55 protein-coding genes and 5 tRNA genes (2 of these 60 only partly in view) are annotated in these 56,847 nt (G+C 57.8%); 27 read left to right on the top strand and 33 right to left on the bottom strand.

Translation table 11 applies throughout. The features are described from left to right. From emrA to leuA, 3 genes are all read left to right on the top strand, one after another. A protein-coding gene (gene emrA, locus NQ842_RS06330) for a multidrug efflux MFS transporter periplasmic adaptor subunit EmrA (RefSeq protein ID WP_014833015.1) crosses the window boundary here: on the top strand, positions 1 to 150 show its final stretch. The gene continues 1,023 nt to the left of window position 1, outside the view; the window shows 150 of its 1,173 coding nt (coding positions 1,024-1,173); its start codon lies beyond the left edge, outside the window; its stop codon occupies positions 148 to 150. A 16-nt stretch (positions 151 to 166) separates the two neighbouring features. Next, positions 167 to 1,714 carry a multidrug efflux MFS transporter permease subunit EmrB gene (emrB, locus tag NQ842_RS06325; RefSeq protein ID WP_014833016.1) on the top strand — a complete coding sequence of 516 codons (1,548 nt, stop codon included), beginning with the start codon at positions 167 to 169 and terminating at the stop codon, positions 1,712 to 1,714. A gap of 166 nt (positions 1,715 to 1,880) precedes the next feature. Beyond that, a complete protein-coding gene (gene leuA, locus NQ842_RS06320) occupies positions 1,881 to 3,536 on the top strand; it encodes a 2-isopropylmalate synthase (protein ID WP_046889276.1) in 1,656 nt (551 codons plus the stop codon). Here the strand turns inward: leuA and NQ842_RS06315 are convergent. From NQ842_RS06315 to mltB, 19 genes are all read right to left on the bottom strand, one after another. Continuing rightward, positions 3,523 to 4,287 (bottom strand): helix-turn-helix domain-containing protein, encoded by a 765-nt coding sequence (locus NQ842_RS06315; RefSeq protein WP_196372728.1) that lies wholly within the window; start codon positions 4,285 to 4,287, stop codon positions 3,523 to 3,525. The genes leuA and NQ842_RS06315 overlap by 14 nt on opposite strands. A gap of 54 nt (positions 4,288 to 4,341) precedes the next feature. Next, complete coding sequence (gene luxS, locus NQ842_RS06310) at positions 4,342 to 4,857, bottom strand: S-ribosylhomocysteine lyase (protein WP_014833019.1); 516 nt, start codon at positions 4,855 to 4,857, stop codon at positions 4,342 to 4,344. Positions 4,858 to 5,010: 153 nt separating this feature from the next. Further along, the gene (gene gshA, locus NQ842_RS06305; protein WP_046889278.1) at positions 5,011 to 6,555 is read right to left on the bottom strand and encodes a glutamate--cysteine ligase; all 1,545 of its coding nucleotides are present in this window, start codon (positions 6,553 to 6,555) and stop codon (positions 5,011 to 5,013) included. An 83-nt stretch (positions 6,556 to 6,638) separates the two neighbouring features. Then, positions 6,639 to 7,067: a YqaA family protein gene (locus NQ842_RS06300; protein ID WP_257256632.1), complete on the bottom strand. Its 429-nt coding sequence runs from the start codon at positions 7,065 to 7,067 to the stop codon at positions 6,639 to 6,641. After that, complete coding sequence (gene yqaB, locus NQ842_RS06295) at positions 7,064 to 7,630, bottom strand: fructose-1-phosphate/6-phosphogluconate phosphatase (RefSeq protein WP_047361467.1); 567 nt, start codon at positions 7,628 to 7,630, stop codon at positions 7,064 to 7,066. The genes NQ842_RS06300 and yqaB overlap by 4 nt, the downstream gene beginning before the upstream one ends. Positions 7,631 to 7,755: 125 nt before the next feature. Beyond that, positions 7,756 to 7,832, bottom strand: a tRNA-Arg gene (locus NQ842_RS06290). A 29-nt stretch (positions 7,833 to 7,861) separates the two neighbouring features. Continuing rightward, positions 7,862 to 7,938, bottom strand: a tRNA-Arg gene (locus NQ842_RS06285). A 29-nt stretch (positions 7,939 to 7,967) separates the two neighbouring features. Continuing rightward, positions 7,968 to 8,044, bottom strand: a tRNA-Arg gene (locus NQ842_RS06280). Between the two features lie 64 nt (positions 8,045 to 8,108). Then, positions 8,109 to 8,185 (bottom strand) — tRNA-Arg (locus NQ842_RS06275). 4 nt (positions 8,186 to 8,189) lie between these two features. Next, a tRNA-Ser gene (locus NQ842_RS06270) sits at positions 8,190 to 8,282 on the bottom strand. A gap of 343 nt (positions 8,283 to 8,625) precedes the next feature. Then, positions 8,626 to 8,811: a carbon storage regulator CsrA gene (csrA, locus tag NQ842_RS06265; protein ID WP_000906486.1), complete on the bottom strand. Its 186-nt coding sequence runs from the start codon at positions 8,809 to 8,811 to the stop codon at positions 8,626 to 8,628. Positions 8,812 to 9,052: 241 nt separating this feature from the next. Then, positions 9,053 to 11,680, bottom strand: a complete 2,628-nt coding sequence (gene alaS / locus NQ842_RS06260) for an alanine--tRNA ligase (protein ID WP_047361465.1) — start codon at positions 11,678 to 11,680, stop codon at positions 9,053 to 9,055. A gap of 131 nt (positions 11,681 to 11,811) precedes the next feature. Further along, positions 11,812 to 12,312: a recombination regulator RecX gene (recX, locus tag NQ842_RS06255; protein ID WP_046889280.1), complete on the bottom strand. Its 501-nt coding sequence runs from the start codon at positions 12,310 to 12,312 to the stop codon at positions 11,812 to 11,814. A 68-nt stretch (positions 12,313 to 12,380) separates the two neighbouring features. Next, positions 12,381 to 13,439 carry a recombinase RecA gene (recA, locus tag NQ842_RS06250; RefSeq protein WP_013098438.1) on the bottom strand — a complete coding sequence of 353 codons (1,059 nt, stop codon included), beginning with the start codon at positions 13,437 to 13,439 and terminating at the stop codon, positions 12,381 to 12,383. Positions 13,440 to 13,528: 89 nt separating this feature from the next. After that, positions 13,529 to 14,026 (bottom strand): nicotinamide-nucleotide amidase, encoded by a 498-nt coding sequence (pncC, locus tag NQ842_RS06245; RefSeq protein WP_013098439.1) that lies wholly within the window; start codon positions 14,024 to 14,026, stop codon positions 13,529 to 13,531. Between the two features lie 130 nt (positions 14,027 to 14,156). After that, a complete protein-coding gene (locus NQ842_RS06240; protein WP_219280192.1) occupies positions 14,157 to 15,035 on the bottom strand; it encodes a metal ABC transporter substrate-binding protein in 879 nt (292 codons plus the stop codon). A gap of 14 nt (positions 15,036 to 15,049) precedes the next feature. Beyond that, entirely contained in the window at positions 15,050 to 15,910 is an 861-nt protein-coding gene (locus tag NQ842_RS06235; RefSeq protein ID WP_046889282.1) for a metal ABC transporter permease, read from the bottom strand. Further along, positions 15,907 to 16,560, bottom strand: coding sequence for a metal ABC transporter ATP-binding protein (locus NQ842_RS06230; protein ID WP_219280128.1), 654 nt, complete (start codon positions 16,558 to 16,560; stop codon positions 15,907 to 15,909). Before NQ842_RS06230 ends, NQ842_RS06235 begins: the two co-directional genes overlap by 4 nt. Before the next feature lie 688 nt (positions 16,561 to 17,248). Then, the gene (gene mltB / locus NQ842_RS06225) at positions 17,249 to 18,349 is read right to left on the bottom strand and encodes a lytic murein transglycosylase B (protein WP_014833028.1); all 1,101 of its coding nucleotides are present in this window, start codon (positions 18,347 to 18,349) and stop codon (positions 17,249 to 17,251) included. Positions 18,350 to 18,622: 273 nt separating this feature from the next. Here mltB and srlA point away from each other — a divergent pair, with 273 nt between their 5' ends. From srlA to gutQ, 7 genes are all read left to right on the top strand, one after another. After that, complete coding sequence (gene srlA, locus NQ842_RS06220) at positions 18,623 to 19,186, top strand: PTS glucitol/sorbitol transporter subunit IIC (protein ID WP_014833029.1); 564 nt, start codon at positions 18,623 to 18,625, stop codon at positions 19,184 to 19,186. Continuing rightward, on the top strand, positions 19,183 to 20,142 hold the full coding sequence (locus tag NQ842_RS06215; protein WP_014833030.1) for a PTS glucitol/sorbitol transporter subunit IIB: 960 nt from the start codon (positions 19,183 to 19,185) through the stop codon (positions 20,140 to 20,142). Before srlA ends, NQ842_RS06215 begins: the two co-directional genes overlap by 4 nt. A gap of 12 nt (positions 20,143 to 20,154) precedes the next feature. After that, the gene (srlB, locus tag NQ842_RS06210) at positions 20,155 to 20,517 is read left to right on the top strand and encodes a PTS glucitol/sorbitol transporter subunit IIA (protein WP_014833031.1); all 363 of its coding nucleotides are present in this window, start codon (positions 20,155 to 20,157) and stop codon (positions 20,515 to 20,517) included. Positions 20,518 to 20,532: 15 nt separating this feature from the next. Next, positions 20,533 to 21,312, top strand: coding sequence for a sorbitol-6-phosphate dehydrogenase (srlD, locus tag NQ842_RS06205; protein WP_014833032.1), 780 nt, complete (start codon positions 20,533 to 20,535; stop codon positions 21,310 to 21,312). A gap of 67 nt (positions 21,313 to 21,379) precedes the next feature. Further along, the gene (gene gutM / locus NQ842_RS06200; RefSeq protein ID WP_014833033.1) at positions 21,380 to 21,739 is read left to right on the top strand and encodes a transcriptional regulator GutM; all 360 of its coding nucleotides are present in this window, start codon (positions 21,380 to 21,382) and stop codon (positions 21,737 to 21,739) included. Between the two features lie 63 nt (positions 21,740 to 21,802). Beyond that, positions 21,803 to 22,576 (top strand): DNA-binding transcriptional repressor, encoded by a 774-nt coding sequence (locus NQ842_RS06195; protein ID WP_257256631.1) that lies wholly within the window; start codon positions 21,803 to 21,805, stop codon positions 22,574 to 22,576. Continuing rightward, positions 22,569 to 23,534 carry an arabinose-5-phosphate isomerase GutQ gene (gene gutQ, locus NQ842_RS06190; RefSeq protein ID WP_083020744.1) on the top strand — a complete coding sequence of 322 codons (966 nt, stop codon included), beginning with the start codon at positions 22,569 to 22,571 and terminating at the stop codon, positions 23,532 to 23,534. The genes NQ842_RS06195 and gutQ overlap by 8 nt, the downstream gene beginning before the upstream one ends. On the opposite strand, the gene norR is transcribed toward gutQ, so the two are convergent. After that, entirely contained in the window at positions 23,531 to 25,045 is a 1,515-nt protein-coding gene (norR, locus tag NQ842_RS06185; protein ID WP_257256630.1) for a nitric oxide reductase transcriptional regulator NorR, read from the bottom strand. The genes gutQ and norR overlap by 4 nt on opposite strands. A gap of 184 nt (positions 25,046 to 25,229) precedes the next feature. Between norR and norV the strand changes: the two genes are divergently transcribed. The 5 genes from norV to NQ842_RS06160 all read left to right on the top strand — a co-directional run bounded on the left by norV (position 25,230) and on the right by NQ842_RS06160 (position 31,701). Continuing rightward, positions 25,230 to 26,663, top strand: a complete 1,434-nt coding sequence (norV, locus tag NQ842_RS06180) for an anaerobic nitric oxide reductase flavorubredoxin (RefSeq protein WP_257256629.1) — start codon at positions 25,230 to 25,232, stop codon at positions 26,661 to 26,663. Next, positions 26,660 to 27,793 carry an NADH:flavorubredoxin reductase NorW gene (gene norW / locus NQ842_RS06175; RefSeq protein ID WP_096927742.1) on the top strand — a complete coding sequence of 378 codons (1,134 nt, stop codon included), beginning with the start codon at positions 26,660 to 26,662 and terminating at the stop codon, positions 27,791 to 27,793. Before norV ends, norW begins: the two co-directional genes overlap by 4 nt. 244 nt (positions 27,794 to 28,037) lie before the next feature. Next, entirely contained in the window at positions 28,038 to 28,196 is a 159-nt protein-coding gene (locus NQ842_RS06170; protein ID WP_172666390.1) for a hypothetical protein, read from the top strand. A gap of 218 nt (positions 28,197 to 28,414) precedes the next feature. Further along, entirely contained in the window at positions 28,415 to 29,905 is a 1,491-nt protein-coding gene (nagE, locus tag NQ842_RS06165; protein ID WP_257256628.1) for an N-acetylglucosamine-specific PTS transporter subunit IIBC, read from the top strand. Positions 29,906 to 30,036: 131 nt separating this feature from the next. Then, complete coding sequence (locus tag NQ842_RS06160; RefSeq protein WP_257256627.1) at positions 30,037 to 31,701, top strand: SgrR family transcriptional regulator; 1,665 nt, start codon at positions 30,037 to 30,039, stop codon at positions 31,699 to 31,701. Here NQ842_RS06160 and NQ842_RS06155 read toward each other — a convergent pair. The 4 genes from NQ842_RS06155 to NQ842_RS06140 form a co-directional block, all read right to left on the bottom strand. Next, the gene (locus NQ842_RS06155; protein WP_257256626.1) at positions 31,674 to 32,696 is read right to left on the bottom strand and encodes a HoxN/HupN/NixA family nickel/cobalt transporter; all 1,023 of its coding nucleotides are present in this window, start codon (positions 32,694 to 32,696) and stop codon (positions 31,674 to 31,676) included. The genes NQ842_RS06160 and NQ842_RS06155 overlap by 28 nt on opposite strands. A 1-nt stretch (position 32,697) precedes the next feature. Next, complete coding sequence (gene hypF, locus NQ842_RS06150; protein WP_257256625.1) at positions 32,698 to 34,914, bottom strand: carbamoyltransferase HypF; 2,217 nt, start codon at positions 34,912 to 34,914, stop codon at positions 32,698 to 32,700. A gap of 6 nt (positions 34,915 to 34,920) precedes the next feature. Continuing rightward, entirely contained in the window at positions 34,921 to 35,466 is a 546-nt protein-coding gene (gene hydN / locus NQ842_RS06145) for an electron transport protein HydN (protein ID WP_014833044.1), read from the bottom strand. Positions 35,467 to 35,600: 134 nt separating this feature from the next. Beyond that, positions 35,601 to 36,614, bottom strand: a complete 1,014-nt coding sequence (locus NQ842_RS06140) for a LacI family DNA-binding transcriptional regulator (RefSeq protein WP_047361449.1) — start codon at positions 36,612 to 36,614, stop codon at positions 35,601 to 35,603. Positions 36,615 to 36,829: 215 nt separating this feature from the next. Here NQ842_RS06140 and ascF point away from each other — a divergent pair, with 215 nt between their 5' ends. Further along, complete coding sequence (gene ascF, locus NQ842_RS06135) at positions 36,830 to 38,281, top strand: PTS cellobiose/arbutin/salicin transporter subunit IIBC (RefSeq protein WP_257256624.1); 1,452 nt, start codon at positions 36,830 to 36,832, stop codon at positions 38,279 to 38,281. Between the two features lie 18 nt (positions 38,282 to 38,299). Next, a complete protein-coding gene (locus NQ842_RS06130; protein ID WP_257256623.1) occupies positions 38,300 to 39,724 on the top strand; it encodes a 6-phospho-beta-glucosidase in 1,425 nt (474 codons plus the stop codon). A 54-nt stretch (positions 39,725 to 39,778) separates the two neighbouring features. On the opposite strand, the gene hycI is transcribed toward NQ842_RS06130, so the two are convergent. From hycI to hycA, 9 genes are all read right to left on the bottom strand, one after another. Further along, positions 39,779 to 40,240 (bottom strand): hydrogenase maturation peptidase HycI, encoded by a 462-nt coding sequence (gene hycI, locus NQ842_RS06125; protein ID WP_257256622.1) that lies wholly within the window; start codon positions 40,238 to 40,240, stop codon positions 39,779 to 39,781. Beyond that, positions 40,233 to 40,643: a formate hydrogenlyase maturation HycH family protein gene (locus NQ842_RS06120; protein ID WP_014833049.1), complete on the bottom strand. Its 411-nt coding sequence runs from the start codon at positions 40,641 to 40,643 to the stop codon at positions 40,233 to 40,235. Before NQ842_RS06120 ends, hycI begins: the two co-directional genes overlap by 8 nt. Continuing rightward, positions 40,640 to 41,407, bottom strand: coding sequence for an NADH-quinone oxidoreductase subunit B family protein (locus NQ842_RS06115; RefSeq protein ID WP_257256621.1), 768 nt, complete (start codon positions 41,405 to 41,407; stop codon positions 40,640 to 40,642). The genes NQ842_RS06120 and NQ842_RS06115 overlap by 4 nt, the downstream gene beginning before the upstream one ends. Then, entirely contained in the window at positions 41,407 to 41,949 is a 543-nt protein-coding gene (locus tag NQ842_RS06110) for a formate hydrogenlyase complex iron-sulfur subunit (RefSeq protein ID WP_257256620.1), read from the bottom strand. Before NQ842_RS06110 ends, NQ842_RS06115 begins: the two co-directional genes overlap by 1 nt. Positions 41,950 to 41,958: 9 nt before the next feature. Next, positions 41,959 to 43,668, bottom strand: coding sequence for an NADH-quinone oxidoreductase subunit C (locus tag NQ842_RS06105; protein WP_257256619.1), 1,710 nt, complete (start codon positions 43,666 to 43,668; stop codon positions 41,959 to 41,961). Positions 43,669 to 43,683: 15 nt separating this feature from the next. Continuing rightward, a complete protein-coding gene (locus NQ842_RS06100; RefSeq protein WP_125365679.1) occupies positions 43,684 to 44,607 on the bottom strand; it encodes a respiratory chain complex I subunit 1 family protein in 924 nt (307 codons plus the stop codon). Between the two features lies 1 nt (position 44,608). Further along, entirely contained in the window at positions 44,609 to 46,423 is a 1,815-nt protein-coding gene (gene hycC, locus NQ842_RS06095) for a formate hydrogenlyase subunit 3 (protein ID WP_257256618.1), read from the bottom strand. Further along, positions 46,420 to 47,028, bottom strand: coding sequence for a 4Fe-4S dicluster domain-containing protein (locus NQ842_RS06090; RefSeq protein ID WP_125365683.1), 609 nt, complete (start codon positions 47,026 to 47,028; stop codon positions 46,420 to 46,422). Before NQ842_RS06090 ends, hycC begins: the two co-directional genes overlap by 4 nt. A 70-nt stretch (positions 47,029 to 47,098) precedes the next feature. After that, positions 47,099 to 47,563 carry a formate hydrogenlyase regulator HycA gene (gene hycA / locus NQ842_RS06085; protein ID WP_013098469.1) on the bottom strand — a complete coding sequence of 155 codons (465 nt, stop codon included), beginning with the start codon at positions 47,561 to 47,563 and terminating at the stop codon, positions 47,099 to 47,101. 210 nt (positions 47,564 to 47,773) lie between these two features. On the opposite strand from hycA, the gene hypA reads away from it, so the two are divergent. The 10 genes from hypA to NQ842_RS06035 form a co-directional block, all read left to right on the top strand. Then, positions 47,774 to 48,124: a hydrogenase maturation nickel metallochaperone HypA gene (gene hypA, locus NQ842_RS06080; RefSeq protein WP_014833056.1), complete on the top strand. Its 351-nt coding sequence runs from the start codon at positions 47,774 to 47,776 to the stop codon at positions 48,122 to 48,124. 3 nt (positions 48,125 to 48,127) lie between these two features. After that, positions 48,128 to 48,991, top strand: a complete 864-nt coding sequence (gene hypB, locus NQ842_RS06075) for a hydrogenase nickel incorporation protein HypB (RefSeq protein WP_014833057.1) — start codon at positions 48,128 to 48,130, stop codon at positions 48,989 to 48,991. Beyond that, positions 48,982 to 49,254 (top strand): HypC/HybG/HupF family hydrogenase formation chaperone, encoded by a 273-nt coding sequence (locus NQ842_RS06070; protein WP_050861369.1) that lies wholly within the window; start codon positions 48,982 to 48,984, stop codon positions 49,252 to 49,254. Before hypB ends, NQ842_RS06070 begins: the two co-directional genes overlap by 10 nt. Before the next feature lie 2 nt (positions 49,255 to 49,256). Then, positions 49,257 to 50,378 carry a hydrogenase formation protein HypD gene (hypD, locus tag NQ842_RS06065; RefSeq protein ID WP_125365687.1) on the top strand — a complete coding sequence of 374 codons (1,122 nt, stop codon included), beginning with the start codon at positions 49,257 to 49,259 and terminating at the stop codon, positions 50,376 to 50,378. After that, the gene (hypE, locus tag NQ842_RS06060) at positions 50,375 to 51,385 is read left to right on the top strand and encodes a hydrogenase expression/formation protein HypE (protein ID WP_014833060.1); all 1,011 of its coding nucleotides are present in this window, start codon (positions 50,375 to 50,377) and stop codon (positions 51,383 to 51,385) included. The genes hypD and hypE overlap by 4 nt, the downstream gene beginning before the upstream one ends. 62 nt (positions 51,386 to 51,447) lie before the next feature. Further along, complete coding sequence (flhA, locus tag NQ842_RS06055) at positions 51,448 to 53,520, top strand: formate hydrogenlyase transcriptional activator FlhA (RefSeq protein WP_257256617.1); 2,073 nt, start codon at positions 51,448 to 51,450, stop codon at positions 53,518 to 53,520. A gap of 151 nt (positions 53,521 to 53,671) precedes the next feature. Beyond that, positions 53,672 to 54,670 carry an ABC transporter substrate-binding protein gene (locus NQ842_RS06050; RefSeq protein ID WP_047361434.1) on the top strand — a complete coding sequence of 333 codons (999 nt, stop codon included), beginning with the start codon at positions 53,672 to 53,674 and terminating at the stop codon, positions 54,668 to 54,670. Continuing rightward, entirely contained in the window at positions 54,670 to 55,707 is a 1,038-nt protein-coding gene (locus tag NQ842_RS06045; protein ID WP_014833063.1) for an iron ABC transporter permease, read from the top strand. Before NQ842_RS06050 ends, NQ842_RS06045 begins: the two co-directional genes overlap by 1 nt. Further along, complete coding sequence (locus tag NQ842_RS06040) at positions 55,707 to 56,468, top strand: ABC transporter ATP-binding protein (RefSeq protein WP_153907475.1); 762 nt, start codon at positions 55,707 to 55,709, stop codon at positions 56,466 to 56,468. The genes NQ842_RS06045 and NQ842_RS06040 overlap by 1 nt, the downstream gene beginning before the upstream one ends. A gap of 14 nt (positions 56,469 to 56,482) precedes the next feature. After that, positions 56,483 to 56,847, top strand: the start of a protein-coding gene (locus NQ842_RS06035; protein WP_046889058.1) for an MFS transporter. Its footprint extends 856 nt past the window's final position; 365 of the gene's 1,221 nt are visible here — the first part of the coding sequence; the start codon lies at positions 56,483 to 56,485; its stop codon lies off the right edge, out of view.

Raw genomic sequence — 56,847 nt, 5'->3', positions numbered from 1 at the left:
CTGGTGACGGTAGATACCGCCAACCGCGACGGTCAGATTCTGGCAAGCCAGGTTCGTAGCACCCCGGCTTATGAAAGTAACGCCCGTGAAATTAGCCTCGATCCGGTCAACAAGCTGATCGATGACATCGTGAAGGCAAACGCCGGTTAATCCGAAGGTGAGCGTTATGCAACAGCAAAAGCCGCAAAAACCGCTGGAAGGCGCGCAGCTGGTCATTATGACCATTGCGCTGTCGCTGGCGACATTCATGCAGGTGCTGGACTCCACCATCGCAAACGTGGCGATCCCGACGATCGCCGGGAACCTTGGCTCGTCGTTGAGCCAGGGGACCTGGGTCATTACCTCGTTCGGGGTAGCGAATGCCATCTCCATTCCGATTACCGGCTGGCTGGCGAAGCGCGTCGGGGAAGTGAAGTTGTTCCTGTGGTCAACGGTGGCATTTGTGCTGGCCTCCTGGGCGTGCGGCATGTCCAGCAGCCTGACAATGCTGATTTTCTTCCGCGTCATCCAGGGGATTGTCGCCGGGCCGCTGATCCCTCTCTCCCAGAGTTTGCTGCTGAGCAACTACCCGCCCGCGAAACGATCCGTCGCGCTGGCGCTCTGGTCAATGACCGTGATCGTCGCGCCTATCTGCGGACCGATTCTGGGCGGTTACATCAGCGATAACTACCACTGGGGTTGGATCTTCTTTATCAACGTCCCGATTGGCGCTGTCGTGGTGCTGATGACGCTGCAATCCCTGCGCGGTCGCGAGACCCGCACCGAACAGCGGCGAATCGACAGTATTGGGCTGGCGCTGCTGATCCTGGGTATCGGCAGTCTGCAGATCATGCTCGACCGGGGTAAAGAGCTGGACTGGTTCAACTCGCAGGAGATCATCATCCTGACCATTGTCGCGGTGGTGTCGCTAAGCTTCCTGATTGTCTGGGAGCTGACGGACGACAACCCGATAGTCGATCTCTCGCTGTTTAAGTCGCGAAACTTTACCATCGGCTGTTTGTGTATCAGCCTCGCCTATATGCTCTACTTCGGCGCGATTGTTCTGCTGCCGCAGCTGTTGCAGGAGGTGTATGGCTATACCGCGACCTGGGCGGGTCTGGCGTCTGCGCCTGTTGGGGTGATCCCGGTGCTGCTGTCGCCAATCATTGGCCGCTTTGCCCATAAGCTCGACATGCGTCGGCTGGTGACCTTCAGCTTCATTATGTATGCGGTGTGCTTCTACTGGCGTGCGTATACCTTTGAACCGGGGATGGACTTTGGCGCTTCTGCCTGGCCGCAGTTTATTCAGGGCTTCGCGGTAGCGTGCTTCTTTATGCCGCTGACCACCATCACGCTGTCTGGCTTACCGCCTGAGCGTCTGGCGGCCGCGTCGAGCCTGTCGAACTTCACCCGTACGCTGGCGGGCTCCATCGGGACATCGATTACCACCACCCTGTGGACAAACCGGGAATCGATGCACCATGCGCAGCTGACCGAAGCGGTGAACCCGTACAACCCGAATGCGCAGCAGATGTATAGCCAGCTTCAGGGGATGGGCATGACGGAGCAGCAGGCGTCCGGCTGGATTGCCCAGCAGATCACCAGCCAGGGGCTGATTATCTCGGCCAACGAGATTTTCTGGATATCGGCGGGGATCTTTATCGTCCTGCTGGGACTGGTGTGGTTTGCCAGACCGCCGTTTGGTGCCGGTGGTGGGGGTGGTGGCGCGCACTAGCCCTCTGCGGGGAAAGCCCGGTGGCGCTTCGCTTACCGGGCCTACGATTTGTGCACATCCGGCAAAACCCGCGCTGTTGTCCAAAACGCGACAGCGATTGTCACGTCCGATAAAGCAGCGCGCCTGAAATCGATTCACGATAGTGAAAAGACAACAGGAGCGCATCATGCTGAACACACCCGCCGACAAGTACCAGCCTTACCCCGTTATTTCTCTTCCTGACCGCCGCTGGCCTGAGCAACGCATCACCCACGCGCCGCGTTGGCTCTCAACCGATTTACGCGATGGTAACCAGGCCCTTGCCGAACCCATGGACAGCTCGCGCAAGCTGCAGTTCTGGGATCTGCTGCTGAGCTGTGGGTTCAAAGAGATTGAGGTCGCCTTTCCTTCCGCCTCGCAGACCGACTTCAACTTTGTTCGCCAGTTGATTGAAGAGAACCGCATCCCGGATGACGTCACGATTCAGGTATTAACCCAGGCACGGGAAGACCTGATCGTCCGCACCTTTGAATCGTTACGCGGGGCGAAACAGGCCACCGTCCATCTGTATAACGCCACCGCCCCGCTGTTCCGCCGCCTGGTGTTCGGCCTGGAGAAAGCGCAAATCGTTGAGCTGGCAACACGCTCCACGCGGCTTATCCGCAAACTCTGCGAAGAGAACCCGGAAACCCGCTGGCAGTACGAATACTCCCCGGAAACCTTCTGCTTTACCGAGCCGGAGTTTGCCCTGGAGATTTGTGAAGCGGTGGCGGAGATCTGGCAGCCGTGCGCCGAACGGCCAATGGTGATCAACTTACCGGCCACCGTGGAGGTCAGCACGCCGAACGTGTACGCCGATCAGATCGAGTATTTTTGCCGCCGCTTTAGCCGCCGCGCCGATGTTTGCATCAGCGTACACCCGCATAACGATCGCGGCACCGGCGTGGCCAGCGCAGAGCTGGCGGTACTGGCAGGCGCAGATCGCGTGGAAGGCTGCCTTTTTGGCAACGGCGAACGCACGGGCAACGTCTGTCTGGTGACGCTGGCGATGAATCTCTACAGCCAGGGGATCAGCCCGAATCTCGACTTTAGCGATATGAACCGGGTGGTAGAAGTGGTGGAAACCTGCAACCAGCTGCCGGTGCATCCGCGCCATCCGTGGGCGGGACGGCTGGCCTATACCGCCTTCTCGGGCTCTCATCAGGACGCCATCAAAAAAGGCTTTGATGCCCGCAAACCGGGCGAGCGCTGGGAGATGCCGTACCTGCCTGTCGATCCGCAGGATATCGGCTGCACGTATGAAGCGGTGATCCGGGTTAACAGTCAGTCCGGGAAAAGCGGCAGCGCCTGGCTCATCGAGCAGAATCATGGTCTGAAATTACCCCGCGCGCTGCAGCAGGATTTTAGCCAGCACGTGCAGCAGGAGACCGATCGCCACGGTAAAGAGATGACGCAACACGCCCTGTGGCAGCTGTTTCGCAGCCGCTACGGGCTGGTCGCAGACCCGCACTTTGCCCTGCAATCTTATCGCAGCGACAGTCAGCAGGATGGTCAGTTACGTTTGACGGCAAGTGTCGTGACGCAGGGCGCAACGCGCCAGCTTGAAGGCCAGGGCAACGGGCTGTTATCCGCGGCCGCCAGTGGCTTAAGCCGCTGGATCACCACCCCGTTTGTGATTAAGGACTACCACGAACACACGCTGGGGGAACGCAGCGACAGCCGTTCGGTGGCCTATATTCGCTGCCTGTTCCAGGACGGCAGCAGCCGCTGGGGTGTGGGCATTGACAGTGACGTGGCGCGCGCCTCGCTTCAGGCGCTGTTCAATGCGGTTAGCTGTCTTTGAAGTAATCGCTGGGTGAGATCCCCATCACCCGGCGAAACATCGCGGTAAAGGCGCTGTGGCTACCGTAGCCCAGATCCAGCGCCACACGTAACACAGGCTGGCCCTGTGCCAGCCGTTGCAACGCCTCCAGCAGGCGCGCCCTTCTCAACCACTCTGCGTAGCGTAAACCGGTCTGCTGCTGAAAGTGGCGGTTCATCGTGCGCTCGCTCATGCCTGCGGTGCTCGCGGCCTCAGTGCTGCTCCAGCTTTCGCCGGGTGCCTGGCGGATCCGCTGACAAAGCTGGCGTAGCGGCTCGCTTTCCGGCTCCGGCAGATGAAACGGCAATACCGGCATCGTACGGATCTCATCCAGAATCAGCTCATACACCCGCTCGTCCCGGCTTCCCGGTGAGTAAGACTCCTCAAGCTGCAGGGAGACAAGGATCAGTTCGCGTAATAGCGACGAGATCTGCACGATCTGGCAGGTCGCAGGGAGATCGGCCCGCGCCAGCGGATCGATAAACAGCGTGCGCGCCGCTACGTTGCCGGTGATGCGAAGCGAGTGTTGCGTTCCTGCTGGTAGCCAGACGCCCCGGCCCGGCGGAACCACCCAACAGCCCGATGCGGTATCTACCCGTACCACCCCGCTCAGGGTGTGCAGCAGCTGTGCGCAATCGTGCTGGTGCCACGGCTCGCTGTCACCATGAACGTAATCATGGGCAAACGGAACGAGGGGACGATGGGTAAAAGAGAAGGTAGACGTTGTGGTCATGGGGTTAAGCAACCCTCACCCTACCCTCTCCCGTCGGGAGAGGGAAAAGGTGCACTAGATGTGCAGTTCCTGCAGTTTTTCTTTTGGCAGGGCCAGCTCTTCATTGCTGTTGACGCGAACATCACGCTCGATGATGTGACGCGCGATCTCCTGGGCTTCTTCCAGAGAGTGCATCTGGTAGGTGCCGCACTGGTAGACGTTCAGCTCTGGGATCTGGTTCTGCTCTTTTACCTTCAGCACGTCCTGCATGGCCGCTTTCCACGCATCTGCGACACGCTTCTCTTCCGGCTGGCCGATCAGGCTCATGTAGAAACCGGTACGGCAGCCCATCGGAGAGATATCGATAATCTCAACGCCGTTACCGTTCAGGTGGTCACGCATAAAACCTGCAAACAGGTGTTCCAGCGTATGAATGCCTTTTTCCGGCATCACTTCTTTGTTAGGCACGCAGAAGCGCAGATCAAATACGGTGATCGTGTCGCCGTGCGGAGTGTGCATGGTCTTCGCCACACGGACTGCAGGTGCTTCCATACGGGTATGGTCGACAGTAAAGCTATCTAATAACGGCATACGTCACCTCCGATAGTGATTTTTTTTAAAATAAACTGAACTCTTCTACAGAATGCACGTCTGAGTATATGAAAGACGCGCATTTGTTATCATCATCCCTGAATTCAGAGATGTATATTTTGGCCACAGCGATGTGGCCTTTTTCTTTTCTGCTTAAGCCTGCCTTGCCAGAAACGCGTCAAACGACTCCGTATCTGCCGCTTCAACCTCTTTCTGACGTACAACAGACGCATCCCGTTCCGCGACAAAATCCGCTTCGCTCAGGATCTCTAATGGCTCATGCATCAGCATCTCACGGTACTCCGCACAGAGGGCACGCCCTGTTCCGCCGATGCCCTGATCAATCATAGAACGCAGAATACGCGCTGAGAAAGTCAGCTCCGGGTTATCGAAGCATTCCACCAGCTGGTCGCAGACCTGTTGATACGCTTCGCCACCGTAAAGGCTGTCCATTGTCTGGGCCACGCGCTTCAGGTCGCGGAACAGATCTTTACCCACTTTCGGCAGCGGGAACTGCGCCGTTTCACAGCCAATACCCAACGTCAGGCCCGGTTTGCGTCCTTCGAGAATCACGCGGTTCCAGTTAGTGCGGGTACAGAGCAGTTCGTCTGAACTCATTTCCGGCGCATCGGCCAGCACACACCAGACCATAAACAGATCCAGGAAGCGAACCTGCTGCTCATCAACACCAACCGGCGAGAACGGGTTGATATCCAGTGAGCGCACTTCAATGTATTCGATCCCGCCGCGCTGCAGCGCATCCGACGGGGTTTCCCCGCTACGCGTCACACGCTTCGGACGAATTGGTGCGTACAGTTCGTTTTCAATCTGCAGCACATTGCTGTTGATTTGCAGACGTTTGCCGTCTTTTTCGAGGCCGATTTTCTCGTACTCTTCCGACGGGGTTTTGATCGCCCGCTTCAATCCTGCCACATATTCCTGCAATTCGTTAAACGTAATACCGAGATTGCTTTGCGATTTATTGGTATAGCCAAGATCGCTGAGGCGCAGAGAGGTGGCGTACGGCAGATAGTACATCCCGCACTCGGTCTTCTCGAACGGCAGCGTCGTCGGTTTCCCCTGCAGGAACGAGGAGCATATTGCCGGCGATGCACCAAACAGATAAGGAATAACCCAGCCAAAACGGTAATAGTTGCGGATCAGGCGGAAGTAGCCCGCGGAGATCGCGTCCTTATCCGTTTCACCGCATTTCGCCTGCCAGAAAGCCATCGGCAACGAGAAATTGTAATGTACGCCTGAGATCGTCTGCATCAACGCGCCGTAGCGGTTTTTCAGACCCTCGCGATATAGCGTTTTCAGTCGACCGATATTCGAGGTGCCGTATTGCGCCAGCTCAATCTCCTGCCCTTGCTCAATATAGCAGGGCATGCTGAGCGGCCACATGCGCTCATCACCCATATTACGGGCGGTGTAGCGATGGATATCGCGCAAAATCGTCAGCATATGATCAATATCACCGTCCACCGGAGTGATAAACTCCAGCAGTGCTTCAGCGAAATCGGTAGTGATCCATTTATGTGTCAGCGCCGAGCCTAACGCCTTCGGGTGACCCGTCGTCGCTAAGCTGCCATCCGCGTTTACGCGCAGCGTTTCACGCTCAAGACCACGCTGAATACCCTTCAGTGCCTGAGGGTGTTTTTCCAGCCAGGCCAGCGCCTGTGATACGTCCGGGATCAAATTGACCTCCCGCCTGTCAAAGTAATGTTACTCAGCATAATTGTAATGGTTGACGATTGAAGGTCGCGTATTCATTCCACCAATTAGTGCCACCACGTCATACCCTGTAGTGTTGCCCACGCCACAAGAACATAGCGCAACGCCTTGCCAAGGCACAAAAAAAAGAGCACCGGCCCCCAGGAGATGCGCATCCATCCCGCCAGCAGACACAGTAAATCGCCTATTACAGGCATCCAGCTTAATAACAGCGTGGCAGCGCCATAGCGTTTTAGCCAGCCGACTGCCTTTTCCTGCCTGCGCGATTTTTCACGCAGCGGAAAGAAACGCCCAAGAATAACGTTAGTCAGCCCTCCAAGGCTATTACCCATTGTTGCTATTAACACCAGCAACCAGGGCTGACTCACGCCAGACAACAGCATCGCCACCAGCACCACTTCCGAATTTCCCGGTAAGAGCGTAGCGCTTAAAAAACTGCTGGCGAATAATGATAAAAGTGACAGCGCGTCACTCACAGTAAGCGCACATCCACAGCATCCATTCCGGCTGCACGCGCGGCCTGAATGCCAAAGTCAGCATCTTCAAACACAACGCATTTCGCTGCCGACACCCCCATTCGTTCTGCGCAAAGCAGAAAGGTGTCCGGTGCGGGTTTGTGATTTTTAACATGATCGGCGGCAACCACAGCAGAAAAATAGTGGCGCAGGCCAAGATGGTTGAGTAGCGCTTCGGCAATGGCACTTTCGCTGCCCGTGCCAACCGACATCGGGCGACGTCCGTGCCACGCTTTTACCACCTCAACAAGCGGCAGAGGCCGCACGGTGTCCAGCAGCATTGCTTTGACTGCATCGGTTTTTTCGCGCGCCAGCAGGTGCGGGTCGAGATCGGCCTGATTAAGCTCAATGACGGCCTGTGCGATACGCCAGGTAGGGGATCCGTTGAGGGCAATCATCGCCTGGAGATCGAAGCGCATACCGTAACGACCAAGGACGTCTGTCCAGGCTTTACGGTGCGTGGGTTCGGTATCCAGCAAGGTGCCATCCATATCGAAGATCAAACCGTCATACTGTGCGTACATCGTGCTCTCGCTAACCGATTAACAAAGGATTACTTTATCGTAAACGGGGGTTTTTGTCGCTGATTGCGAAGTGATAACAACGAGAGTGATTAAGAACTAAACATCGAAGGGAACAACAGAAGAGATGGTGCATCCGGGAGGATTCGAACCTCCGACCGCTCGGTTCGTAGCCGAGTACTCTATCCAGCTGAGCTACGGATGCATCGGGGAAATGCTTTTAGAAACAGTAAATGGTGCATCCGGGAGGATTCGAACCTCCGACCGCTCGGTTCGTAGCCGAGTACTCTATCCAGCTGAGCTACGGATGCATCAGGGTACTGCTTTCAGAAATAGTAAATGGTGCATCCGGGAGGATTCGAACCTCCGACCGCTCGGTTCGTAGCCGAGTACTCTATCCAGCTGAGCTACGGATGCATCGGGATTTACTACTGTACTGCTCGATATTCATATCACTTCTAAAGCAATATGAAGTAATAGATGGTGCATCCGGGAGGATTCGAACCTCCGACCGCTCGGTTCGTAGCCGAGTACTCTATCCAGCTGAGCTACGGATGCAAAATGGCGGTGAGGCGGGGATTCGAACCCCGGATGCAGCTTTTGACCGCATACTCCCTTAGCAGGGGAGCGCCTTCAGCCTCTCGGCCACCTCACCACACAACGCCTCTTTCGAGTGCTTCGAGTGACTCGTTAAGAGCTTCTCGTCGCTGCGTGGCGCATATATTACTTTCTGGGACTTATAAGTCAAACAATTTTCCAAAAGCTTTTATCGTTTGCACAAATCACAGGCAATTCGCATGTAAAAGCCGCAAAGAGGGTGTTTTATAAGCGGATTTTGCTGGCATCTTCACAGAAAACCTGTGCAGAAATGGCGGTGTTGCGACGAGTTAAGGGTAACGGAGTGGTTAAAAAGAGAGCGATTGAAATTAAACGGTAACTTTGAGCAGGAAAAATGACAAGAGGGGTTGCGTCTCGCCCGACAGCGAGACGCGATAATATCAGTAACTGGACTGCTGGGATTTTTCAGCCTGGATACGCTGGTAGATCTCTTCACGGTGGACAGATACTTCTTTAGGAGCGTTAACACCAATACGTACCTGGTTACCCTTCACCCCTAAAACTGTCACGGTGACCTCATCCCCAATCATGAGGGTCTCACCAACTCGACGAGTCAGAATCAGCATTCTTTGCTCCTTGAAAGATTAAAAGAGTCGGGTCTCTTGTATCCCGGCATTATCCATCATATAACGCCAAAAAGTAAGCGATGACAAACACGTAAAGTGTAAGCAGTCACGGCATCACATTCTGTTAAACGTAAGTTTAGCCGATATACACAAACTCAACCTGACTTTATCGTTATCGATAGTGCAGTGAACAAGACGCCATAACGTTACCGCTATGGCGTCTGTTTGTGCTTTGTAGTTATTACAGTTTCGCGCTTACCCAGCTTTCAACGCTGGCCAATGCCGCAGGAAGTGCCGCCGCATCCGTACCACCGGCTTGCGCCATGTCCGGACGACCGCCACCTTTGCCACCCACCTGCTGGGCGACCATACCAATCAATTCCCCTGCTTTAACGCGGTCGGTCACATCCTTAGAGACGCCCGCAATCAGAGAAACCTTACCTTCTGCCACCGTTGCCAGCACAATAACTGTCGAACCAAGCTGGTTCTTCAGATCGTCGACCATGGTACGCAGCATCTTAGGCTCAACACCTGCCAGATCGCTGACAAGCAGTTTAACGCCCTTAATGTCTACAGCCTTGCTGGAGAGGTTTGCACTCTCCTGCGCCGCAGCCTGCTCTTTGAGCTGCTGCAGCTCTTTTTCCAGCTGGCGGGTGCGATCCAGCGCAACACGCACTTTCTCGCCCAGGTTCTGGGTATCGCCTTTCAACAGCTGCGCAATGTCGTGCAACTGGTCGCTCTGCGCATGCAGGCTGGCAATCGCGCCTTCACCGGTCACCGCTTCAATACGACGTACCCCTGCCGCCGTCCCGGATTCGGAAACGATGCGGAACAGACCAATATCACCGGTACGTGATGCGTGAGTACCACCGCAGAGCTCGGTAGAGAAGTCGCCCATGCTCAATACGCGAACACGGTCGTCATATTTCTCACCAAACAGGGCCATCGCACCTTTTTTCTTCGCCGCGTCGAGATCCATAATGTGGGTTTCGATTGGCAGGTTACGGCGGATTTGCGCGTTCACCAGATCTTCCACCGCACGGATTTCAGACGGTTTCATCGCTTCAAAATGCGAGAAGTCGAAACGCAGCACTTTGTCGTTAACCAGAGAACCTTTCTGTGCAACATGCGTTCCCAGAACCTCACGCAGTGCAGCGTGCATCAGGTGCGTTGCCGAGTGGTTCAGACGGATGCGTGCACGACGCGCTTCGTCGACATTAGCCTGAACGCCCTCGCCCACTTTCAGGGAGCCTGAAACCAGTTTACCCAGATGACCAATCGCCTGGCCGTATTTCTGGGTGTCGCTCACGCTGAAGCTGAAACCGTTGCCTTTCAGTTCGCCTTTATCGCCAACCTGACCACCGGATTCCGCATAGAACGGGGTTTTATCCAGAATGACAACCGCATCCTGACCTGCGCTGATGCTCTCCACGGCTTTGCCGTCAACAAACAGGGCGGTCACTTTGCCGGTCAGTTCCAGTGCTTCATAGCCTTTGAATTCAGACGCGCTGTCCACGCGGATCATCGCGTTGTAGTCTGCGCCAAAACCGCTGGACTCACGCGCACGACGACGCTGCTCTTCCATCGCCGCTTCAAAGCCCGCTTCGTCCACTTTGATGTTGCGCTCTCGGCAAACGTCCGCCGTCAGGTCAACCGGGAAGCCGTAAGTGTCGTACAGGCGGAAGGCGGTTTCGCCATCCAGCGTGTCGCCCTTAAGCTTAGCGAGTTCTTCATCCAGCAGCGCCAGACCGCGCTCCAGTGTACGTGCAAACTGCTCTTCTTCAGTCTTCAGAACTTGCTCAACCTGCGCCTGCTGGCGTTTCAGCTCGTCACCTGCAGAACCCATTACGCCAATCAGTGGCCCAACGAGCTTATAGAAGAAGGTGTCCTTCGCGCCCAGCATGTTGCCGTGACGGATAGCACGACGAATGATACGACGCAGCACATAGCCACGGTTTTCATTCGACGGAATAACGCCGTCCGCAATCAGGAACGCACAGGAACGGATATGGTCTGCGATTACGCGCAGTGATTTGTTGTTCAGATCGGTCGCGCCGGTCACTTCTGCAACGGCTTTGATCAGGGTGCTGAACAGATCAATTTCGTAGTTGGAGTTAACATGCTGCAGCACAGCCGCAATACGCTCCAGGCCCATACCGGTATCCACGGACGGCTTCGGCAGCGGCTCCATGGTGCCGTCGGCCTGACGGTTGAACTGCATGAAGACGATGTTCCAGATCTCAATGTAGCGATCGCCGTCTTCTTCCGGGCTGCCTGGAGGGCCACCCCAGATGTGGTCGCCGTGATCGTAGAAGATCTCGGTGCACGGACCGCAAGGGCCGGTGTCACCCATCTGCCAGAAGTTGTCAGACGCGTAAGGTGCGCCTTTGTTATCACCGATGCGAATAATACGTTCGCGCGGGATACCGACTTCTTTTTCCCAGATTTCGTAGGCTTCGTCATCGGTTTCATAGACGGTAACCCACAGACGCTCTTTCGGCAGGTTGAACCAGTTTTCACCGGTCAGCAGTTCCCACGCGTATTGAATCGCATCGTGTTTGAAATAGTCACCGAAGCTGAAGTTACCCAGCATTTCGAAGAAGGTATGGTGGCGCGCGGTGTAACCGACGTTTTCCAGGTCGTTGTGTTTACCGCCCGCACGCACGCAACGCTGTGAGGTTGTGGCGCGGGAATAATTACGCTTGTCGAGACCAAGGAACACATCCTTGAACTGGTTCATCCCGGCGTTGGTAAACAGCAGAGTTGGGTCGTTGTTCGGTACCAGGGAGCTGCTGGCAACAACCTGGTGTCCCTTACTATGGAAAAAATCGAGAAACGCCTGACGGATCTCAGCGGTGCTCTTGCTCATAATTATCCTGAAATCAAGCTAACGAAATGTCGTAGCAAGCCGGTATCGGTAAACCCCTGGACAGACCTGCTACTGGAAAAAGTGGGAATAAGATAAGTTTTCTTTGGTGGGAAGTAAAATCCCGCATGCGTTCAATCGGCAAAATTACGCCAGATATCCTGAATATCTTCCATCAGAAAGCCGCGGTAGAGCAAAAAGCGCTGGATTTTGACTTTTTCTGAAAATTCACGCGGCAGCGGTTCACCGTATTTACGAATCGCCTGCTCTTTTGCCAGCGCACACCAGTCCGTGTCACAGTCGCGCATCGCTTTTTCAATGGACTCACGGGCAACGCCCTTCTGGTTCAACTCCTGACGGATACGCGCCGGACCGTATCCCTTACGGCCACGGCTGGCCAGGAACCGGGAAGCAAAACGGTCATCATCCAGATAGTGATGCTCATAGCACCAGGCAATCACCCGGTCATAATCTTCCGCGGTGGCATCAATCTCTTCCGGCCCATTTTTACCCATCACCGGGGCCGACAGTTTACGCCGCAGCTCTTGTTCACTGTGGTCACGCACGGCAAGGATCCGCACCGCGCGGTCCAGTAATCGCGCATAAGCGGGTCGACGCGTTGTGGATTCACTCATAAAAAACCTGCTGGTTCAGAAATGCAAAAAGGGCCGCATCAGCAGCCCTTCATTTTTAAACGAAAGCCTTAAAAGTCTTCGTTAGTTTCTTCAGCATCCGCACCATCAACCACGAAATCAGGTTTAGAGTCCTGGTTGTTCAGCAGAAGCTCACGCACTTTCTTCTCGATCTCTTTCGCTGCAGCCGGGTTCTCTTTCAGCCAGGAGATCGCATTCGCTTTACCCTGACCAATTTTGTCGCCGTTGTAGCTGTACCATGCGCCTGCTTTTTCGATCAGCTTCTCTTTCACGCCCAGGTCAACCAGTTCGCCGAAGAAGTTGATACCTTCACCGTAGAGGATCTGGAATTCAGCCTGTTTGAACGGCGCGGCGATCTTGTTCTTCACGACCTTCACGCGGGTTTCACTCCCCACCACGTTCTCACCCTCTTTCACCGCCCCGATACGGCGGATATCCAGACGGACAGAAGCATAGAATTTCAGCGCGTTACCACCGGTGGTGGTTTCCGGGTTACCGAACATCACGCCAATTTTCATACGGATCTGGTTGATGAAGATCAGCAGCGTGTTGGACTGCTTCAGGTTACCGGCCAGCTTACGCATTGCCTGGCTCATCATACGTGCCGCGAGGCCCATGTGAGAGTCGCCGATTTCGCCTTCGATTTCCGCTTTTGGCGTCAGCGCAGCAACGGAGTCGACCACGATAACGTCGACCGCACCGGAACGCGCCAGCGCGTCACAAATCTCCAGCGCCTGCTCACCCGTGTCTGGCTGAGAACACAGCAGGTTATCGATATCCACGCCCAGCTTACGAGCATAAACAGGGTCCAGCGCGTGCTCGGCATCGATAAAGGCACAGGTTTTACCTTCGCGCTGCGCCGCGGCAATCACCTGCAGCGTCAGGGTGGTTTTACCGGAGGATTCTGGCCCGTAGATCTCTACGATACGGCCCATTGGCAGACCGCCCGCGCCCAGCGCGATATCCAGAGAAAGCGAACCGGTGGAGATCGTTTCCACATCCATGGTACGGTCTTCCCCCAGGCGCATGATGGAGCCTTTACCGAATTGCTTTTCGATCTGGCCCAGTGCTGCCGCCAACGCTTTCTGTTTGTTTTCGTCGATAGCCATTATTACTCCTGTCATGCCGGGAGAAGCGACTGTGCTTCACCGTGGATTTCTGTTCTGTTGGTGCAATTATACTGTATGGTCATACAGTATCAAGTGTTTTGTAGAAATTGTTGCCAGAGCGTTTTTAACGCATAAACGGTGGCCTGACGACGCACGCTTTCACGATCGCCGCTAAAGCACTCCCGGCGAGTGATCCCCTCACCTTTAGAGGTGGCAAAACCAAACCAGACGGTGCCGACAGGCTTCACGTCACTGCCGCCGTCCGGGCCCGCGATACCGCTAATAGAAATGGCATAATCCGCACGCGCCGCTTTTAGCGCACCAATTGCCATCTCAATCACCACCGGCTCGCTGACCGCACCATGCTGTTCAAGTGTGGATTCGTGCACGCCAATCATTTGCGCTTTAGCTTCGTTACTGTAGGTCACAAAGCCGCGTTCAAACCAGGCGGAACTGCCTGCAATATCGGTAATCGCTTTAGCAACCCAGCCACCGGTACAGGATTCGGCAGTCGTGATAGTCGCGCCACGTTGCTTAAGCGCCAGTCCTACGACTTCGCTAAGCTGCATCAATTCATGGTCAGTCATTCTCGCTCCGGGCATCAGAAAAACGTGCAGCACAAGATAGCACTTTCTCGTCAGATATGGAGATGAGGATCATGTTTTACGAGGGGGCTTCAGAAAAAAGCCGATGCGAAGGCACCGGCTGAGAAGAAGGTTACTTCATGCTCCTGGCGAGGGTATTCACGTTATGGCGAAACGCCTTCACGTAAGTATCCGCCACGCCGCCTTTGGCCGACAGCGCCTCCGGGTAAAGTTCGCCCCCCGACTGCGCACCGGTGGACGTGGCAATTTGTTTAACCAGGCGTGGGTCGAGCTGGTTTTCCATAAACCAGGTTTTCACTCCGTCCGCTTTTATCTGATTGATAATCTCAGCCACCTGCGCCGCGCTGGCTTCGCTCTCTGACGACAAGCCCTGCGGCGCAATAAAGGTCACGCCATAGGCGCGGCTGAAATAGCCGAAGGCGTCATGGCTGGTGAGCACTTTACGTTTTGCCTGCGGGATCTGGCTGAATTGCGTTTTGGCCCAGTTGTCCAGTTGAGTCAGTTGCGCAATATAAGGTTTACCTGTCGCCTCCAGCGCCGCCTTATCTTCAGGATCGGCTTTTACCAGCCCGTTCAGAATATTTTGTGCATAAAGCGCCCCGTTCGCCGCGCTGTTCCAGGCATGCGGATCGGTCACGGTTTTACCGTCTTCTTCCAGGGTATGGGTTTTCACCCCGGTTGAGGCCACCACCAGTTGGCCTTTAAATCCGGAAGCCTTCACCAGCCGGTCGAGCCAGCCCTCCAGCCCCAGTCCGTTCACCACCACCACATCGGCCTTGCTGAGCGCCGCGCTGTCTTTCGGCGACGGTTCGAAGGTGTGCGGGTCACCATCCGGACCCACCAGCGTAGTCACGTTGACCCGATCGCCCCCCACCTCCCGGGTGATGTCTCCCAGAATGGAAAAACTGGTCACCACATTAAGCGTTTTTGCCATCACGCCCTGTGACATCATCCCGAGCGCGAGCGCCATTATTAACCCTGTACGTTTCATCATTTCCCCTTGCGTTAAAAAAGCGCACGCAGGCTGCCAGCCAGGTGGCTTCGTGTGCCAAATAAAACCGAAATAAAGAACAGCACGCTGGCGGTCAGCACGATGGACGGCCCGGCGGGTAAACTCACCGCCCAGGAGAGGCTTAACCCCAGCCATGCACAAAAAACGCCGCTGATGCCCGCCAGGCAGAGCAACCCCGGAAGGGTGCGCACCCAGCAGCGTGCCGCCACCGCCGGCAACATCATCAGCCCGACGGCCATCAGCGTGCCGAGAACCTGAAATCCGGCCACCAGGTTAAGCACCAGCAGCGCCAGAAACAGTCCGTGCAACAGGCCGGGCAGCCAGCGGGCGTTAACCTGTAGCCAGGCGGTATCGAACGCCTCGGTCACCAGCCCACGATAGAAAACTGCCAGCGTCACCAGCGTGAAGATGCACACGCCAGCCACAAACAGCGCGGCGTCGTTATCCACCGCCAGAATGGAACCAAACAGCAGGTGCAGCAGATCGACGTTCGAACCGCGCAGCGACACCAGCGTCACGCCCAGCGCCAGCGAGCCGAGATAGAATCCGGCAAAACTGGCATCCTCTTTGAGCGGCGTACGGCGACTGACCAACCCCGCCACCAGCGCCACGGCGATCCCGGCGATAAACCCGCCAATGCTCATTGCCAGCAGTGACATACCGCTCAGCAGGTAGCCCACCGCAACGCCGGGTAAAATGGCATGTGAAAGGGCATCGCCCATCAGGCTCATCCGGCGCAGTTGCAGGAAAACGCCCAGTGCCGTGGTGCTGACGGACAGCGCCAGGCACACCACCAGCGCGCGACGCATAAAGCCGTATTCGATAAACGGCTGAAAGAAGAGATGCCAGATCATGCCACCCTCACCCGCTCGGTTTTCCAGTGGGGAATAGCCGTATCCAGCCGCAGGGTTTGCGGAAAATGACGCGATACGCGCTCGCTGTCATGCAATACCGCGAGCAGGGTTTGGCCCTGCATGTACATCTCAAGCATCAGATCCATCAACACGTTACAGGTGGCTTCATCGACGCCGGTAAAGGGCTCATCAAGCATGACCAGCGGCGCCTGTTGCACCAGGATCCGGGCAAACAGCATGCGCTGAAACTGGCCGCCGGAGAGTGCATCGATGGTAGATAACGCCATGGCGTCCAGCCCGACACGCTCCAGCGCGCTGGCAATGCGCGAGCGTGTTTCACGACGAAAGCCGGAAAAGAGCGACACACGCGGCCAGCAGCCCATGCTCACCACATCCTGCACCGTCAGCGGAAATTGCGCCTCCAGTGCGTGACGCTGCGCCAGCCAGCCAATGACCGGCCGTTTCCCCTGCCAGTGAAAACGGCCGCTCACCGGCGGAATAAATCCGGCGAGCGTTTTCAGCAGCGTGGATTTTCCGCATCCGTTGGCCCCGATAATGGCGGTCATGCTTCCGCGTTCAATCACGCCGGATATCGCACGCGTGACGGGGACACGGTCGTAACCCGCAATCAGTTCATCCATGACGATCATGGCAATGCCACCGCCCAGCGCACGGCCAGCCCGATAAACACGATAATGACCAGCGCCAGCAGAAACCTAGCTGCCGCAGACAAAGAGAAAAGGGACGTTGACATTTTGACACCGCATTAAATGTTATAACGTAACAATAATGAAAGGCGATTGAGTTGTAAATGGCGCGTTTGCAAAGTGAGTGTGGCGAAATGTTTCTGCGAGGGGCCCTCACCCCAACCCTCTCCCACAGGGCTGAGGGATCCCCAGTAATTTTTTACCGAAAGCGACGAATGTTGTTTCAGGAAAATGAATGAATTACAGCGACACCCTGGTCCGGCTGTAAATCGCTGAGGCGTTTCCTGCAGGCCGGGGCGAGGCGCATGGATGCGCCGAGAGGGCGGCTTTACAGGGACGTTACCTCCGCCCGTCCCCGATAAGCCGGAAGGAATAAGCCGAGGGCACCGCGAAGCGGCGATTTACCGCCGGGAGCCCGGGTTGCCAGGGTGGTGGCGACTGAGCCACCCTGGCACGTTCACGGGTCATGTTGTTACAGAGTAGCAAGGAACATAAAGTGAACGGAATGACCTCTACAGCCATATGTTCCCCCTCACCCCAGCCCTCTCCCTCAAGGGAGAGGGAGTCCTCCGTGCAGGCATTATTTTGTGGGGAACCCTCAGCCCACAGGGAGAGGGAGGAATAAAGCGACTTACTGACTAAACGGTGACGCCGCAGGGACACGCGCCTGCGATACCGCCAGACCCAACTGCCACACCGCCATCGCATAGTGCGTGCTGTGGTTATAGCGGGTGATGGTGTAGAAGTTCGGCATGCCGTACCAGTACTGATAACCGGTTCCCACATCCAGACGCAGCAGGCTCACCTGATCGACATTACCCAGCGGCTGCGTTGGCGTTAAACCTGCCGCCGTCAGCTGCGCAACGCTGTATTTGGTTTTAAAGCCGTTTTCCAGACCAAACGCCTCGCCATTGGCCTGTACGGCTACCTGCCCACCCGGCGTCCAGCCGTGTGCCTTGAAGTAGTTCGCCACGCTGCCGATGGCATCCACCGGATCCCACAGATTGATGTGTCCGTCTCCGTTAAAGTCGACGGCATACTGCTTGTAGGAAGACGGCATGAACTGACCATAGCCCATCGCACCGGCAAACGAGCCTTTCAGATCGAGCGGGTCATCCTGCTCGTTACGCGCCATCAGCAGGAAGGTTTCCAGCTCGGAAGAGAAGTATTCGGCACGACGCGGGTAGTTAAACGAGAGCGTGGCCAGCGCATCGAGAATGCGGGTTTTGCCCATCACGCGACCCCAGCGGGTTTCCACACCGATAATGCCGACGATGATTTCAGGTGGCACGCCGTAGACTTGCCATGCGCGATTGAGGGCATCTTCATACTGATTCCAGAACACCACGCCATTTTGCACGTTGTCCGGGGTAATAAACTGTTTGCGATAGCGCAACCACGCACCGTTTGGCCCGGTTGGCACTTGCGCTGTCGGTGCCTGCCTGTCCATCAGGCGCAGCACGTAGTCCAGACGTTTCGCCTGCGACAAAATTTCATGCAATTGCTGTCTGTCAAAGCCGTGTTTGCTCACCATTTTATCGATGAACTGTTCGGCCGCCGGGTTATTCGCGAAGTCGCCACCCATCTGCATCATATTGTGCTGCGGCTCCAGCAGGAATCCTCCGGAAGGCGCGCCAGCCGTCTGCACAGCGGCTTCAGTCTTGGGTTTACTACTACAGGCGGACAGCAGAATAAGCGCAGGTAACAACGCTGCATAACGACGCTTGAACATGGGACATCCATTTAACGGGTTCGATAAGAACCCAGTATGGTAAAGCATCCGCAACACCTCAAGGAAGCGGTACGCGCCTTCCCCACCAAATCTTTACGCTCCTCAACGCAAATCTGCGCTTTTTTCAACCAAAATGCGCCTCCCTCACCCATTAACTTTCAAAATAATCCATTTTTCTTTCATTGTGAGATCTGATTAACACTTTAAAACCTTTCAAAGTGATTATTATTAGTCCAGGTAATACAAAACAAAAAAGCCCCACAGGAGAGAAGAATGATAGAAACCATCACCCACGGCGCCGAGTGGTTCATCGGGCTGTTTCAGAAAGGCGGAGAGGTCTTCACCGGTATGGTGACCGGGATCCTGCCGCTGCTGATCAGCCTGCTGGTGATCATGAATGCGCTGATTAACTTTATCGGCCAGCAACGCATTGAACGCTTCGCCCAACGCTGTGCCGGGAACCCGTTATCCCGTTACCTGCTGTTGCCCTGCATTGGTACCTTCGTTTTCTGTAACCCCATGACCTTAAGCCTCGGCCGCTTTATGCCAGAAAAGTACAAACCGAGTTACTACGCCGCTGCCTCATATAGCTGCCACTCCATGAACGGCCTGTTCCCCCATATCAACCCGGGTGAGCTGTTTGTTTATCTCGGTATTGCCAGCGGCCTGACCACGCTTGGCCTGCCGCTTGGCCCCCTGGCGGTGAGCTATCTGCTGGTCGGCCTGGTCACCAATTTCTTCCGTGGCTGGGTGACCGATCTCACCACCACCATTTTCGAGAAAAAAATGGGCATCCAGCTTGAGCAAAACGTTCACCTGTCAGGAGCCACAGCATGAGCCGGATCCGCATTGAGAAAGGCACGGGCGGCTGGGGCGGCCCGCTGGAGTTCGACGCCACCGAAGGCAAAAAAATCGTCTATATCACCGCAGGCACACGTCCGGCGATTGTCGACAAGCTACGCGATCTGACCGGCTGGGAAGCGGTGGACGGCTTCAAAGAAGGCGAACCTCCGGAGGCAGAAATCGGCGTGGCGGTCATCGACTGTGGCGGCACGCTGCGCTGCGGTATCTATCCGAAGCGTCGCATTCCGACGGTGAACATTCACTCCACCGGGAAATCAGGCCCGCTGGCGCAGTACATCCTTGAAGACATTTATGTGTCAGGCGTGAAGGAGGAGAACATCACGCTGGTGAAGGGGACTTCCGCCCCGCAAAAAACCGCACCGCGCGACTACGACACCAGTAAGAAGATCACCGAGCAGAGCGACGGCCTGCTGGCGAAGGTCGGCATGGGAATGGGCTCCGCCGTGGCGGTACTGTTCCAGTCCGGGCGCGACACCATCGACACGGTGCTGAAAACCATCCTGCCGTTTATGGCCTTCGTCTCCGCGTTAATCGGCATCATCATGGCGTCCGGTCTGGGAGACTGGATCGCCCACGGCCTTGCCCCGCTCGCCAGCCACCCGCTCGGTCTGGTGACGCTGGCGCTGATCTGCTCCTTCCCGCTGCTGTCGCCGTTCCTCGGCCCGGGGGCGGTGATTGCTCAGGTCATCGGCGTGCTGATTGGCGTACAGATTGGTCTGGGTAACATTCCTCCGCATCTGGCCCTGCCTGCGCTGTTTGCCATTAACGCCCAGGCAGCATGCGACTTCATTCCCGTTGGCTTGTCACTTGCCGAAGCGCGTCAGGACACCGTGCGCGTGGGTGTCCCGTCTGTGCTGGTCAGCCGTTTCCTGACCGGCGCGCCAACCGTGCTGATTGCCTGGTTTGTTTCCGGCTTTATTTATCAATAAGAGGTGCCTGCAATGACCGTGATTTATCAGACCACCATTACCCGCATCGGCCAGAGCGCGGCCGATGCGCTCAGCGACCAGATGCTGATCACTTTCCGCGAAGGTGCACCGGCAGATATCGAAGAGTTTTGCTTTATCCACTGTCACGGCGAACTGCACGGAGAGTTGAAAGCGGGAAGCCAGCTGGAGCTGGGTGATACCCGCTATGCCGTCACCGCAGTGGGCGACGTGGCCGAGCAAAATCTGCGCGAGCTGGGCCACATCACCCTGCGGTTCGATGGCCAGGCGCAGGCGGAATATCCCGGCACGGTTCACGTGGATGGCCCGGTTCCGCAGGCTGTTACCCCAGGCTGCACATTAAAATTTGTTGCGTAATTTAAGGAGAGCGTTATGAGTCAGGTTGCCGTTGTCATTGGTGGAGGACAAACCTTAGGAGAGTTTCTCTGCCGTGGGCTTGCCGCAGAAGGTTACCGCGTGGCGGTAGTGGATATTCAGAGTGAAAAAGCCGCCCGCGTGGCGGATACCATCAACACCGAATTTGGTGAAGGAATGGCATACGGGTTTGGTGCCGATGCCACCAGCGAGCAGAGCGTCATGGCGCTGGCCCGCGGGGTAGACGAGATTTTTGGCCGTACCGACCTGCTGGTCTATAGTGCCGGGATTGCCAAAGCGGCGTTTATCAGCGATGTCGAGCTGGGGGATTTTGACCGCTCCCTGCAGGTGAATCTGGTAGGCTACTTCCTCTGCGCCCGTGAGTTTTCCCGTCTGATGATCCGCGACGGCATTCAGGGGCGCATCATTCAGATCAACTCCAAATCGGGGAAAGTGGGCAGCAAACACAACTCCGGCTACAGCGCGGCGAAGTTTGGCGGCGTAGGGCTGACGCAGTCTCTGGCGCTGGATCTGGCCGAATACGGAATTACCGTTCACTCGCTGATGCTGGGCAACCTGCTGAAGTCGCCAATGTTCCAGTCGCTTCTGCCGCAGTACGCCACCAAGCTTGGCATCAAAGAAGATGAAGTGGAGCAGTATTACATCGACAAAGTGCCGTTGAAGCGCGGGTGCGACTATCAGGATGTGCTGAATATCCTGCTGTTCTATGCCAGCCCGAAAGCCTCTTACTGCACCGGGCAGTCGATTAACGTCACCGGTGGGCAGGTGATGTTCTGATCGAGCAGGCTGATGCCCTCACCCTACCCCTCTCCCACAGGGAGAGGGAATATAACAAGGAGCCGATATGGTAACCGCACTCATCACCGTCGCCGCCCTCGCCTGGATCTGCCAGCTGGCGTTTGGCGGCTGGCAAATCCACCAGTTTAACCGCGCGTTTGACGCTCTGTGTCAGCAAGGTCGCGTGGGCGTCGGGCGTTCCGGTGGACGCTTCAAACCACGCGTCGTTGTCGCCGTTGCGCTGGATGAAAACAATAACGTCTGCGATTCCCTGATCATGCGCGGCATGACCGTCTTTGCCCGACCGGTGAAAATCCAGGCAATCAACGGCATTTCTTTGCAGGAATTGCGGCCTGATGTGATCTTTCCCCATGATCCACTCTGTCAGAATGCACTATCATTAGCGCTTAATCTGAAACATGGATAATTTCGTTGTGAAAGCTATAGACTTGCGAAATTATCATTTCGCAACCTAAGGAACGAAGCGCCTATGAAACCACGTCAGCGGCAGGCGGCCATTCTTGAGCATCTGCAAAAGCAGGGGAAAAGCTCGGTAGAGGAGCTGGCCCACTACTTTGACACCACCGGCACAACAATACGCAAGGACCTGGTATTGCTCGAAAACGCTGGCGCAGTCATTCGAACCTACGGCGGGGTGATGCTCAATAAAGACGAAGCCGACCCGCCTATCGATCACAAAACGCTGATCAACACCCACCAGAAAGCGCTGATTGCCGAAGCCGCCGTGAAATTTATCCATGATGGCGACTCCATTATTCTTGATGCGGGCAGCACCGTCCTGCAGATGATCCCGCTGCTCAGCCGCTTTAACAACATCACGGTGATGACCAACAGCCTGCATATCGTCAACGCTCTCGCGGAGTTTGACAGTGAACAAACCATTCTGATGCCTGGCGGTACCTTCCGTAAAAAATCAGCGTCATTTCACGGCCAGCTGGCAGAAAATGCCTTCGAGCACTTCAGCTTTGACAAACTGTTTATGGGTACCGACGGCATCGACCTGAATGCCGGTGTTACCACCTTCAACGAAGTGTTCAGCGTCAGTAAAGCCATGTGCAACGCCGCCCGGGAAGTGATTTTAATGGCGGACTCCTCGAAGTTTGGCCGTAAAAGCCCCAACATAGTCTGTAGCCTTGAAAGCGTCGATAAGCTGATTACCGACGCAGGGATCGATCCGGCGTTCAAAAAAGCGCTGGAAGAGAAAGGCATCGATGTAATCGTAACTGGAGAGAAAGATGAGTGATTTTCTGTTAAACGCTGGCCGTCAGACCCTGATGCTGGAACTGCAGGAGGCCAGTCGGCTGCCGGAACGGCTGGGTGAAGATTTTGTGCGCGCCGCCAATATTATTATTGAGTGCAAAGGCAAAGTGATTGTCTCCGGGATCGGCAAGTCCGGCCACATCGGCAAGAAAATTGCCGCGACGCTGGCGAGCACCGGCACACCGGCGTTCTTCGTGCACCCGGCTGAAGCCCTGCATGGCGATCTGGGGATGATCGAAAGCCGCGACGTGATGCTGTTTATTTCTTACTCCGGCTCAGCCAAAGAGCTGGATCTCATCATCCCGCGTCTGCAGGAAAAATCGATCGCCCTGCTGGCCATGACCGGTAAATCCCGCTCGCCGCTGGCACTGGCGGCCAAAGCGGTGCTGGATATTGCCGTGGAGCGCGAAGCCTGCCCGATGCACCTCGCCCCCACCTCCAGCACCGTCAACACCCTGATGATGGGCGACGCGCTGGCGATGGCGGTCATGCAGGCGCGCGGTTTCAATGAAGAAGATTTCGCCCGTTCACACCCTGCCGGGGCACTCGGCGCCCGCTTGCTGAATAACGTTCATCATCTGATGCGTACCGGCGATGCCATCCCGCAGGTCAAACTCGACACCAGCGTGATGGACGCGATGCTGGAACTGAGCCGCACCGGGCTGGGACTGGTCGCCGTCTGCGACGATATGCGTCAGGTGAAAGGCGTCTTTACCGACGGCGACCTGCGCCGCTGGCTGGTGGGCGGCGGCAAGCTGGAGGCACGCGTGTCAGAAGCGATGACCCCGGGCGGGTTAACGCTGAATGCCAGCAGCCGCGCCATTGAAGCCAAAGAGGTGCTGATGAAACGTAAAATCACCGCCGCACCGGTGGTGGATGACGCTGGCCGCCTGTGCGGCGCCATCAACCTGCAGGATTTCTACCAGGCAGGCATTATTTAACCCTTCAGTCCCAGACGCTTCGCCAGCCGGTGCAGGTTGGCGACGTCCATTTCCAGCGCCCGCGCGCACGCCGCCCAACTGCGGTTGTTCTGCTCCAGCGCGCGGGTAATCATCTGGCGCTGAAATTCTTCTGTCGCCTCGCGCAGGTTCTCGTTCACGCTCTCAGGCGTTGCGGGCTTCACGAGCGGGGCACTTTCCTCATGCAGCGCAAAATGCCGCGCATGAATCACGATTTCATCCCCTGAGCGCGTCGCCCGCGCCAGCACCACCGCGCGATGGATGGCGTGCTCCAGCTCGCGTACGTTACCCGGCCAGGCGTAGGTCAGCAGATGGCTCCGCGCCCCCGGGCTCAATACCACGCGCGACAAGCCCATTTTGAGCCGACACTGTTCGCAGAAAAAACCCGCCAGCAGCACCACATCGTCCCCACGCTCGCGCAGCGGCGGCACGGTAAGCGGAAAAACGCTCAGACGATGGAACAGATCGGCGCGGAAATTGCCGTTAAGCACCGCTTCGCGCAGGTCGCGGTTGGTTGCCGCCAGCACGCGCACGTTGACCCGTAAGCTGCGGTCGTCTCCCACGCGCTGAATATCACCGTACTGTAATACGCGCAGCAGCTTGGCCTGCAGCGACAGCGAAAGCTCGCCTATTTCATCGAGGAACAGCGTGCCGTTATCGGCCATTTCAAACTTACCGCTGCGGTTGCTGATGGCGCCGGTAAATGCCCCTTTAACGTGACCAAACAGCTCACTTTCCGCCACGCTTTCCGGCAGTGCAGCGCAGTTAAGATAGACCAGCGGGTTGGCCGCACGCGGTGAAGCTTCGTGAATGGATTTCGCCACCAGCTCTTTACCGGTGCCGGTCTCACCGAAGATGAGCACGTTCAAATCGGATGCCGCGACGATCTCAATCTCTTTTTTGAGTTGTACCATGCCTGGCGAGAGGCCAATCATCTCCGTATGCGCGACCTGTTCAAACGCCACCGGGCTGCCAGGAAGAATATTCTGGCTCTCCAGCTGTTCAATCAGCAGAGCATTGTTCAGCGCCCCGGCGGCCAGGGCCGCAATCAGGCGCAACTCTTCGTCGCTGAAGGTATCGAACTGGTCCGGCGACATCCCATCAAGGGTCAGCGCCCCAATCAGGTTTTGTCCGGCAAACAGCGGCAGCCCGATACAGGCATGTACCTTCAGGCTCTCCTGCCCCGGTATAAGGCCGTCGTACGGATCGGGCAGATCGCTGTCCGCCGGAAAACGCACCACGTCACCTGCCCGGGCGATGGTCTCCAGCCGCGGGTGGCCTTCCAGGATAAAACGCCTTCCAAGAACGTCCTGCGCCAGCCCGTCGATAGCCAGAGGTATAAACTGTCGTCCTTCATAGCGCAGCAGCGCCGATGCATCGCAGTCCAGCACGTGGCGCAGCGTGGAAATCAGCCGCTGAAAACGATCCTGATGACCGATACCGGTTTGCAGTTCAATGGCGATCTTCGCCAGCACGTCTACGGAAAAGCTCATATCTGCCTCGCTGTCATTTTGACAGTACATAGTGTCATATTGACATCTTTAACAATAGTCATAATGACTACCCATTCCGGGGAATAAAAATTTTAACCCATAAAAATCAATAAAATAAAAGTTGGCACGCAAGTTGATATAGACAAAATATCTTATTTAACACGCCGTATTATTTGAGGTTGCTATGTCTATTCTGGTTAAAAATAACATTCATTGGGTCGGTCAACGTGACTGGGAAGTGCGTGATTTCCACGGGACGGAATACAAAACGCTGCGCGGCAGCAGCTACAACAGCTATCTCATCCGAGAAGGTAAAAACGTGCTGATCGATACCGTCGATCACAAATTCAGCCGCGAGTTCGTGCAGAACCTGCGCAGCGAAATCGATCTGAACGATATCGACTACATCATCATCAACCACGCGGAAGAGGATCACGCCGGGGCGCTGACCGAGTTGATGTCCCACATTCCGGATACCCCAATCTACTGCACCACCAACGCCATCGACTCCATCAACGGTCACCATCACCATCCGGAGTGGAACTTCCACACCGTGAAAACCGGCGACACGCTGGATATTGGTAACGGCAAACAGCTGATCTTCGTGGAAACCCCGATGCTGCACTGGCCGGACAGCATGATGACCTACCTGACCGGCGATGCGGTACTGTTCAGCAACGACGCCTTTGGTCAGCACTACTGCGACGAACGTATGTTTAACGATGAAGTGGATCAGACCGAGCTGTTTGAACAGTGCCAGCGCTACTACGCCAACATCCTGACCCCGTTCAGCCGTCTGGTGACGCCAAAAATCAGCGAGATCCTCGGCTTCAACCTGCCGGTGGATATGATTGCCACCTCCCACGGCGTGGTGTGGCGTGAAAACCCTACCCAGATCGTTGAGCTGTACCTGAAATGGGCGGCGGATTATCAGGAAGACCGCATCACGATTTTCTACGACACCATGTCCAACAACACCCGCATGATGGCGGATGCGATTGCCCAGGGCATCAACGAAGCGGACCCGAACGTGGCGGTGAAAATCTTCAACGTGGCGCGCAGCGATAAAAACGAGATCCTCACCAACGTCTTCCGCTCTAAGGGCGTGCTGGTGGGCACCTCCACCATGAACAACGTGATGATGCCGAAAATAGCCGGCCTGGTGGAAGAGATGACCGGCCTGCGCTTTCGCAACAAACGCGCCAGCGCCTTTGGCTCCCACGGCTGGAGCGGCGGTGCGGTAGATCGTCTTTCTACCCGCCTGCAGGATGCCGGTTTTGAGATGTCCATGAGCCTGAAGGCCAAATGGCGGCCTGATCTCGACGCGCTGGAAATCTGCCGTCAGCACGGCCGCGATATTGCGCGTCAGTGGGCGCTCGCACCGCTTCCGCAGGCAGCAAAACCGACCGAACAGCAGGAGGCCTGCGCCGCGACCGCCGATCCTGGCCCACGCATGCAGTGCAGTGTCTGCCAGTGGATCTACGATCCGGAACAGGGCGAGCCGCTGCAGGATGTCGCACCGGGTACGCCGTGGAGTGAGGTGCCGGACACCTTCCTCTGCCCGGAATGTTCCCTTGGGAAAGACGTCTTTGACGAACTGGCAACGGAGGCAAAATGAGCAATGGCATTGTCATCATCGGCTCGGGCTTTGCCGCCCGCCAGTTGGTGAAAAATATCCGCAAACAGGATGCAAACGTGCCGCTGACGGTCATCGCCGCCGACAGCATGAATGAGTACAACAAGCCTGATCTAAGCCATGTGATTAGCCTGAACCAGCGCGCTGACGATCTCACCCGCCAGACGGCGGGAGAGTTCGCGGAGCAGTTCAACCTGCGCCTGTTTCCCTACACCTGGGTCACCGATATCGACGCTGCCGCGCACGTGGTAAAAGCGAAAGACAAAACCTGGCAGTACGACAAGCTGGTGCTGGCGACGGGAGCCTCTGCTTTCGTGCCGCCGGTTGAAGGCCGCGAGCTGATGATCACCCTGAACAGTCAGCAGGCGTACCAGGCCTGTGAAACGACGCTTTGCGACGCAAGGCGGGTGATGATTGTTGGCGGCGGTCTGATTGGCACCGAACTGGCGATGGATTTCTGTCGCGCAGGTAAAGCCGTCACTCTGGTCGACCACGCGGCAAGCATTCTGTCGGCCTTGATGCCCGCAGAAGTAAGCAGTCGCTTACAGCACCGTCTGACTGACATGGGCGTGCATCTGCTGCTGAAATCGCAATTGCAGAGTCTGAGCAAAACCGAAGGCGGCATTCGCGCAACGCTTGACCGCAACCGCAGCGTGGAGGTCGATGTGGTGATTGCCGCGACAGGGCTGCGCCCGGAAACCGCGCTGGCGCACCGCGCTGGCGCAGAAACAGACCGTGGTGTGAAGGTGAATAGCTACCTGCAAACCACGCAGCCCGACATTTACGCGTTGGGGGACTGTGCGGAAATCAACGGTCAGGTGCTGCCTTTCCTGCAGCCGATCCAGCTTGGCGCCATGCATCTGGCAAAAAACCTGCTCGGCGGCAGCGCACCGCTGAAATTACCGGCCATGCTGGTGAAGGTGAAAACGCCTGACATGCCGCTGCATCTGGCAGGCGAAACGCAGCGCCAGGATCTGCACTGGCAAATCACCCTCGACCCGCAGGGCATGGTCGCGCGAGGCGTGGATAACGAGGGTCAGATACGCGCCTTTGTCGTCAGTGAAGACCGGATGAAGGAGGCTTTCGCTCTGCTGAAATCACTGCCTGCTTAATCCGGCGTCGCCTGCCACGTTGACGTAATCTCTGGATTTTAGTGTCCGCCGCCCCGCTGTCCCGGGGCTTTTTTTGGCGCATCTTATTCATGAGGTAAATACATATTAGATAAATCATCGTTTTTAATCCCTTATTCATTCCGTCCATAATTATTTAAATGCGGAACAGCTGTAAAACATCAACCTGTTTTATTCCCTGCTCCCGGCTTAGTCTGATGATTAATGACTCAACCGGAGATATCCCATGGCGACGTTCACCAAAGAGCTAAACTATCTTTCAGCCTATTTTAAGCGGGTAAAAAAATCAGAGCGTATATTATTTCGCTGGCTCTATCTTAGCCCGGAGGCACGCATTGAGCGTCTGCGTGAACTGATGATGCCCCTGAACCACACGAAACGATGAACGCATCCAGAGCTTACAGGCCGGGTATGCGCAGTGCAACCCGGCAAAAAGCGGAACAAATAATTGAACTCATCATTGTTTATTTAAATATTAATTGACTGAGAAAATATAATAAAAATTAATTTATCCTCCATCACAATTTCATCCTTCCTGCTTTCGCATTAAAATTAAAGCTGTTATTTTTTGTCGTGAATTAAGTTCTACTGAAATCCACTCACATGAATGCATTTAGTTATCTGCAACGTCTGGGTAAAGCCCTGATGTTGCCAATCGCCACGCTGCCGGTGGCGGCGATATTATTACGTCTCGGTCAGCCTGATGTTTTTAATATTCCCTTTATTGCCAGTGCGGGGGGCGGTATTTTCGACAGCTTACCGCTCCTTTTTGCCCTTGGTATCGCCATTGGTCTGGCTAAAGACAACGCGGGCGCGGCGGCCCTTGCCGGTACCGTTGGCTTCCTGGTGCTCACCAAAGCCACGGCGGTCATTAACGCCTCCATTAACATGTCCTTCTTCGCGGGGATTATTGCTGGCGTGGTGGCTGGCCACTGCTATAACCGCTTCTCGAATACCAAACTACCGGACTTTCTTGCCTTCTTTGCGGGCAAGCGTCTGGTCCCCATCATGACCGGGCTTATCTGCCTGTTCATCGCCTGGGTGTGCGGCTACGTCTGGCCTACGGTGCAGCACGGTATTGATACTTTTAGCCAGCTCGTTTCCCGCAGCGGCGAACCGGGCTGGTTTATCTATGGGGTGCTTAACCGGGCGTTGATTCCGTTTGGCCTGCACTACATTCTGCACTCCGTTTTCTGGTTTAGCCTCGGCGACTGTCTGAAGGTGACCTATGATGCCGCGAGTGCAGTTCATAACATCTGTCTCGCGCCGGATGTGGTGAAAGGGCTGGTTGTCGGTGGTACCGTACCGGGCATCGAGGGCTCTACCATCACACAGATTGCCACTGACCTGACCCGTGGCGACCTTAACCGCTTCTTCGCGGGTGACCCGCATGCTGGCGTCTACATGGCCTGGGCGTACCCCATCTTTATGGGCGGCCTGCCGGGAGCTGCGCTGGCAATGTATTTCGCCGCGCCGAAAGCCCGCCGTTCAGCCGTGGGCGGGATGCTGCTCTCTGTGGCGCTGACGGCCTTCCTGACCGGCATCACCGAACCCATCGAATTCTCCTTCCTGTTCCTTGCTCCTGCCCTGTACGCCCTGCATGCAGTACTTGCGGGCGTCAGCATGGTGATCGTCAACAGCCTCGGCGTGCTGCACGGCTTTGGTTTCTCCGCCGGGTTGATCGACTTTGTGCTCAACTGGGGGCTTGCCACGAAACCGTGGATTTTAATCCCGCTGATTGTGCTGTTCTTCGCGATCTATTTTGTGGTGTTCACCTTCGCTATTCGCGTCTTCAGGCTGAAAACGCCGGGTCGTGAGGAAGAGGACGCAATAACGGGTGATTCTGACGATCAGAGCGAGGCCATTGCCCGGTACATCGTGGCGTTAGGCGGCAAAGAAAACCTGACGAGCGTCGATGCCTGCATTACCCGCTTGCGCCTGACGCTGGTGGATAACAGCCTGCTGGATGAACCGGAGCTGAAAGCGCTGGGTGCCAAAGGTATTCTGAAGATGGGTACCCGGAATGCGCAGGTCATACTTGGCCCTCAGGCTGAACGTATTGCCCTGAAGATACGGGCACAGACAGAAGCCTGACACGGCGCGTTGCTGTTCCCTCTCCGTACCGGAGAGGGAATAAAACCGGAACACTTTACCTTTCCAGACCTTATTTATTCCGCAAAACGCCCTACACTCTCAGCATCCCTTATCATCTCCGGTATGTCGCCATGCGCCAGCTTCAAAAAATCCGACAATATCAACGGCTTTATCAGCACTTTGGTGCTGCGCCAAAGCCCACCACCATCGCTGAAGTGGCTGAGGTTGCGCTGTGCAGTGAACGCCACGCGCGTACCCTGCTGCGCCAGCTCGCGCAGAGCGGCTGGGTAAGCTGGCAGGCCCAGCCGGGACGCGGGCATCGTGCCATTCTGCATTGTCTGACGACCACCAGCGAACTGAGCGCGCCGCTAATGCATGCCTGTCTGGAGAAAGGGGATTACCAGAGCGCACTGCAGCTGGCAGACGGTGATCCGGCCAGCCTGCATCACATCATCACCCCATTTTTAGGCGGTAAATGGCTCAAGCACCAGCCCACGCTGCGTATTCCGTGGTACCGTCCACTGACGTCGCTCTGTCCTGCCTTGCAGCGTCGCCGCGCCGAGCAGCATATTATCTGCGCGGTTCACGCGGGGTTAACGCGATACACGCCAGGTCATCCTGACCCCGTGCCGGATTTGGCTCACCACTGGCATGCCAGTGAAGACAAACGCTGCTGGTACTTTTACCTGCGCAGCGGCGCGCACTGGCATAACGGGCAGGCCATCAGCGATGAGGATATACTCAGCGCCTTGCACCAGCTGCTGGCGGATCCGGCACGCAACGCGGGGCTGTTGCACGTTTCCCGGATATCGCTTGTCGCCCCCTGGTGTCTGGAGATCACGCTGAATATCCCCGATGCCATGCTGGCGCATCGTCTTGCCCATCATGTTTGCCGTCTGCCGCATCCACTGCAACCGACCATCGGGGCCGGGCCGTTTGCCATCGCACATCATCATTCGCACTATCTGCGCCTTGAGCGTCAGCCCTGGTACTTTGCCGCACACCCGCTACTGCATGCGATTGAGTTCTGGCGAACCCGCTCAGAGACACAAAAACCGGCCTGGATCACCGTCGGTAAGGAACAAAACGCGCAGAACGCAGCAACCTCGGTCAGCGGCGGTTTTACCTGGCTCATGGTAAATGCCGGGCTGCCATCTTCGCTCGCGGCCTGGTTGCGTCAGGACGTTCAGCAGATCAACCAGCATATTGCCCATCGGAATGATGTCGAAACCCGCACCGAAATCCTCCCCGGTCTGACGACGCCCGCAGTGCCAAAAGCTTCTGACGTCACACTTCCTGCCACGCTTTCACTGGTCTGTTATGACACGCCGGCGCTGTGCGAGCTTGCCAGCATGCTGCAAACTCGCCTGAGAACGCGCGGCTGCGAATTGCAGGTGTCCTTTAAAGACCGCGAAGCGTGGCATATTCCGGACGCGCTGGCGCAGGCTAACCTGCTGCTGGGCGATTATTTGTCGGGCGAGTCTCCGGCGTTTGCGCTGGCAGAGTGGTTCGTCGATGAACCGGCATGGGGGGCCGCACTGGGTGAAACCATATGGCAACGTGAGAAGCAGAAACTGATGGGTTATTGCGAAAGCGAGAAGAGCCTGCACACCCATCTGCCCGCTTTCTTTCGACGCGTGCTTGAAAGCGGCGTCTGCACGCCGCTGTTCCACTACCGCTATCGCCTGAATACCCTGGAAAATGTGCAGGACATTGTGCTGACCGCCAGCGGCTGGCTTGATTTTACCCGCGCCTGGCTACCGCCTGCTCAGGAGCGCACCACCAGCGCATCGTAGCCGCGCCAGCGGTAGTTGATCATGGAGATCAGCCAGCAGGCGACAAACAGCCCGACCACCACGAATCCGGCATTGCCGAGGTTGTCGTTGACGGCACCAATGCGATCCCAGATGCCGCCGCTGAGAGCAAATTTATCCATCAGCAGCCCCAGCGCTTCCAGCCCGCCGATGAACACCGCCACCACCACAGAGGTGCCGGTGATGGTCATGTTGTAGTAGAGCTTGCGTTGCGGCTTGTTGAATGCCCAGCCGTATGCCCCCACCATCAGCAGATTGTCGAGGGTATCCACCAGCGCCATACCGCTGGCGAAAAGCGCCGGGAAGATCATGATTGACCACACCGACATGCCGTTTGAGGCGCTGGCGGCAGAGATCCCGAGCACGCCGATTTCGGTGGCAGTATCAAAGCCAAGCCCGAACAGAAAACCGACCAGATACATCTGCCAGCTTTTGTTGACCAGGCGGAAGGTCGCGCCAAACAGCCAGTGCATGACCCCACCCTGCACCGGGAGGGTCATGTCATCCTGTACCGCCTGTCCGTTTTTCAGCGCCTGAAAATTACGCCAGACGCTGCGCAAAATCACCATATTGACTAACGCCATCGCCAGCAGGAACGTCGCGGAGACGGCCGTGCCAATCAGGCTGCCGGTTTCATGAAACCAGGCCATATTTTTCTGAAACGCGGTCGCCGTCGCGGCAATGGCAATGGAGGCCAGCACCACAATGGTCGAGTGCCCCAGCGAGAACCACGCCCCGACGCCAGAGGGGCGCTTGCCCTGCTGCATCATCTTGCGTGTCACCGTGTCAATGGCCGCGATGTGGTCAGCATCCACCGCGTGACGCAGCCCGTAGCACCACGCAAGCAGGCTTGCGGCCATTAATGCAGAACTGCCGCTAAAGGCGTTCCACGCCCAGCCCCACGCCAGAAGATTAGCCATTACCAGCGCCAGCAGCAGGAGCGCGGCGCGAGGTTCATTGCGTAAGCGTCGTAACATTTTAAATCCTTTTTGAACATGACCGGGCTGCGGCAACCACCGCCTGCCCGAAGGAGATAGCCCCGTCACCCGCAGGCAGATGATGGGGAAAAAGAAGCGTGAAATCAGAGAGGTGTGCCCGCAGACGCGCCCGCAGCAGGCGGTTATGTAACACGCCACCGCTGAAACAGACGGTAGAGAGCGACAGGCGTCGGGCATGGTGCCGGGCTAACGCCGCCAGCCCTTTTGCCAGCGCGTCGTGAAAGGCCCATGCGCGCTCGCAGGGTTGCGCCTGCCAGGTCAGCCACTGCTGCCAGAAGAGCGCAAGGTTTTCAACCTGAAGCGTCACCGGGTGCTCAACACCCGGGCACTGCGCGGCCAGCGCCTCAAGCCTGCAGGCGGCTTCGCCTTCATAGCGTTGTGTTTCAATACCCAGTGCACAAGCCACCGCATCAAACAACCGGCCGCAGGACGACGCCAGCGGCGCGTTAAGGCCGCGCTGAGCGGCGGTCGCTAAAAGCGGCCAGTTTTGCGAACGTACGGTGCGGGTTTCCGGGTAGCGTTGCCAGTCAGGCACAAACGCCAGGCAGTGTGCCAGCAGATTTCGCCAGGGCTGCATGGCCGCGAGATCGCCGCCCGGCATCGCCACGGCGGGCAGGCCGCCCAGATGCTCGCACTCAAGGTAGTTCACCCGCAGACACTCCCCGCCCCACAGCGCGCCGCTCTCGCCCATGCCGATCCCGTCCAGCGTCAGGGCTATGGCGTCGCCACCGTCGAGCGGCCAGCCGTTCTCCGCAAGACAGGCCGCCGCGTGCGCGTGATGATGCAACACGGTATCGACCGGCTGAGCCTGCTCCTCTGCCCAGTGCCGGGCGTGATAACCCGGATGGGCATCGCACACCAGCCGCTCTGGCTGAAAGGCGTAGATCTGCTGCATCACCGACAGTGCCGACCGCCACTGGGCCTCGACACCGTCGTCACTGAGATCGCCAAAGTGCTGGCTCAGCACCGCCTGGTTACCGCGCACCAGACAGAAGGTATTCTTCATGTCGGCACCGGTCGCCAGAATGGCGGGAAGATGGCAAAAACCGGCGGGTAACGTGATGGCATCCGGCACGAAACCACGCGCCCGACGCAGCAAGGCGCCGTCCCGATCCATCACGGAATCGTCCATCCGCTGCAGGATGTCGCGGTTATGGAGCAGAAAACCGTCAGCGATCTCTGCGAGCTGTTCCAGCGCCTGTGAATTAGTGATGGCAGGCGGTCTGCCGCTGAGGTTGCCGGAGGTCATCACCAGCGGGCGTTGCGTCTCCTGCATCAGCAAATGCTGCAGTGGATTGGCCGGGAGCATCACACCAATGGTATCCAGGCCCGGCGCGATGTCGTCCGGGAAGGTCGGCAGCCACGCCTTGGGGATCAGCACGATGGGCGCGGCGGGCGAGCGCAGCTGCGCTTGCACCGCCTGCGGAAGGCCGTCGGTGCTGCGGATCATCACCGCCAGCGGTTTCCCCGGACGTTGCTTACGTGCCCGCAGCGTTGCCACCGCCTGTGGGTTAAGCGCGTCGCAGGCCAGATGAAATCCCCCCAGCCCTTTGATGGCCACGATGCCGCCGTTTTTCAGTATCTGCACCGCCGCGTTCAGCGCCAGCTCGCGGGTGACAACCCGATCGGGTGCACACCACTCAAGCTCAGGGCCACAGTCCGGGCAAGCCACGGGCTGGGCGTGAAAACGCCGGTCCGCAGGGTTGCGGTATTCCGTTTCGCACGGCGAGCAGAGCGGGAATGGCGCCATGGCCGTTGCCGGGCGGTCATACGGCATGGCGCGGATAATGGTAAAACGCGGGCCGCAGTGGGTGCAGTTAATAAACGGATAACGATAACGGCGCTCGCGCGGGTCGTTCATCTCCGCAAGGCACGCGGGACAGGTGGCCGCATCCGGCACAATCTGGGTGTCCATTGCGCCACCCGCACTGTGGCGGATGGTGAATGTCTCCGGCACCGTTGACCAGTGGAACGGCTGCGTGTCGATACTCTCGATGTGCGCCAGCGGCGGGCAGTCCTGGCGCAGCCTCGCGGTGAAATGCCCCCCATTACCCGCGAGGCGCACCAGCACGCCCTCTCCGTCGTTGCAGACATCGCCGGTCAATTGCAGCGCCTGCGCAAGTTGCCAGACGAAGGGCCGAAAGCCCACGCCCTGCACCTTGCCACGCACCCGCAACTGTACGCCGTTACCGCTCATGACGGATCAGAACAACAGAGATGAGGTGGTATCGAACGCTGCGCGACGGCGCTTTTCGGCGCTCATCTGCTCAAGCTTGTCGCGATCCACGCACACCAGCGCGTGTGTCGGACAGGCTTCCATACAGGCCGGACCGGCGTCACGGTGGTAGCAGAGATCGCATTTGTTGGCTTCGGCTTTTTCCGCCCGCACGTTCAGCCCCATGCCGCTGTTGCGCACGACCGGACGAACAACCACCTCCATCGCGCCATACGGGCAGGCGACCACGCAGGTTTTACAGCCGATGCAGCGCGCCTGCATCACATGCACAAACCCTTTTTCACGTTTGATCGCCCCGTTCGGGCAGACGTTGGCGCACGGCGCATCTTCGCACTGACGACAGATGGCGGCGGTGGAAATATTCACGCCTTTGATGACGTGGATCCGCGGCAAAAAGGTCTCAGGCGTCAGCGAAGCGCAATCCTGCTCCGCCTGATGAGACACCACGCACGCCACTTCACAGGTACGGCAGCCAATGCATTTACTGGCATCGGCCATAATAAAACGGTTCATCTGCTTCTCCAGCATTACAGTCATGCGCGGAGATATTCATAAACCGTGCCAGTTTTTAACGCGTTGATTTATAGTGATTTATAAAATGACGGCGGGGCTGTCATCGTCACTTCTGACGATGACAGCTGTCGACATCAGCGGTGCGGGCCGTCGATAACAGAGTCGCGCAGGATAAGCTCACCCGAGAAGGTTTGCTGATACTTAAACTCGCCGCCGTCGAGCATGAAAATCAGGCGGCTGATGGTCTCCTTAATCATCTCCGTGACCGGAATGCGCACGCTGGAGAGCGAGGGCACGGTGTAGGGCGCAATCGCCACATCGTCGAAGCCTATCACCGACACCGCGCCGGGCGTGGCGATGCCGCTGTCGTGAAGTTGTTTCATGGCCCCAATCGCCATATCGTCGTTACTCGCCACCAGCGCGGTAAAGGTTTCGCCGTGCGACAGCAGCTCAGACACCGCCGCCGCGCCGCTGGCGGGGTTCCACTTGCCCTGCGCGATCAGCGTCGGGCGCAGCGGGATCTGGTGCTGCGCCAGCGCGTCTTTGTAGCCGGAGAGACGCTCTACGCCCGTGGGCGAATCCAGCGAGCCGGTGATAAACGCAATGTCACGATGCCCTTTCTCAATCAGCTGCGACACCGCCTCCTGGCAGGAGGCTTTATGATCTGACCAGACGCTGTGGCTGCTGTTTTTTCGCAAGCGGCGGTTCAGTACCATGATCGGCTGTTCGTATTTCTCGACGATCTCGTCCATCTCCTCCACGCTCAAAAAACGTGGATAGATGATCACCGCGTCACAGCGCATATCGAGCAGGTACTGGATGGCTTCGCGCTCTTCGTCGGCGCTGTGCTTACCGTCCGCGAGTATCAGCTGCCGCCCTTTCTCTTCCGTCATGCGGGCGGCGTGAAACAGCAACTCACTAAAATAGACGCCGTGATACAGGGTGTTGGTCACCACCAGTCCCAGCGTCTGGGTGCGTTTGGTCGCCAGGTTACGCGCCAGCAAATTGGGGCGATAGCCGCTCTCTTCGATGGCCTGAAACACCCGGTCTTTGGTCTCCTGGCTGACATAGCCATTCCCCGACAGCACCCGGGAAACCGTCGCTTTCGAAACGCCTGCCCGCTTCGCCACTTCAAGCATCGTGGTCATGTTGTTATTCCCTTTCACACAGATGCCACGCAGTGTACTGCACTGCAAAACAATTGTCGTAGCGACGATCGCACGCTTTTTGTGCCGACTGGTGATCGTCATCACGAAATGAAAAAATGGTCAAAATGCGATCTTGTTTCATTCAAAGAAACTCATGATGATTATGTGGAACCGGTTTCCTACATACTCTCACAACGACAACAGGATCACATCCGATGGCCAAAAATTATGCCGCGCTGGCGCAAGACGTTGTCAGCGCGCTTGGCGGCAAAGACAACATCGTCGCCGTCACCCATTGCATGACGCGACTGCGTTTCGTGCTGAAAGACGAAACCGCTACCGATACCGCACGCCTGAAAAATATCAGCGGCGTACTGGGCGTGGTACGTAACGACAACCAGTGCCAGGTGATTATCGGCAATACCGTTTCTCAGGCGTACCGTGAGGTGGTGAGCCTGCTGCCAACCGACCTGCAGCCTACCGTACCGGAAGGCCCGCAGAAATTGACTCTCCGCCGGATCGGTGCGGGGATCCTCGACGCGCTGATTGGCACCATGTCACCGCTGATCCCGGCGATCATCGGCGGCTCGATGGTTAAACTGCTGGCGATGATCCTTGAGATGACCGGCGTGCTGGAGAAAGGCGCGCCGACGCTCACCATCCTGACCGTGATCGGCGACGGGGCGTTCTTCTTCCTGCCGCTGATGGTGGCAGCGTCTGCCGCGGTGAAATTCAAAACCAACATGTCGCTGGCGATTGCCATTGCGGGGGTGCTGGTGCACCCGAGCTTTATCGAGCTGATGGCGAAAGCCGCACAGGGTGAGCACGTAGAATTCGCCTTTATTCCGGTGACGGCGGTGAAGTACACCTACACCGTGATCCCGGCGCTGGTGATGACCTGGTGCCTGTCGTATATCGAACGCTGGGTGGATCGCATTACGCCTGCGGTGACGAAAAACTTCCTCAAGCCGATGCTGATCGTGCTGATTGCCGCCCCGCTCGCCATCGTGCTGATTGGGCCGCTGGGGATCTGGATCGGTAGCGCGATCTCCGCGCTGGTCTATACCATCCACGGCTATCTGGGCTGGCTCTCCGTGGCGATTATGGGGGCGCTCTGGCCGCTGCTGGTCATGACCGGGATGCACCGCGTCTTTACCCCGACTATCATTCAGACCATTGCCGAAACGGGTAAAGAGGGGATGGTGATGCCGTCGGAAATCGGTGCCAACCTGTCGCTCGGCGGTTCATCCCTGGCGGTGGCGTGGAAAACCAAAAACCCGGAGCTGCGCCAGACGGCGCTGGCCGCGGCGGCTTCCGCCATCATGGCGGGCATCTCTGAACCGGCGCTGTACGGCGTGGCGGTTCGCCTGAAACGCCCGCTGATTGCCAGCCTGATTAGCGGCTTTATCTGTGGCGCGGTGGCCGGGATTGCGGGTCTTGCCAGCCACTCGATGGCGGCGCCGGGGCTGTTTACCAGCGTGCAGTTCTTCGATCCGGCCAACCCGATGACCATTGTCTGGGTATTCGGCGTCATGGCGCTGGCGGTCGTGCTCTCCTTCGTGCTGACCCTGATATTAGGCTTTGAAGATATCCCGGTCGAAGACGAGGCTGAAAAAGCCCGCGCTCTGCAGAGCGCGCCGGTGCAGGCCAAAACCGCACAAGTTTAACCGTATAACGAGGTAGAAATGTCTGTTTTTCCAGATGGATTTTTATGGGGCGGCGCGCTTGCCGCCAACCAGAGCGAAGGCGCTTACCGTGAAGGCGGCAAAGGGCTGACCACGGTCGACATGATCCCCCACGGCGCAAACCGCCTGGCGGTGAAGCTTGGTAAGGAAAAGCGTTTTTCGCTGCGTGACGACGAGTTTTACCCAAGCCACGAGGCGATTGATTTTTACCATCGCTACAAAGAGGACATCGCCCTGATGGCGGAGATGGGCTTTACGGTGTTCCGCACCTCGATTGCCTGGAGCCGCCTCTACCCGAACGGCGACGAGCCGCTGCCGAACAAAGAGGGCATTGCCTTCTATCGCGCGGTGTTTGAAGAGTGCAAAAAGTACAACATTGAGCCACTGGTCACCCTGTGCCACTTCGACGTGCCGATGCATCTGGTGACGGAGTACGGCTCCTGGCGCAACCGCAAGATGGTCGATTTCTTTGCCCGCTACGCCCGCACCTGTTTCGAAGAATTTAACGGCCTGGTGAAATACTGGCTCACCTTCAACGAGATCAACATCATGCTGCACAGCCCGTTCTCCGGTGCGGGGCTGGTGTTTGAAGAAGGTGAAAACGAAGATCAGGTGAAATACCAGGCCGCGCACCACGAGCTGGTCGCAAGCGCGCTGGCGACCAAAATCGCCCACGAGGTCAACCCGGAAAACCAGGTCGGCTGCATGCTGGCGGGCGGGAATTTCTACCCTTACTCCTGCAAGCCGGAAGACGTCTGGATGGCGCTGGAAAAAGATCGCGAGAACCTGTTCTTTATCGATGTGCAGGCGCGCGGCAGCTATCCGGCCTACTCCGCCCGCGTGTTCCGCGAAAAAGGGGTGGTGATTGTCAAAGATCCGGGCGACGACGAACTGCTGAAAAACACCGTCGATTTTGTGTCGTTCAGCTATTACGCTTCGCGCTGCGCGTCGGCCGATATGAACGCGAACAATACCAATGCGGCGAACATCGTCAAATCCCTGCGCAACCCGCATATTCAGGTGAGCGAATGGGGCTGGGGCATCGATCCGCTCGGCCTGCGCATCACCATGAACATGATGTACGACCGCTATCAGAAACCGCTGTTCCTTGTGGAAAACGGCCTCGGCGCAAAAGATGTCATTGATGAAAACGGCGAAATTAACGATGACTACCGTATCAGCTATCTGCGCGAGCATATCCGCGCGATGGGCGATGCCATTGAAGACGGCGTGCCGCTGATGGGCTATACCACCTGGGGCTGCATTGACCTGGTGGCGGCCTCAACGGGCGAAATGAGCAAGCGCTACGGGTTTGTCTATGTTGACCGCGACGATGCCGGAAACGGCACGCTGGAGCGCAAACGCAAGAAATCGTTCTGGTGGTATAAGAAGGTGATTGCGAGTAACGGAGGGGATCTGGCGTAGGCTGTTGCCCTCACCCTCTCCCACAGGGAGAGGGGACAAAAAACACCCTCTCCCCTATGGGGAGAGGGGTTCAAACCCACCCTCTCCAGCCCACCCCGCAAGCCGTGAATAGACTACTTCCACCGCGGCTTTCACCGGTGGCGTCATCGGGTAATAAAATCCGACAATGTCCGGCTGAATGCCCAAAAACAGCACTTCGCCAACATCCTCTTTGATCTGATCCACCAGATAGTTAAGCGGCATATTATGCGTGGTCATCATGAACATGTCGGCAATGTCGTCCGGGTCGATCAGGCGGATTTCCCCCGGGTTCAGCCCCATATCCGTAGCATCGACAATCAACAGCCGATCAGGGTGCAGTTCGCGGATGGCCACCACGTCATTTTCCGGCGCGCTGCCGCCGTCAATCACCACCCAGTTGCCCTGCGGGTTCGCGGCACACATCTCTGCCAGCAGTGGGCCTGCGCCGTCGTCGCCCATCATGCTGTTGCCGACACACAGTAAAACGTCAGTCACGTAATCTCCTCACCATCAGGTAGATGGCACTTTCCTGATGAATGTCATGCAGCATGCTGAGCAGCGTTTTGCTCCACGCCTGCTGTTCGGGGGTTTGCCGTTTCAGCGCCGCGTCAAACGCGTTCGCCAGCATCGCAATATGGTTGGCGTCGATAACGATCTCACCGTACTTCGGTACCCCTTCCATTTTGCGCCGCGCCGTACTGCCCTCCTCCAGCGTGGCGATCCACGCCAGATAGTCGGACCACGGGCAGCTCAGCGCCGCCTCCAGGCAGTCGATCACCCCGAGGTGATGCCCAATCGCCAGGCTGTAATAGACCACCTGCTGCGCCGCGTCCGGCGTGGCATCGTTCTCATCAATAAATTTACGGCTCAGCTGGCTGAACACCACCGTCTCACTCATCGGATACGCGCCTCATCCACAATGCTGTTCAGGTTCGCCACAATCTCATTGAGACGCGGGTCGTTTTCCGCCTCCAGCCAGCGCGCCACCTGGTGCTCACCCTGGCTCAGCAGGCGCAGATAATCGTCGGCAATCTGACGGCCATAGCGATAGCCCGCCAGCCTGCGCGCCGTGCGGTCGACCTTCACCCGCAGCGGCTGCACCATCTCCGGGTGCAGGATCATCGCAGGCTGATTATCGGGTTCACCCGGTTCACGGGCGTGAATTTTCTGCTCCAGCAGGCCGAGCGCCATGGCAAAGCCGTACAGCGTAGCCGCAGGCGTTGGCGGACACCCTGGAATGTAGACGTCCACCGGCACGATTTTGTCGGTGCCGCCCCACACGCAGTAGAGGTCGTGGAAGATGCCGCCGCTGTTACCGCACGCCCCGTAGGAGATACAGATTTTCGGATCGGGCGCAGACTGCCAGGCACGCAGCGCGGGCGAGCGCATGGCGCGGGTGACGGCCCCGGTGAACAGCAGAATGTCGGCATGACGCGGAGACGGCACCACTTTGATGCCGAAGCGTTCAGCGTCAAACAGCGGCGACAGCGTGGCAAAGATCTCAATCTCGCAGCCGTTGCAGCCGCCGCAGTCCACGCGGTAAACGTAGGCCGAGCGTTTGATTTTTTTCAGCAGCGACGCTTTCATGCTGGCGATGGACTCCTCCACCGTCATCGGCACCGGAATGCCCCGCTCGTCGCGCGGGCCGAGTAAGTTTTCCATCAGCTGGCCTCTCTCATATGACGGGTGATATCGATGCGGTCGGACGGCAGCAGGCATTTCTGCCGTTTGCATTCCGGGCAGGTTTCAAAGCTTTCGCGATGATACTCCGCGCGGGCATCGCCGTTGTGCTTCAGCAGCGCGATGGCATAGTCGATCTCTTTTTGCACGGCGAACGGACGTTTGCAGACGCGGCAGTTGCACAGGTCAAAACGCGACTGCTGCAAAAAATCCTCTTTCTTCCACACCGCCAGCTCGTACGCCTGAGACAGACGAATGGCGACCGTCGGGCAAACCTCTTCGCAGCGGCCGCAGAAGATGCAGCGTCCGAGGTTAAACTGCCAGGCCAGTTCGCCGGTTTTCAGATCTGTTTCCACCGTCAGGGCATTCGACGGACAGGCGTTGACGCAGGCCGCACAGCCGATGCACTGCTGCGGGTTGTGCTCGGGCTTGCCGCGAAAGTTTTTATCCACCGGCATCGGCTCCAGCGGGTAGCGGCTGGTGGGCGTGCCGGTTTTGATCACTTTTTTGATAAAGGTAAACATGACGAGTCCTTATTTCAGCGGCGAGTTCTTACGCTCGATGCTGTAGCGCTCAAGCTCTTTGTACGGCACCACCTGGCTTTTCTTCTTGCGCACGTCCACCACGGTCATGCGGTCGGTGCAGGAGTAGCACGGGTCGAGGCTGCCGATGATCAGCGGCGCGTCGGAGACCGTGTTGCCACGCAGCATATAGCGCAGGGTTGGCCAGTTGGCGTAGGTCGCCGCGCGGCAGCGCCAGCGGTAAAGCTTCTGGTTGTCGCCGGTCATGCTCCAGTGGATGTCGTCCCCGCGCGGCGCTTCAGCAAAGCCGAGGGCAAAGCGGTTCGGGATGTAGGTAAAGCCTTCCACCATCAGCGGGCCGCCCGGCAGGTTATCGAGCCCAAAGTCGATCATATTCAGCGCGGTGAAGACCTCGTTGATGCGCACCTTCAGGCGGGAGATGACGTCGCAGCCCTGTTCACTGTGCACGGTCATTGGCAGCAGGCCGTAACCGACAAACGGGTGATCGGCGCGGGTATCGCGAGCGTGACCGCTGGCGCGCACCATCGGGCCGACGTTGCTGAAGTCGCGGGCGATCGCCGGATCAAGGCGACCGATCCCGACGGTACGTTGCTCGATGTTAGGCGTGCTGAGCAGCATATCCACCAGCTCCTTCACGTCGCGACGCATCTGCTGTGCCAGCTGGCGGGTCTGGATCATGTCGTTTTTAAGCAGGTCACGGCGGATCCCGCCGATCAGGTTCAGACCGTAGGTTTTACGCGCCCCGGTGAGGATCTCCGCCATCTTCATCGACGCCTCGCGCACGCGGAAGAACTGCATAAACCCGGAGTCGAAACCGACGAAGTGACAGGCCAGGCCGAGGTTCAGCAGGTGCGAGTGCAGACGTTCCACTTCCAGCAAAATGGCGCGGATCATCTGCGCGCGCTCCGGCACCACGATCCCCATGCCGTTTTCCACCGAGGTGGTGTAGGCGGTGCTGTGGGCGAAGCCGCAGATGCCGCACACGCGGTCAGAGAGGAACGTCACCTCGTTATAGCCCATCCGGGTTTCCGCCAGCTTTTCCATGCCGCGATGGACGTAGAACAGGCGGTAGTCGGCGTCGATAATGTTTTCACCGTCAACAAACAGGCGGAAATGGCCCGGCTCATCAGAGGTGACGTGCAGCGGACCAATCGGCACCACGTTATTCTTTTTGTTGCCGAGCTCATTAATGAACTCGTAGGTTTCGCTGTCGGTGGTCGGGGCCGGACGCTGGCGGTAGTCCATGCTGTCCTTGCGCAGCGGATACAGTTCGTCCGGCCAGTCGTCCGGCAGCACCAGGCGGCGTTCATCCGGCAGCCCCACCGGCACGAGGCCGTACATGTCGCGCACTTCGCGCTCGCCCCAGACGGCGGCAGGCACACGCGGCGTGACGGACGGGTACTCCGGTTTATTCGGGTCGACTTCCACGCGCACGGTAAGCCAGCATTTTTCGCCCTGCTCCATCGACATCACGTAGTACACCGCGTAATTGCCGCACAGCTGACGCTCGTCATTACCGAACAGCACCGACAGCCAGCCGCCCTGCTGGTAGTAAAGAAACTCCACCACTTCCGGCAGATAGTTCACCTTAATGGTGACGGTTACCTGGTCTTTGGTCTGCCATCCTTCCTCCAGCACAACACCCGGAAAAGCCTGATGCAACGCGGCGAGATACTGCTGACCTTTTTTTTCTTCAGACATAAATACTCTCTTTAATCACGCCACCAGCAAGGAGACGAACGCTAAAAATGCAAAACCAAAACCGGCCCAGGTGATGCGCGAGGTCGCGACAAAGCGCAGACGCGCCATGCTGTTTTCAAACAGGGCAATCACCAGCACGCCAACCAGCAGCTTGAGCGCGGCAACCACCACGGCCAGGATCAGGCCGCCTGCTGAGAAGTGCGTCATCTGCCCCCATGGGAAGAAGACGCCAACAAACATCTGCAGGACCACCAGTTGCTTAAGGCTGATGCCCCACTTGAGCACCGCGAAGCCGTAGCCGCTGTACTCGGTGAGCGGCCCTTCCTGTAGCTCCTGCTCGGCTTCCGCGAGGTCAAACGGCAGTTTGCCCATCTCAATAAAGGTGGCGAAGGCGCAGGCGCACAGGGCCAGAAGCAGCGGAAGGGAGCGGGCCACCGGCCAGTGGTAAACGGTGTGGGTGATGAAGCTGATATGGGTGGAACCCGCGACCTGCGCGGCCACCCATAGCCCCAGCAGCAGGATCGGCTCGACCAGCACGCCCAGCATCGCCTCGCGGCTGGCGCCGATACCGGTAAACGGGCTGCCGGTATCCAGGCCCGCAATAGCAAAGAAGAAGCGGGCGATGGCGAAGAGGTAAATCAGCGTAATCAGATCCCCAAGTGCTGGCAGCGGTGCCCCCACCGTCACCACCGGCAGCGCGGTGGCGATGGTCAGCATCACGCCGACCATCACAAACGGCGTGAGGCGGAAGACCCAGCCTGCGGCATCCGGCGCCACGCTCTGGCGGGAGAGCAGCTTGAAGAGATCGCGGTACTCCTGGAGCACGCCTGGCCCGCGACGGTTGTGCATCCGGGCGCGCGCCACGCGCGTGATGCCCGACAGCAGTGGCGCAACGGCGAACAGCACCAGCGCCTGAAGTATTGCCAGTAACAGACTCATGTCAGGCTCCTCGTGAAATCACAATCACCACCAGCACCGCCAGCTCGATCAGCGCCAGACGGCGGAACAGCACAGGTACGGCGGCGCTCTGCCAGCCCGGCATCCAGCCCACCGGGTTCAGCCAGTGGCGCAACTTCAGCACGGCAGCGAAGTTCTCTTTCACCGGCATGGCAAAACCGTGGGCGGTGATCACCATCGATTGTTCGTGTTCGTAGCCACAGGCCCAGGCCGCCCCGCGCGAGCGGGAGGCGAGTCGGTCGCGCCTGAAGAACAGCATCAGCACAAACGGCAGCAGCGGTGCGGCAATCAGCAGCAGCGCCATCATCGGCTGGGAGACGGTGGTATGGGCGGTGGTCAGCGGCAGTGGAATGGCGTTACCCAGCAGCGGCAGCAGCCATGGGGCGGCGACCCCGCCCGCGATGCAGCACAGCGCCAGCGCGACCACGCAAGCACCCATCAACACTGGCGCGCAGCAGGCGTTTTCCGCTTCCCGCGTGCGCGGTGCGCCGAGGAAGGTGACGCCGTAGACTTTTGCCATACACATCACCGCCAGCGCCCCGGTTATCGCCAGGCCAACCGCCAGCAGCGGGCCGAGCAGTCGGGCGATAAAGGCGTCGCTCTGACCGAGCGCGAAGAAGGACTGGTAGATCACCCACTCGCCCGCGAAGCCGTTCAGCGGCGGCAACGCGGCCATCGCCATCAGCCCGACCAGCATGGCGAGAGAAATCACCGGCATCTTTTTGCCGATACCGCCGAGTTTTTCGATATCCCGATGACCGGTGCGGAACCAGACGCTTCCCGCGCCCAGGAACAAGGTGCTTTTGAACAGGCTGTGGTTAACAAGGTGATACAGCCCCCCGATAAACCCGGCGGCGATCAGCGCCGGTTGATTGAGTCCCAGCCCGGTCACGCCTGCGCCGATGCCGAGCAGGATAATGCCGATATTTTCCAGGGTGTGGTACGCCAGCAGACGCTGAATATTGTGCTCCATCAGCGCATACAGACCACCGACAAAAGCGGTAACCATACCGGCGATAAGCAGCGCGACACCCCACCACAGCGGCGGCTGGCCGCCGGTCAGGGTGATCGTCAGCATGCCGAACAGACCGACCTTCATGACCACGGTGGAAAACAGCGCGGCAGCGGGCGCTGAAGCATTCGCGTGCGCCTGCGGCACCCAGCCGTGCAGCGGGATAATCCCGGCCAGCAGGCCAAAGCCCACCACGCCCAGCAGCCAGACGTCATTTCCCAGCGGCTGACCGTTAAGCGCTGCGAAGTCAAGCGTGCCGAAACGTTGCCACACCAGCCAGCAGGCCAGCGCCAGCAGCAGCGTGCCGAGGCGCCCCAGCGCAAACCACAGTTTGACGGAGGCGCTACACCCCGTCAGGAACACGCCGCAGAGCGCCATGATCTCCGCCATCACCACCAGCGCGCCGAGGTTGCTGGCGATAACGGTACAGACCGCCGTCGCCAGCAGCAGGTTGACCAGCAGACCATTGGCTCTGGTGTGTGGATGGCGGTGCCAGTCGATATTGAACAGGCTGATAAACAGCCCGCACAGGCCAAAGGTGATAAGCCAGATGGCGTTCAGCGGCGTAAGCGCCACGGTGTGGCGGATCAGCGGCATCACCGCCTGCGCGGATTGTCCACCAAGCAGTACCACCCCGCCCGCCGCCAGCGTCATCAGGCTTCCGACCGCTCCGCCGATCCCGGCGATCCAGCCGCTCAGGGTTTTATGGAATGACAGAAGCCACGCCAGCACAGCGGCGGCGGCAAAGTACGCCACCGCGCTGGTAATCATCGTAACCGCGTTCATTTCGCCCCCTCATTAAGCGCCTGAAGCAGAGAAAGATCGCCCATATCGCTGTTGATGGTCAGCTCGCGCTTGCGCTTGCTGGTACGGGCGATGTCACGAATGTTGACCAGAATCAGCGCTTTGGTCGGGCAGGTGCGCACGCAGGCCGGGCCCTGTTCATCGAAGCTGCACAGGTCGCACTTCACCGCCACCGCACGCACGCCGGGCACCCAGTCGAGCAGCGTGCTCACCCGTGCCGGAGCCGGTGGCGCAGGCGGCGCTTTTGGGGTGTTGGCATTCGCCGGAATATGCAGCGGACGGCTGCCGGAAAATTCAATCGCACCGAACGGGCAGGCTATACCGCACAGCTTGCAGCTCACGCACAGGCTTTCGTTTAACTGTACCGCGCCGTCAACGCGGGTGATGGCATTCACCGGGCAGACACCCGCGCACGGCGCATCTTCACAGTGGTGGCAGAGCTGCGGGGCAGACTCTTTTTCATTACGCATGACGCGCAGTCGCGGCATGGACTGGAGCCCGTGCAGGCGGTGCGTTTCCGAACAGGCCGCCTCACAGGTTCGACAGCCAATACAGACCGTCGAGTCAGCAATTACAAAACGGTTCACCGGGTCATCCTCTGGTGATAGTCATTTTTGACGAAAAACTGTCATGTCGACACTTTTCGACACGTGATGATCAGGCCACGTCCGCTGAGGCGTGTTCATCCATCAGCTGCTTCAGGTTGACCGGGAGATCGTGTTCAACGGCGGTGTACAGACCGTTATAAACCGGCGCGATTTTTTCCAGATAGTGCTCAAGCACCTGCTGGCGATCGCGGTTGCTGACGTGACCGTCCACCATGCCGTCGGCCATCAGTTGCGCCTTTGCAATACACTGTTTTTCACCCTCTTTTGTCTCGACGTAGTACTCAATGGTGTGGCTGTTGAAGGTGTCAGCCAGGGTGACGTAAATCGTGAAATGGCCGAACAAAACAAAGCGCATATCCCCCTGCGCCGCACAGCTCATGGCGTGGTGAAGACGGGCTTTGGAGAGGGTGATGCCCTGGACCAGTGAGTTGCAGTAAAGGTGCCACTGGTCCTGTAACTGCTGGTGACGCTGCGCGATGTAATCCGCTTTTTCGCTAATTTCCCAAATAGTCATAGAAGGTATCCGGTTAATGGAGATAGCGGCTGTTAAGCAGATTCCATGCCAGTTTTTAATATATTGATATTTAATGGATTTAATTCAAAACAGGCTGTCAATGTGAGGGTGTCGACGTGTCATTTCGACAGCGTTGACATCGTCACCCCCTAACCAAAACCAGGCTGGCACTGTTATTGCATTAACGGGGCAATTCATTAAGGAGGCGTCATGCACGAAATCACCCTCTGCCAGCGGGCACTGGAACTCATCGAACAGCAGGCAGCGCAAAACCACGCGACGCGCGTGACCGGCGTCTGGCTGAAAGTCGGGGCCTTTTCCTGCGTCGAAACCAGCGCCCTCACCTTCTGTTTTGAGCTGGTGTGCCGCGGCACACTGGCGGAAGGCTGCGAACTTCATATTGAAGAGCAGCAGGCGGAGTGCTGGTGCGAGCAGTGTCAGCAGTACGTCACCCTGCTGTCGTCGAAGGTCCAGCGCTGCCCACAGTGTCAGCACACCGGCCTTCGCATCGTGGCGGATGACGGGATGCAGATCCAACGCCTTGAAATCGAGAAGGAGTAAAGTATGTGTAGTACCTGCGGTTGCGCCGAAGGCAACCTGTATATCGAAGGGGATGAACACCGTCCTCACTCCGCGTTTCGCTCCGCCCCCTTTACCCCCGCACCGCGTCCGGCAGCGGCACTCACCGGCATTCGCTTTGCGCCTCAACGCTCCGATGAGGGCGATCTTCATTACGGCCACGGCGAGGCGGGTACCCATGCGCCGGGCATGAGCCAGCGCCAGATGCTGGACGTGGAAATCAACGTACTCGATAAAAACAACCAGATCGCCGCCCGCAACCGCGCCCGGTTTGCCGCACGTCAACAGCTGGTACTGAATCTCGTCTCCAGCCCCGGCTCCGGCAAAACCACGCTGCTGACGGAAACGCTCAAACGCCTGAACGAACGCATCTCCTGCGCGGTAATCGAAGGCGATCAGCAAACGGTCAACGATGCCGCGCGCATTCGTGAAACCGGCACCCCGGCGATTCAGGTCAACACCGGTAAAGGCTGCCATCTGGATGCGCAGATGATTGCCGATGCCGCGCCGCGTCTGCCGCTGGCGGATAACGGCATTCTGTTTATCGAAAACGTCGGCAATCTGGTCTGCCCGGCGAGCTTCGATCTCGGGGAGCGGCATAAAGTGGCGGTCCTCTCGGTGACCGAAGGAGAAGACAAGCCGCTCAAATATCCGCATATGTTTGCCGCCGCGTCGCTGATGCTGCTGAACAAAGTCGACCTGCTGCCGTACCTGAATTTCGACGTGGATAAATGCCTGGCTTATGCCCGTGAAGTGAACCCGGACATTGCGATCCTGCTGGTCTCCGCCACGCGCGGCGACGGCATGGAGCACTGGCTGAACTGGCTGGAGAGTGAACGATGTGCATAGGCGTCCCCGGACAAATCCATTCCATTGACGGAAACCAGGCCAAAGTGGCGGTCTGCGGCATATTGCGCGACGTGGATTTAACCCTGGTGGGCAGCACCGATGAGACGGGCGTCTCGCGCCTTGGGCAGTGGGTGCTGGTACACGTGGGGTTTGCCATGAGCGTGATTAATGAAGCGGAAGCGCGCGACACGCTGGATGCCTTGCAGAACATGTTCGACGTCGAACCGGACGTCGGCGCGCTGCTGTACGGCGAGGAACGGTAATTATGCGTTACGTTGATGAATACCGTGCGCCTGAGCAGGTGATGCAGCTTATCGGTCATCTGAAAACGCGGGCCGCCCTGCTGGAGTATACGGCGCAAAAACCGCTGCGGATCATGGAAGTCTGCGGCGGGCACACCCATGCCATTTTCAAATTTGGCCTCGACCAGCTGCTGCCGGACAACATTGAGTTTATCCACGGCCCGGGCTGCCCGGTATGCGTGCTGCCCATGGGGCGCATCGACAGCTGTATTGAGATAGCCAGCCAGCCTGACGTCATTTTCTGTACCTTTGGCGACGCAATGCGCGTGCCGGGAAAAACGGGTTCGCTGTTACAGGCCAAAGCGCGAGGTGCGGACATCCGGATCGTGTACTCGCCGATGGACGCCCTGAAGCTTGCAACCGATAACCCGGACCGCAAGGTGGTATTTTTCGGGCTGGGTTTTGAGACCACTATGCCCGCCACGGCAATTACCCTGCAGCAGGCCAAACGCAGCAACGTCACCAATTTTTTCTTTTTCTGCCAGCACATTACGCTTATCCCGACGCTGCGTAGCCTGCTGGAAGAGCCGGACAACGGCATTGACGCGTTTCTGGCGCCGGGCCATGTGAGCATGGTGATTGGTACCGACGCTTACGGCTTTATCGCTGACGATTACCATCGCCCCTTAGTTGTCGCTGGTTTCGAACCTCTTGATCTACTGCAAGGCGTCACCATGCTGGTTGAGCAGAAAATAGCAGCCCTGAGCGCGGTGGAAAATCAGTACCGCCGCGTGGTGCCGGATGCCGGAAATGAACGGGCGCAGCAGGCGATAGCTGACGTGTTTTGCGTTGAAGGCGACAGCGAGTGGCGCGGGCTGGGGTTGATTGCTGAATCTGGCGTGCGCCTGACGCCAGCCTACCGGTCGTTTGACGCAGAAACGCATTTCCGTCCACAGCCACAACAGGTTTGCGACGATCCCCGGGCCCGCTGCGGCGAGGTTCTGACAGGAAAATGCAAACCCCATCACTGCCCGTTATTTGGCAACACCTGTAACCCGCAAACGGCCTTTGGCGCGCTGATGGTCTCTTCCGAAGGGGCATGCGCCGCGTGGTACCAGTATCGCAACCAGGAGAGTGAAGCATGAAGACGGTTGAAATGGCGCACGGCAGCGGCGGTCTGGCGATGCAGCAGCTGATAAACCGGCTGTTTATGGAGGCCTTTGATAATCCCTGGCTCGCCGAGCAGGAAGACCAGGCCCGCATTGACCTCACTTCCCTCACCGCCCAGGGCGACAGGCTGGCCTTCTCAACCGACAGCTATGTGATTGACCCGCTGTTCTTCCCCGGCGGCGATATCGGCAAGCTGGCCGTCTGCGGTACCGCGAACGATGTCGCCGTCAGCGGTGCCATTCCGCGCTACCTCTCCTGCGGATTTATCCTTGAAGAAGGTTTGCCGATGGAGACGCTCGCGGCGGTGGTCAGCAGCATGGCGCACACCGCGCGTGAGGCAGGAATTGCCATCGTCACCGGCGATACCAAAGTGGTGCAGCGCGGCGCGGCGGACAAGCTCTTTATCAACACCGCCGGGATGGGGGCGATCCCCGCCGATATTCACTGGGGCGCGCAGCAGCTGGCCGTGGGCGACGTGCTGCTGGTCAGCGGCACGCTGGGCTGTCACGGGGCGACCATCCTTAACCTGCGCGAAGGGCTGGGGCTGGACGGGGAACTGCGCAGCGACTGCGCGGTGCTCACCCCGCTCATCCAGACGCTGCGTGCGATCCCCGGCGTGAAAGCCCTGCGCGATGCCACCCGTGGCGGCGTCAATGCCGTGGTGCATGAGTTCGCGGCCTGCTGCGGCTGCGGTATTGAACTTACTGAGCGCAACCTGCCCGTGAAGCCTGCGGTTCGTGGACTGTGCGAGCTGCTGGGGCTGGATCCGCTCAACTTTGCTAACGAAGGCAAGCTGGTGATAGGCGTTGAGCGCACCGCGGCCGAAGCCGTACTTGAACAGTTGCGGGCGCATCCGTCAGGAAAAGAGGCCGCAATCATTGGTGAGGTGGTTGAGCGCAAAGGGGTGCGCCTGGCCGGACTGTATGGCGTGAAGCGCACGCTGGAGCTGCCGCACGCGGAACCGTTACCCCGCATTTGCTAGAACCGCGCGAAAAGCGGTCGGCACGGAATTTATTTTTTTGCCCGTTTCTACTGGAAAGCACTATGCCGTATACACCGATGAGCGATCTCGGACAGCAGGGTCTGTTCGACATTACGCGAACACTTTTACAGCAGCCCGACCTGGGTGCGCTGAGCGATGCCCTGACGCGCCTGGTCAGGCAATCTGCACTGGCAGACAGCGCCGCCATTGTGCTCTGGCATAGCGGCAGCCATCGTGCGAGCTACTTCTCCACACGAGAAAACGGAAAAGCGTTTGAATACGAAGACGAAACGTATCTCGCTCACGGGCCAATCCGCCGTATTCTTTCCCGACCGGAAGCGCTGCACTGCAATTTTGAGGAGTTCCGCCAGGCCTGGCCCATGCTGGCCCGGAGCGCGTTATACCAGCCATTCGGCCACTACAGCCTGCTGCCGCTGGCGGTGGAAGGCCATATTTTTGGTGGCTGCGAGTTTATCCGCAATACCGACCAGCGGTGGAGCGAGGCGGAATATGAGCGTCTGCACACCTTTACCCAGATAGTGGCCGTCGTCGCCGAGCAGATCCAAAGCCGCGTCAGCAATAATGTGGATTACGACCTGCTGAGCCGCGAGCGTGACAACTTCCGGATTCTGGTGGCAATCACCAACGCCGTGCTCTCCCGTCTCGACATGGATGAGCTGGTCAGCGAAGTGTCGAAGGAGATCCATCACTACTTCAAAATAGACGCCATCAGCATTGCCTTGCGCGGCCATCGCAAGGGCAAGCTAAATATCTACTCCACCCACTATCTCGACGAAGCGAACCCGGCCCATGAGCAGAGCGAAGTGGATGAAGCAGGAACCCTTTCGGAACGGGTGTTTAAAAGTAAGGAGATCCTGCTGCTCAATCTCAGCGAGCAGGATGTGATGGCGCCTTACGAGCGGATGCTGTTTAACATCTGGGGCAACAAAATCCAGACTCTGTGCCTGCTGCCGTTGATGTCCGGTAACACCATGCTGGGCGTTCTCAAGCTGGCACAGTGTGAGGAAGGGGTGTTCACCACCGCCAACCTGAAGCTGCTGCGTCAGATTGCAGAGCGTATCTCTATCGCGCTGGATAACGCGCTGGCGTATCAGGAGATCCACCGTCTGAAAGAACGGCTGGTGGATGAAAACCTGGCGCTGACGGAACAGCTTAACAATGTCGACAGCGAATTTGGTGAAATCATCGGACGCAGCGACGCCATGTACAGCGTACTCAAACAGGTGGAAATGGTGGCGCAAAGCGACAGCACGGTGCTGATCCTGGGCGAGACCGGCACCGGCAAGGAACTGATTGCCCGTGCGATCCACAATCTGAGCAACCGCAACAGCCGCCGGATGGTGAAAATGAACTGCGCCGCCATGCCTGCGGGTCTGCTGGAAAGCGATCTCTTTGGCCATGAGCGCGGTGCGTTTACCGGCGCCAGCAGCCAGCGACTGGGCCGTTTTGAGCTGGCGGATAAAAGCTCGCTGTTCCTCGATGAAGTGGGCGATATGCCGCTGGAGCTGCAGCCGAAACTGCTGCGTGTGCTCCAGGAGCAGGAGTTCGAACGTCTTGGCAGCAATAAGCTGATTCAGACCGACGTGCGGCTGATTGCCGCCACCAACCGCGATCTGAAAAAAATGGTCGCCGACCGCGAGTTTCGCAGCGACCTCTACTATCGCCTTAACGTGTTCCCGATTTGCCTGCCGCCCCTGCGCGAACGTCCGGAAGATATCCCGCTGCTGGTCAAAGCGTTTACCGCCAAAATTGCCCGTCGGATGGGACGCAACATCGACAGTATTCCTGCCGAGACGTTACGTACCCTTTCATCGATGGAGTGGCCCGGCAACGTGCGCGAGCTGGAAAACGTTATCGAGCGTGCGGTGCTGCTGACGCGCGGAAATGTGCTGCAACTCTCCCTGCCGGAGGTCTCTCTGCCGGAAACGCCCGTTACGGCGACCGACGTGGCTCAGGAAGGGGAAGATGAATATCAGCTGATTGTCCGCGTGCTGAAAGAGACCAACGGCGTGGTGGCCGGACCGAAAGGGGCCGCCCAGCGGCTGGGGTTAAAACGCACCACCCTGCTGTCGCGCATGAAGCGTCTCGGAATTGATAAAGAGAGCCTGATTTAAGGCGCATTCCGGCGGTGTTTTTTGACACCGCCTTTCATCACCCTGCGTTATTGTCCCTCATTGACACAAAATCGATTCCTCTGTATAAAATTCCGCCTTAATAATGAGTTTCATTTGCATCAATAATAATTTTAATGAAGGGTAGCGTTTAATGAAGAAGGTCATCTGCGCGTTAGGCCTGGCGATTGCGTCGGTCAGTTCTGCTCTGGCAACCACTTATCCTCTGACCATTGAAAACTGCGGTTATAAAGAGACCTTCACCAAAGCGCCGGAACGCGTCGTGGCCCTTGGTCAAAATACCGTTGAGATTTTGCTTCTGCTGGGTCTGGAAGATAAGGTGAAGGCCAGCGCCTTCTGGCCGACCAAAGTGCTGCCGCAGCTGGCGGAACAGAATGCCAAAATCAAAACGCTCACCGTCGAAATTCCTACCCTGGAATCTATCCTTGCGCAAAACCCCGATTTTGTTCCTGCACAATTGCCGCTGCTGCTCGGGCCAGAAAGTAAGGTCGCAAAACGTGAGGATCTGGCTACTGTCGGCGTGAACAGCTATTTATCACCGGGTATGTGCGCCACCAAAAAAGCCTCGGGCGATATGTACGGCAGCCGCCAGAAGCTGTGGGATATGACATATCTGTATAAAGAAATTGAAGATTTCGCCAAAATTTTCAACGTTGAAGATCGTGGCCAGGCCGTGATCGCCGATTTCAAAAAGCGGGAGGCAGACCTGCGTCAGGAGTTTGGCAAGAGCAAAAAAGACCTCTCTTTTGTCTTCTGGTTCTCCAGTTCATCCCCTTCTGCTGATGCCTACGTGGGCGGTAAGAACAGCGCCTCCGGGTTTATCGCAAACGTACTGGGCGGGCATAACGCCATTACCTCCGAGACCGAATGGCCAACCGTGGGCTGGGAAAGCATCATTGCCGCTAACCCGGATGTGATTGTGGTCTCAAGCCTCGACCGTAACCGCTGGGCGCTGGATAACGCGGAAGAGAAAATCAAATTCCTGAAAAGCGATCCGGCCGTCAGCCAGCTTGATGCGGTCAAAAAAGGTCACATTGTGGTGATGGACGGCCAGGCAATGAACCCGACGATCCGTACCATTTATGGCGCTGAACAGGTGGGCGAACAGCTCAGAAAACTGGGGCTGAACTGATGACGGCAGCCGTACTTCAGGCCCGGCAGGGCCTGTTCCTGACCACTTCCGCTCTGCTGGCTATTGTCCTGTTGTTTCTGGTGATAGCCCTTGGCGTAAGCGTCGGAGAGTTGTCGATTCCGCTGTCCAATGTCTTTTATGCTATCGGTAATAAGCTGGGGCTGACCGCGGTTCCGCTTAACCGCATCTACGAGAGCGTGATTTGGGACTTCCGCCTGAGCCGTGCGCTGGTGGCGGCCTGCTGCGGCGCGGGGTTGGCTATCTGCGGCGCGGTTTTGCAGAGCCTGCTGAAAAACGCGCTGGCTGAACCTTACGTGCTCGGCGTCTCTGCGGGAGCGTCCACCGGCGCGGTTTCCGTCGTGGTGCTGGGGATAGGGACCGGCGCGGTGTCACTCTCTGCGGGCGCGTTTGCCGGGGCATTCGCCGCCTTTGCGTTTGTCGCTTTTCTGACCAACGGCGCGCGCGGCGGCAACGAGCGCACCATCCTCGCAGGTGTGGCCGCGTCACAGCTTTTCAACGCTATCACCGCCTATACCATCAGCACCTCTGCCAGCGCGCAGCAGGCGCGTGATGTGATGTTCTGGCTGCTGGGCAGCTTCAGCGGGGTGCGATGGCCAGAATTTCAACTGGTACTGGTCGTGGTGCTGGCTGGCCTTGCCATTTGTCTTTATTACTCCCGGGCGCTGGATGCCTTTACCTTTGGTGATGACGCCGCCGCCTCGCTGGGGATTGCCGTTCCGTGGGTCCGCCTGGCGCTCTTTACCACCACCGCGCTGATCACCGCAACCATCGTCAGCATGGCGGGCTCAATCGGTTTTGTGGGCCTGGTGGTTCCGCATATGATGCGCTTCTTCTTCGGCCCCCTTCATCGCACATTGCTGATTGCCAGCGCGCTGGCAGGTGCCATCCTGATGGTGCTGGCAGATATCGCTTCGCGTCTGCTGATTGCCCCGCAAAGTCTGCCGGTGGGCGTGGTGACCGCGCTGGTTGGCGTGCCGTTCTTTGCCGTGATCATCTACCGTTCAAGGAATAAGTGATGAGTATTTGCGCTGAAAATATTACCTGGAAGGTCGGCAAAAAGGTCATCGTCAATGACGTGTCGCTCAACGTGGCGCGGGGTGAAACGGTAGGACTGCTTGGGCCCAATGGCTGCGGTAAATCATCGCTTCTGCGCATTCTGGCTGGCCTGCGCCGCCCGGATGCAGGCTGTGTGACGCTGGACGGTCAGAACATCTCCCGCATTGCTAAAAAGCAGCTTGCGCGCCGGGTCGCTTTCGTTGAACAGCACGGCATGACCGATGCCAATATGCGCGTTCGCGATGTCGTCAAACTGGGCCGCATTCCGCATCACTCCCCGTTCTCAAACTGGAGCAAGCAGGATGACGAGACCGTCACCGCGGCCCTGCAGCGGGTGGATATGCTGGAAAAAAGCGATCAGGGCTGGCTGAGCCTCTCCGGTGGGGAGCGCCAGCGCGTACACATCGCCAGGGCGCTGGCTCAGACGCCGACCGAAATTCTGCTGGATGAACCGACCAACCACCTGGACATTCACCATCAGATGCAGCTGATGCACCTGATAAGCGACCTGCCGGTGACCAGCATTGTCGCCATTCACGATCTCAACCATGCGTCAATGTTCTGTGATTCGCTGATTGTGATGCAGAAGGGGCAAATCGTAGCCACCGGAACGCCACAGGAGATCCTCTCCGAGGAGCTGCTGTGGGACGTGTTTCGGGTGAAAACCAAAATCGAGATCTCGCCGTTCCATGGCAAAAAGCACATCCATTTTATGGTTTAGGCGCCAGTAGAATGATGCCCCTGCGCCCTGCCACAACGCTCTGGCCGCCCGTCTTACTGGGCAGCCAGTTTGTGTTTAACATCGGTTTTTACGCGGTTGTCCCCTTCCTGGCGATTTTTTTGCGCGACGATATGCTGCTTTCCGGCGGGCTTATCGGGCTAATTCTGGGGCTGCGTACCTTTTCGCAGCAGGGGATGTTCATCGTCGGCGGTGCGCTCTCCGACCGCTTTGGTGCCAAAATCATTATCCTCTGCGGCTGCATCATCCGCGTTGCTGGTTATCTGCTGCTGGCATTTGGACACGCGCTCTGGCCCATCATCCTTGGCGCCTGTCTGACCGGCATTGGCGGCGCGTTGTTCTCTCCCTCCATCGAAGCGCT

Origin of the sequence: Enterobacter cloacae complex sp. R_G8, from assembly GCF_024599795.1 — a bacterium.
Classification (GTDB): Bacteria; Pseudomonadota; Gammaproteobacteria; order Enterobacterales; family Enterobacteriaceae; genus Enterobacter; species Enterobacter dissolvens.
Note: the sequence above shows the minus strand (reverse complement) of the source record. Positions and strands in the feature narration are given on the sequence as shown.

Coding starts and splice junctions, on each gene's coding strand:
- norR (WP_257256630.1), bottom strand. CDS start 25,045: ATGAGCTTTTCCGTAGACGTGCTGGCGAAGATCGCCATTGAACTGCAA.
- hypB (WP_014833057.1), top strand. CDS start 48,128: ATGTGTAGTACCTGCGGTTGCGCCGAAGGCAACCTGTATATCGAAGGG.
- NQ842_RS06050 (WP_047361434.1), top strand. CDS start 53,672: ATGAAGAAGGTCATCTGCGCGTTAGGCCTGGCGATTGCGTCGGTCAGT.
- recX (WP_046889280.1), bottom strand. CDS start 12,312: ATGAGTGAATCCACAACGCGTCGACCCGCTTATGCGCGATTACTGGAC.
- NQ842_RS06240 (WP_219280192.1), bottom strand. CDS start 15,035: ATGAAACGTACAGGGTTAATAATGGCGCTCGCGCTCGGGATGATGTCA.
- mltB (WP_014833028.1), bottom strand. CDS start 18,349: ATGTTCAAGCGTCGTTATGCAGCGTTGTTACCTGCGCTTATTCTGCTG.
- NQ842_RS06110 (WP_257256620.1), bottom strand. CDS start 41,949: ATGTTTACCTTTATCAAAAAAGTGATCAAAACCGGCACGCCCACCAGC.
- csrA (WP_000906486.1), bottom strand. CDS start 8,811: ATGCTGATTCTGACTCGTCGAGTTGGTGAGACCCTCATGATTGGGGAT.
- yqaB (WP_047361467.1), bottom strand. CDS start 7,630: ATGTACGCACAGTATGACGGTTTGATCTTCGATATGGATGGCACCTTG.
- leuA (WP_046889276.1), top strand. CDS start 1,881: ATGCTGAACACACCCGCCGACAAGTACCAGCCTTACCCCGTTATTTCT.
- NQ842_RS06040 (WP_153907475.1), top strand. CDS start 55,707: ATGAGTATTTGCGCTGAAAATATTACCTGGAAGGTCGGCAAAAAGGTC.
- alaS (WP_047361465.1), bottom strand. CDS start 11,680: ATGAGCAAGAGCACCGCTGAGATCCGTCAGGCGTTTCTCGATTTTTTC.
- NQ842_RS06235 (WP_046889282.1), bottom strand. CDS start 15,910: ATGATCTGGCATCTCTTCTTTCAGCCGTTTATCGAATACGGCTTTATG.
- srlA (WP_014833029.1), top strand. CDS start 18,623: ATGATAGAAACCATCACCCACGGCGCCGAGTGGTTCATCGGGCTGTTT.
- NQ842_RS06155 (WP_257256626.1), bottom strand. CDS start 32,696: ATGTTACGACGCTTACGCAATGAACCTCGCGCCGCGCTCCTGCTGCTG.
- NQ842_RS06160 (WP_257256627.1), top strand. CDS start 30,037: ATGCGCCAGCTTCAAAAAATCCGACAATATCAACGGCTTTATCAGCAC.
- NQ842_RS06230 (WP_219280128.1), bottom strand. CDS start 16,560: ATGATCGTCATGGATGAACTGATTGCGGGTTACGACCGTGTCCCCGTC.
- hypF (WP_257256625.1), bottom strand. CDS start 34,914: ATGAGCGGTAACGGCGTACAGTTGCGGGTGCGTGGCAAGGTGCAGGGC.
- hycA (WP_013098469.1), bottom strand. CDS start 47,563: ATGACTATTTGGGAAATTAGCGAAAAAGCGGATTACATCGCGCAGCGT.
- NQ842_RS06105 (WP_257256619.1), bottom strand. CDS start 43,668: ATGTCTGAAGAAAAAAAAGGTCAGCAGTATCTCGCCGCGTTGCATCAG.
- NQ842_RS06140 (WP_047361449.1), bottom strand. CDS start 36,614: ATGACCACGATGCTTGAAGTGGCGAAGCGGGCAGGCGTTTCGAAAGCG.
- NQ842_RS06170 (WP_172666390.1), top strand. CDS start 28,038: ATGGCGACGTTCACCAAAGAGCTAAACTATCTTTCAGCCTATTTTAAG.
- NQ842_RS06045 (WP_014833063.1), top strand. CDS start 54,670: ATGACGGCAGCCGTACTTCAGGCCCGGCAGGGCCTGTTCCTGACCACT.
- hycC (WP_257256618.1), bottom strand. CDS start 46,423: ATGAACGCGGTTACGATGATTACCAGCGCGGTGGCGTACTTTGCCGCC.
- flhA (WP_257256617.1), top strand. CDS start 51,448: ATGCCGTATACACCGATGAGCGATCTCGGACAGCAGGGTCTGTTCGAC.
- hypE (WP_014833060.1), top strand. CDS start 50,375: ATGAAGACGGTTGAAATGGCGCACGGCAGCGGCGGTCTGGCGATGCAG.
- norV (WP_257256629.1), top strand. CDS start 25,230: ATGTCTATTCTGGTTAAAAATAACATTCATTGGGTCGGTCAACGTGAC.
- NQ842_RS06070 (WP_050861369.1), top strand. CDS start 48,982: ATGTGCATAGGCGTCCCCGGACAAATCCATTCCATTGACGGAAACCAG.
- NQ842_RS06315 (WP_196372728.1), bottom strand. CDS start 4,287: ATGACCACAACGTCTACCTTCTCTTTTACCCATCGTCCCCTCGTTCCG.
- srlD (WP_014833032.1), top strand. CDS start 20,533: ATGAGTCAGGTTGCCGTTGTCATTGGTGGAGGACAAACCTTAGGAGAG.
- hypA (WP_014833056.1), top strand. CDS start 47,774: ATGCACGAAATCACCCTCTGCCAGCGGGCACTGGAACTCATCGAACAG.
- NQ842_RS06195 (WP_257256631.1), top strand. CDS start 21,803: ATGAAACCACGTCAGCGGCAGGCGGCCATTCTTGAGCATCTGCAAAAG.
- gutM (WP_014833033.1), top strand. CDS start 21,380: ATGGTAACCGCACTCATCACCGTCGCCGCCCTCGCCTGGATCTGCCAG.
- NQ842_RS06215 (WP_014833030.1), top strand. CDS start 19,183: ATGAGCCGGATCCGCATTGAGAAAGGCACGGGCGGCTGGGGCGGCCCG.
- hypD (WP_125365687.1), top strand. CDS start 49,257: ATGCGTTACGTTGATGAATACCGTGCGCCTGAGCAGGTGATGCAGCTT.
- emrB (WP_014833016.1), top strand. CDS start 167: ATGCAACAGCAAAAGCCGCAAAAACCGCTGGAAGGCGCGCAGCTGGTC.
- hydN (WP_014833044.1), bottom strand. CDS start 35,466: ATGAACCGTTTTATTATGGCCGATGCCAGTAAATGCATTGGCTGCCGT.
- recA (WP_013098438.1), bottom strand. CDS start 13,439: ATGGCTATCGACGAAAACAAACAGAAAGCGTTGGCGGCAGCACTGGGC.
- ascF (WP_257256624.1), top strand. CDS start 36,830: ATGGCCAAAAATTATGCCGCGCTGGCGCAAGACGTTGTCAGCGCGCTT.
- NQ842_RS06100 (WP_125365679.1), bottom strand. CDS start 44,607: ATGAGTCTGTTACTGGCAATACTTCAGGCGCTGGTGCTGTTCGCCGTT.
- norW (WP_096927742.1), top strand. CDS start 26,660: ATGAGCAATGGCATTGTCATCATCGGCTCGGGCTTTGCCGCCCGCCAG.
- pncC (WP_013098439.1), bottom strand. CDS start 14,026: ATGACTGACCATGAATTGATGCAGCTTAGCGAAGTCGTAGGACTGGCG.
- NQ842_RS06115 (WP_257256621.1), bottom strand. CDS start 41,407: ATGGAAAACTTACTCGGCCCGCGCGACGAGCGGGGCATTCCGGTGCCG.
- gutQ (WP_083020744.1), top strand. CDS start 22,569: ATGAGTGATTTTCTGTTAAACGCTGGCCGTCAGACCCTGATGCTGGAA.
- NQ842_RS06130 (WP_257256623.1), top strand. CDS start 38,300: ATGTCTGTTTTTCCAGATGGATTTTTATGGGGCGGCGCGCTTGCCGCC.
- NQ842_RS06120 (WP_014833049.1), bottom strand. CDS start 40,643: ATGAGTGAGACGGTGGTGTTCAGCCAGCTGAGCCGTAAATTTATTGAT.
- luxS (WP_014833019.1), bottom strand. CDS start 4,857: ATGCCGTTATTAGATAGCTTTACTGTCGACCATACCCGTATGGAAGCA.
- srlB (WP_014833031.1), top strand. CDS start 20,155: ATGACCGTGATTTATCAGACCACCATTACCCGCATCGGCCAGAGCGCG.
- nagE (WP_257256628.1), top strand. CDS start 28,415: ATGAATGCATTTAGTTATCTGCAACGTCTGGGTAAAGCCCTGATGTTG.